The sequence below is a fragment of the Candidatus Babeliaceae bacterium genome (assembly GCA_041660765.1).
Lineage (GTDB): Bacteria > Babelota > Babeliae > Babelales > Babelaceae > JBAZVR01.
The window spans coordinates 630,612-688,282 of record JBAZVR010000001.1; the positions used below are offsets into that span (position 1 = coordinate 630,612).

At 37.5% G+C, this 57,671-nt stretch carries 63 protein-coding genes (2 of these 63 cut by a window edge); 34 read left to right on the forward strand and 29 right to left on the reverse strand.

What is annotated here, in order from left to right; translation table 11 throughout:
* Positions 1-96, reverse strand: partial view of a hypothetical protein gene (locus WC707_03540; GenBank protein ID MFA6066230.1) — the beginning only. 2,664 nt of this gene lie to the left of the window's left edge; 96 of the gene's 2,760 nt are visible here — the first part of the coding sequence; it begins with the start codon at positions 94-96; the stop codon falls past the left edge of the window.
* 93 nt (positions 97-189) lie between these two features.
* On the opposite strand from WC707_03540, the gene WC707_03545 reads away from it, so the two are divergent.
* The 6 genes from WC707_03545 (at position 190) to WC707_03570 (ending at position 5,307) form a co-directional block, all read left to right on the forward strand.
* Entirely contained in the window at positions 190-939 is a 750-nt protein-coding gene (locus WC707_03545) for an RNA methyltransferase (GenBank protein MFA6066231.1), read from the forward strand.
* A gap of 9 nt (positions 940-948) precedes the next feature.
* Positions 949-2,238: an amino acid permease gene (locus WC707_03550; GenBank protein MFA6066232.1), complete on the forward strand. Its 1,290-nt coding sequence runs from the start codon at positions 949-951 to the stop codon at positions 2,236-2,238.
* A gap of 104 nt (positions 2,239-2,342) precedes the next feature.
* The gene (locus WC707_03555; protein ID MFA6066233.1) at positions 2,343-3,716 is read left to right on the forward strand and encodes an ankyrin repeat domain-containing protein; all 1,374 of its coding nucleotides are present in this window, start codon (positions 2,343-2,345) and stop codon (positions 3,714-3,716) included.
* A gap of 119 nt (positions 3,717-3,835) precedes the next feature.
* Complete coding sequence (locus WC707_03560) at positions 3,836-4,300, forward strand: hypothetical protein (protein ID MFA6066234.1); 465 nt, start codon at positions 3,836-3,838, stop codon at positions 4,298-4,300.
* 99 nt (positions 4,301-4,399) lie between these two features.
* The gene (locus WC707_03565) at positions 4,400-4,897 is read left to right on the forward strand and encodes a hypothetical protein (protein MFA6066235.1); all 498 of its coding nucleotides are present in this window, start codon (positions 4,400-4,402) and stop codon (positions 4,895-4,897) included.
* The gene (locus tag WC707_03570; protein MFA6066236.1) at positions 4,894-5,307 is read left to right on the forward strand and encodes a hypothetical protein; all 414 of its coding nucleotides are present in this window, start codon (positions 4,894-4,896) and stop codon (positions 5,305-5,307) included. The genes WC707_03565 and WC707_03570 overlap by 4 nt, the downstream gene beginning before the upstream one ends.
* Here WC707_03570 and mnmG read toward each other — a convergent pair whose 3' ends face one another.
* Both mnmG and WC707_03580 read right to left on the reverse strand, forming a co-directional pair.
* A complete protein-coding gene (mnmG, locus tag WC707_03575) occupies positions 5,308-7,116 on the reverse strand; it encodes a tRNA uridine-5-carboxymethylaminomethyl(34) synthesis enzyme MnmG (protein MFA6066237.1) in 1,809 nt (602 codons plus the stop codon).
* 118 nt (positions 7,117-7,234) lie between these two features.
* The gene (locus WC707_03580) at positions 7,235-7,657 is read right to left on the reverse strand and encodes a hypothetical protein (GenBank protein MFA6066238.1); all 423 of its coding nucleotides are present in this window, start codon (positions 7,655-7,657) and stop codon (positions 7,235-7,237) included.
* 281 nt (positions 7,658-7,938) lie between these two features.
* On the opposite strand from WC707_03580, the gene mraY reads away from it, so the two are divergent.
* Positions 7,939-9,003: a phospho-N-acetylmuramoyl-pentapeptide-transferase gene (gene mraY, locus WC707_03585; GenBank protein ID MFA6066239.1), complete on the forward strand. Its 1,065-nt coding sequence runs from the start codon at positions 7,939-7,941 to the stop codon at positions 9,001-9,003.
* An 83-nt stretch (positions 9,004-9,086) separates the two neighbouring features.
* Entirely contained in the window at positions 9,087-10,013 is a 927-nt protein-coding gene (locus WC707_03590; GenBank protein ID MFA6066240.1) for a hypothetical protein, read from the forward strand.
* A 41-nt stretch (positions 10,014-10,054) separates the two neighbouring features.
* On the opposite strand, the gene WC707_03595 is transcribed toward WC707_03590, so the two are convergent.
* Positions 10,055-10,471, reverse strand: a complete 417-nt coding sequence (locus WC707_03595; protein ID MFA6066241.1) for a MerR family transcriptional regulator — start codon at positions 10,469-10,471, stop codon at positions 10,055-10,057.
* Between the two features lie 106 nt (positions 10,472-10,577).
* Here WC707_03595 and yidC point away from each other — a divergent pair, with 106 nt between their 5' ends.
* The 7 genes from yidC (at position 10,578) to WC707_03630 (ending at position 15,797) form a co-directional block, all read left to right on the forward strand.
* Positions 10,578-12,113 carry a membrane protein insertase YidC gene (gene yidC / locus WC707_03600; GenBank protein ID MFA6066242.1) on the forward strand — a complete coding sequence of 512 codons (1,536 nt, stop codon included), beginning with the start codon at positions 10,578-10,580 and terminating at the stop codon, positions 12,111-12,113.
* A 15-nt stretch (positions 12,114-12,128) separates the two neighbouring features.
* On the forward strand, positions 12,129-12,734 hold the full coding sequence (recR, locus tag WC707_03605; protein MFA6066243.1) for a recombination mediator RecR: 606 nt from the start codon (positions 12,129-12,131) through the stop codon (positions 12,732-12,734).
* A gap of 2 nt (positions 12,735-12,736) precedes the next feature.
* Positions 12,737-14,053, forward strand: a complete 1,317-nt coding sequence (locus tag WC707_03610) for a Xaa-Pro peptidase family protein (GenBank protein ID MFA6066244.1) — start codon at positions 12,737-12,739, stop codon at positions 14,051-14,053.
* Positions 14,040-14,630, forward strand: a complete 591-nt coding sequence (locus WC707_03615) for an ankyrin repeat domain-containing protein (GenBank protein MFA6066245.1) — start codon at positions 14,040-14,042, stop codon at positions 14,628-14,630. The genes WC707_03610 and WC707_03615 overlap by 14 nt, the downstream gene beginning before the upstream one ends.
* A gap of 5 nt (positions 14,631-14,635) precedes the next feature.
* The gene (locus WC707_03620) at positions 14,636-14,866 is read left to right on the forward strand and encodes a hypothetical protein (GenBank protein MFA6066246.1); all 231 of its coding nucleotides are present in this window, start codon (positions 14,636-14,638) and stop codon (positions 14,864-14,866) included.
* Between the two features lie 102 nt (positions 14,867-14,968).
* On the forward strand, positions 14,969-15,421 hold the full coding sequence (gene rplM / locus WC707_03625) for a 50S ribosomal protein L13 (GenBank protein ID MFA6066247.1): 453 nt from the start codon (positions 14,969-14,971) through the stop codon (positions 15,419-15,421).
* 133 nt (positions 15,422-15,554) lie between these two features.
* A complete protein-coding gene (locus WC707_03630; protein MFA6066248.1) occupies positions 15,555-15,797 on the forward strand; it encodes a hypothetical protein in 243 nt (80 codons plus the stop codon).
* Here WC707_03630 and murA read toward each other — a convergent pair whose 3' ends face one another.
* Positions 15,798-17,060, reverse strand: coding sequence for a UDP-N-acetylglucosamine 1-carboxyvinyltransferase (gene murA / locus WC707_03635; protein ID MFA6066249.1), 1,263 nt, complete (start codon positions 17,058-17,060; stop codon positions 15,798-15,800).
* Positions 17,061-17,151: 91 nt separating this feature from the next.
* Positions 17,152-18,042 (reverse strand): hypothetical protein, encoded by an 891-nt coding sequence (locus WC707_03640; GenBank protein ID MFA6066250.1) that lies wholly within the window; start codon positions 18,040-18,042, stop codon positions 17,152-17,154.
* Between the two features lie 181 nt (positions 18,043-18,223).
* Here WC707_03640 and WC707_03645 point away from each other — a divergent pair, with 181 nt between their 5' ends.
* The 5 genes from WC707_03645 (at position 18,224) to WC707_03665 (ending at position 21,983) form a co-directional block, all read left to right on the forward strand.
* Entirely contained in the window at positions 18,224-18,373 is a 150-nt protein-coding gene (locus tag WC707_03645; GenBank protein ID MFA6066251.1) for a hypothetical protein, read from the forward strand.
* Between the two features lie 174 nt (positions 18,374-18,547).
* Positions 18,548-19,162: a hypothetical protein gene (locus WC707_03650; protein ID MFA6066252.1), complete on the forward strand. Its 615-nt coding sequence runs from the start codon at positions 18,548-18,550 to the stop codon at positions 19,160-19,162.
* On the forward strand, positions 19,159-20,367 hold the full coding sequence (locus WC707_03655) for an ATP-binding protein (protein ID MFA6066253.1): 1,209 nt from the start codon (positions 19,159-19,161) through the stop codon (positions 20,365-20,367). The genes WC707_03650 and WC707_03655 overlap by 4 nt, the downstream gene beginning before the upstream one ends.
* Before the next feature lie 4 nt (positions 20,368-20,371).
* Positions 20,372-21,316, forward strand: a complete 945-nt coding sequence (locus tag WC707_03660) for a hypothetical protein (GenBank protein ID MFA6066254.1) — start codon at positions 20,372-20,374, stop codon at positions 21,314-21,316.
* A gap of 247 nt (positions 21,317-21,563) precedes the next feature.
* Positions 21,564-21,983, forward strand: a complete 420-nt coding sequence (locus WC707_03665) for an RNA-binding protein (GenBank protein MFA6066255.1) — start codon at positions 21,564-21,566, stop codon at positions 21,981-21,983.
* A 95-nt stretch (positions 21,984-22,078) separates the two neighbouring features.
* Here the strand turns inward: WC707_03665 and WC707_03670 are convergent, their stop codons facing one another.
* Positions 22,079-22,948 carry a hypothetical protein gene (locus WC707_03670; protein MFA6066256.1) on the reverse strand — a complete coding sequence of 290 codons (870 nt, stop codon included), beginning with the start codon at positions 22,946-22,948 and terminating at the stop codon, positions 22,079-22,081.
* A 70-nt stretch (positions 22,949-23,018) separates the two neighbouring features.
* Here WC707_03670 and WC707_03675 point away from each other — a divergent pair, with 70 nt between their 5' ends.
* Both WC707_03675 and WC707_03680 read left to right on the forward strand, forming a co-directional pair.
* Positions 23,019-24,809, forward strand: coding sequence for an ABC transporter transmembrane domain-containing protein (locus tag WC707_03675; GenBank protein ID MFA6066257.1), 1,791 nt, complete (start codon positions 23,019-23,021; stop codon positions 24,807-24,809).
* A gap of 62 nt (positions 24,810-24,871) precedes the next feature.
* Positions 24,872-25,600 (forward strand): MBL fold metallo-hydrolase, encoded by a 729-nt coding sequence (locus tag WC707_03680; protein ID MFA6066258.1) that lies wholly within the window; start codon positions 24,872-24,874, stop codon positions 25,598-25,600.
* Here the strand turns inward: WC707_03680 and WC707_03685 are convergent.
* From WC707_03685 to WC707_03705, 5 genes are all read right to left on the reverse strand, one after another.
* The gene (locus tag WC707_03685; GenBank protein ID MFA6066259.1) at positions 25,580-26,053 is read right to left on the reverse strand and encodes a hypothetical protein; all 474 of its coding nucleotides are present in this window, start codon (positions 26,051-26,053) and stop codon (positions 25,580-25,582) included. The genes WC707_03680 and WC707_03685 overlap by 21 nt on opposite strands.
* 16 nt (positions 26,054-26,069) lie before the next feature.
* Positions 26,070-26,705, reverse strand: a complete 636-nt coding sequence (locus WC707_03690; GenBank protein ID MFA6066260.1) for a hypothetical protein — start codon at positions 26,703-26,705, stop codon at positions 26,070-26,072.
* Positions 26,706-26,726: 21 nt separating this feature from the next.
* Complete coding sequence (locus tag WC707_03695; GenBank protein ID MFA6066261.1) at positions 26,727-27,146, reverse strand: hypothetical protein; 420 nt, start codon at positions 27,144-27,146, stop codon at positions 26,727-26,729.
* A 91-nt stretch (positions 27,147-27,237) separates the two neighbouring features.
* Entirely contained in the window at positions 27,238-27,786 is a 549-nt protein-coding gene (locus tag WC707_03700; GenBank protein MFA6066262.1) for a hypothetical protein, read from the reverse strand.
* Between the two features lie 91 nt (positions 27,787-27,877).
* Complete coding sequence (locus WC707_03705) at positions 27,878-29,077, reverse strand: hypothetical protein (GenBank protein ID MFA6066263.1); 1,200 nt, start codon at positions 29,075-29,077, stop codon at positions 27,878-27,880.
* A 178-nt stretch (positions 29,078-29,255) separates the two neighbouring features.
* Here WC707_03705 and WC707_03710 point away from each other — a divergent pair, with 178 nt between their 5' ends.
* From WC707_03710 to WC707_03730, 5 genes are read left to right on the forward strand one after another with little or no spacing between them, the layout of a single operon-like run.
* Complete coding sequence (locus WC707_03710) at positions 29,256-30,035, forward strand: prolipoprotein diacylglyceryl transferase family protein (protein MFA6066264.1); 780 nt, start codon at positions 29,256-29,258, stop codon at positions 30,033-30,035.
* Positions 30,032-31,780: a DNA primase gene (dnaG, locus tag WC707_03715; protein MFA6066265.1), complete on the forward strand. Its 1,749-nt coding sequence runs from the start codon at positions 30,032-30,034 to the stop codon at positions 31,778-31,780. Before WC707_03710 ends, dnaG begins: the two co-directional genes overlap by 4 nt.
* The gene (rpoD, locus tag WC707_03720; GenBank protein MFA6066266.1) at positions 31,777-33,675 is read left to right on the forward strand and encodes an RNA polymerase sigma factor RpoD; all 1,899 of its coding nucleotides are present in this window, start codon (positions 31,777-31,779) and stop codon (positions 33,673-33,675) included. Before dnaG ends, rpoD begins: the two co-directional genes overlap by 4 nt.
* Positions 33,675-34,964: a hemolysin family protein gene (locus tag WC707_03725; protein ID MFA6066267.1), complete on the forward strand. Its 1,290-nt coding sequence runs from the start codon at positions 33,675-33,677 to the stop codon at positions 34,962-34,964. Before rpoD ends, WC707_03725 begins: the two co-directional genes overlap by 1 nt.
* Positions 34,961-35,281, forward strand: a complete 321-nt coding sequence (locus WC707_03730) for a hypothetical protein (protein ID MFA6066268.1) — start codon at positions 34,961-34,963, stop codon at positions 35,279-35,281. The genes WC707_03725 and WC707_03730 overlap by 4 nt, the downstream gene beginning before the upstream one ends.
* Here the strand turns inward: WC707_03730 and WC707_03735 are convergent.
* On the reverse strand, positions 35,272-35,715 hold the full coding sequence (locus WC707_03735) for an NUDIX domain-containing protein (protein ID MFA6066269.1): 444 nt from the start codon (positions 35,713-35,715) through the stop codon (positions 35,272-35,274). The genes WC707_03730 and WC707_03735 overlap by 10 nt on opposite strands.
* Before the next feature lie 123 nt (positions 35,716-35,838).
* Here WC707_03735 and WC707_03740 point away from each other — a divergent pair, with 123 nt between their 5' ends.
* The 5 genes from WC707_03740 to WC707_03760 all read left to right on the forward strand — a co-directional run bounded on the left by WC707_03740 (position 35,839) and on the right by WC707_03760 (position 39,734).
* Positions 35,839-36,399 carry a hypothetical protein gene (locus WC707_03740; GenBank protein MFA6066270.1) on the forward strand — a complete coding sequence of 187 codons (561 nt, stop codon included), beginning with the start codon at positions 35,839-35,841 and terminating at the stop codon, positions 36,397-36,399.
* 2 nt (positions 36,400-36,401) lie between these two features.
* Positions 36,402-37,307: an ankyrin repeat domain-containing protein gene (locus WC707_03745; protein ID MFA6066271.1), complete on the forward strand. Its 906-nt coding sequence runs from the start codon at positions 36,402-36,404 to the stop codon at positions 37,305-37,307.
* A 2-nt stretch (positions 37,308-37,309) separates the two neighbouring features.
* The gene (locus tag WC707_03750; protein MFA6066272.1) at positions 37,310-38,197 is read left to right on the forward strand and encodes an ankyrin repeat domain-containing protein; all 888 of its coding nucleotides are present in this window, start codon (positions 37,310-37,312) and stop codon (positions 38,195-38,197) included.
* A 27-nt stretch (positions 38,198-38,224) separates the two neighbouring features.
* On the forward strand, positions 38,225-38,875 hold the full coding sequence (locus WC707_03755) for an ankyrin repeat domain-containing protein (GenBank protein MFA6066273.1): 651 nt from the start codon (positions 38,225-38,227) through the stop codon (positions 38,873-38,875).
* 109 nt (positions 38,876-38,984) lie between these two features.
* Positions 38,985-39,734 (forward strand): ankyrin repeat domain-containing protein, encoded by a 750-nt coding sequence (locus WC707_03760; protein MFA6066274.1) that lies wholly within the window; start codon positions 38,985-38,987, stop codon positions 39,732-39,734.
* On the opposite strand, the gene murJ is transcribed toward WC707_03760, so the two are convergent.
* From murJ to WC707_03800, 8 genes are all read right to left on the reverse strand, one after another.
* Complete coding sequence (gene murJ, locus WC707_03765) at positions 39,712-41,289, reverse strand: murein biosynthesis integral membrane protein MurJ (GenBank protein MFA6066275.1); 1,578 nt, start codon at positions 41,287-41,289, stop codon at positions 39,712-39,714. The two genes, WC707_03760 and murJ, sit on opposite strands and share 23 nt — an antisense overlap.
* On the reverse strand, positions 41,286-41,963 hold the full coding sequence (locus tag WC707_03770) for an ATP-binding cassette domain-containing protein (GenBank protein ID MFA6066276.1): 678 nt from the start codon (positions 41,961-41,963) through the stop codon (positions 41,286-41,288). The genes murJ and WC707_03770 overlap by 4 nt, the downstream gene beginning before the upstream one ends.
* A gap of 20 nt (positions 41,964-41,983) precedes the next feature.
* Positions 41,984-43,054 (reverse strand): alanine racemase, encoded by a 1,071-nt coding sequence (gene alr, locus WC707_03775; protein MFA6066277.1) that lies wholly within the window; start codon positions 43,052-43,054, stop codon positions 41,984-41,986.
* The gene (locus tag WC707_03780) at positions 43,030-43,605 is read right to left on the reverse strand and encodes a hypothetical protein (GenBank protein MFA6066278.1); all 576 of its coding nucleotides are present in this window, start codon (positions 43,603-43,605) and stop codon (positions 43,030-43,032) included. Before WC707_03780 ends, alr begins: the two co-directional genes overlap by 25 nt.
* Positions 43,606-43,683: 78 nt before the next feature.
* Entirely contained in the window at positions 43,684-44,340 is a 657-nt protein-coding gene (locus WC707_03785) for a hypothetical protein (GenBank protein MFA6066279.1), read from the reverse strand.
* Between the two features lie 105 nt (positions 44,341-44,445).
* Positions 44,446-44,838, reverse strand: coding sequence for a hypothetical protein (locus WC707_03790; GenBank protein ID MFA6066280.1), 393 nt, complete (start codon positions 44,836-44,838; stop codon positions 44,446-44,448).
* Positions 44,839-45,154: 316 nt separating this feature from the next.
* Positions 45,155-45,817, reverse strand: a complete 663-nt coding sequence (locus WC707_03795) for a hypothetical protein (protein MFA6066281.1) — start codon at positions 45,815-45,817, stop codon at positions 45,155-45,157.
* A gap of 158 nt (positions 45,818-45,975) precedes the next feature.
* On the reverse strand, positions 45,976-46,779 hold the full coding sequence (locus WC707_03800) for a hypothetical protein (protein MFA6066282.1): 804 nt from the start codon (positions 46,777-46,779) through the stop codon (positions 45,976-45,978).
* Positions 46,780-46,955: 176 nt separating this feature from the next.
* Here WC707_03800 and WC707_03805 point away from each other — a divergent pair, with 176 nt between their 5' ends.
* Positions 46,956-47,630, forward strand: a complete 675-nt coding sequence (locus WC707_03805) for a hypothetical protein (protein MFA6066283.1) — start codon at positions 46,956-46,958, stop codon at positions 47,628-47,630.
* A 58-nt stretch (positions 47,631-47,688) separates the two neighbouring features.
* On the opposite strand, the gene WC707_03810 is transcribed toward WC707_03805, so the two are convergent.
* The 8 genes from WC707_03810 to uvrB form a co-directional block, all read right to left on the reverse strand.
* Positions 47,689-48,696 (reverse strand): hypothetical protein, encoded by a 1,008-nt coding sequence (locus WC707_03810; protein MFA6066284.1) that lies wholly within the window; start codon positions 48,694-48,696, stop codon positions 47,689-47,691.
* A gap of 153 nt (positions 48,697-48,849) precedes the next feature.
* Complete coding sequence (locus WC707_03815; GenBank protein ID MFA6066285.1) at positions 48,850-50,061, reverse strand: hypothetical protein; 1,212 nt, start codon at positions 50,059-50,061, stop codon at positions 48,850-48,852.
* A 36-nt stretch (positions 50,062-50,097) separates the two neighbouring features.
* Positions 50,098-52,170: a M3 family metallopeptidase gene (locus WC707_03820; GenBank protein MFA6066286.1), complete on the reverse strand. Its 2,073-nt coding sequence runs from the start codon at positions 52,168-52,170 to the stop codon at positions 50,098-50,100.
* 252 nt (positions 52,171-52,422) lie between these two features.
* Complete coding sequence (locus WC707_03825) at positions 52,423-52,557, reverse strand: hypothetical protein (GenBank protein MFA6066287.1); 135 nt, start codon at positions 52,555-52,557, stop codon at positions 52,423-52,425.
* A gap of 29 nt (positions 52,558-52,586) precedes the next feature.
* Positions 52,587-53,540 carry a hypothetical protein gene (locus tag WC707_03830; GenBank protein ID MFA6066288.1) on the reverse strand — a complete coding sequence of 318 codons (954 nt, stop codon included), beginning with the start codon at positions 53,538-53,540 and terminating at the stop codon, positions 52,587-52,589.
* A gap of 83 nt (positions 53,541-53,623) precedes the next feature.
* Positions 53,624-54,325: a hypothetical protein gene (locus WC707_03835; protein MFA6066289.1), complete on the reverse strand. Its 702-nt coding sequence runs from the start codon at positions 54,323-54,325 to the stop codon at positions 53,624-53,626.
* 76 nt (positions 54,326-54,401) lie between these two features.
* Positions 54,402-54,944, reverse strand: a complete 543-nt coding sequence (locus tag WC707_03840; GenBank protein MFA6066290.1) for a hypothetical protein — start codon at positions 54,942-54,944, stop codon at positions 54,402-54,404.
* 111 nt (positions 54,945-55,055) lie between these two features.
* Complete coding sequence (uvrB, locus tag WC707_03845; protein ID MFA6066291.1) at positions 55,056-57,023, reverse strand: excinuclease ABC subunit UvrB; 1,968 nt, start codon at positions 57,021-57,023, stop codon at positions 55,056-55,058.
* 104 nt (positions 57,024-57,127) lie between these two features.
* On the opposite strand from uvrB, the gene WC707_03850 reads away from it, so the two are divergent.
* Positions 57,128-57,671 carry the 5' portion of a hypothetical protein gene (locus tag WC707_03850; GenBank protein MFA6066292.1) on the forward strand. 290 nt of this gene lie beyond the right edge of the window, so only the first 544 of its 834 coding nucleotides appear in the window; it begins with the start codon at positions 57,128-57,130; the stop codon falls past the right edge of the window.

The window sequence follows — 57,671 nt, forward strand, 5'->3', positions numbered from 1 at the left end:
AACAGTCTCCTCCTCAAATTGTATATCGGATGAAGCTTGAATAGCACACATTACAGTAAGAGATACAATAAAAAGAAGATTATTTTTTACAACCATGAGATTTTTTCTTTCATTATTGCCATTCATAAGGTAACATACATAATGTTAATTATGCGCTTGCATAAAAAGCCCTGTAAAGAGATTTTAAAAATGAAATATATTACATCGCGCTACAATCCAATTATTAAAAAAATCATTGAACTTAAAACTGCAAAAAAAAGATTAGAATATGGTCTATTCATTGCTGAAGGGTATAGAACAATCACCACATTCTTGCATCATGGTTATCAGCTTGATGCAGCATTTACCACCCAAAAAGGACATTCTATACTTCAATCTCATATACAAAATAATGAAATAATATTACTCGATGACCACACCATGGGGCTTATAAGTTCATCCACAACTCCCAGCGGAATGCTCGCCTTATTTAAAATTCCAAAAACACCGGAACCACACCTATTAACACCAGGCATAGTTTTGGCCCAAATTCAAGACCCAGGTAATATGGGTACTATAATTCGTACTGCTGCGGCATTGGCAGTTCCCAGCATCGTCATTGTAGAAGGATGCGACCCATGGAACCCAAAAGTAGTACAAGCAACAGCAGGATCGCTTGCCCTCGTCACTGTTTTTTCTTGGACATGGCAACAATTGTTAGACTATAAAAAAAATATCCCACTGTGCGCACTTACCGTGAGCGATGGGCAACCACCACAAAAATATAATCTTAAAGAACAGCTCTTTGTTGTTGGCAACGAAGCGCACGGACTTCCAGAAGAATGGCAACAACAATGTGATCATTTTTTAACACTGCCTATGCCCGGAAATACCGAAAGTCTTAATGCCGCAATAGCCGCTGCTATAACACTTTATATAACTTACCAACCATTATCCTAGGATTTTATCATGCCAGCAACGCATCGACTATCACTTTTTTCTGCAATTCTTATCAATGTAAATATAATGCTGGGATCAGGTATATTTATTAACACGGTTCTTTTAAGTAAAGCGGCAGGAAGTCTTGGAGCTTTAACGTATGTAATTGTCGGAATATTAATGATTCCCTTAATATCAGTAATCGCAGAACTGCTTAAAGATCACCATGGCGGAACATTTTATGAATTTGGAAAAAATATTCATCCATTATTAGGTTTTATCAGTAGCTGGGGATACTTTACAGCAAAATTAGCATCTGCCGCACTTGGAATACATATCTTTGTCACACTTATACAAAAAATTTCTCCAACGTTATCAATAATCAATCCGCTCATTATAGACAGTGTTATTATTTTATTTTTTTCATTTCTTAATATGCTTAATGTAAGAACAGGCAGATCTATTCAATATGTTTTTATTATCCTCAAAGCGTTGCCCATTTTATTCGTTATTCTGACAGCTCTTTTTTATGGAACTCTTCATAATTTTTCATATCAAACATTTTTATGGCAAGGCATCCCCGGCACACTTCCCTTTGTATTATTTGCATTTGCAGGATTTGAAGCAAGTTGTTCGCTCAGTAGATCAATTGATAATCCCGAAAAAAATGCCCCTAGAGCCATTTTTATATCATTTTTTATCGTACTTATTGCTATGATCATGTACCAGATAAGTTTCTTTTCTATTCTAGGAAGCTATTTACAAGAATTATCTAGTTTTCGTGAGGCTTTTCCGGCAATAAGCCAAAAAATATTCTCTCATATCATATGGCAAAAATATGCAAATGCCGTAACCCTTTCTGGAATCGCAACCTCTTCCTTAGGTGCCAGCTACGGAATTTTATTCAGTAACAGTTGGAACCTGTTCACCCTAGCACAACACGGACACACCATTGCTCAAAACAAACTTATAACTCTTAATAAGCATCATATGCCTTACATATGCATTCTCATAGAAGCACTATTTGCTCTTGGTTATGTATGGTTTTTCAAAGGCGAACAAGTGCCACTCCAGCAAATAAGCGCACTTGGCTCAACACTTGCATATACAATTAGCGTGTGCGCATTTACAATATCCGCATTTTATGTGTATAAAAACAAACGCATACTTGCATGCGCAGGCATACTCACCTGTTTACTTTTATTACTCGCAACAGCGCGCAACGCATTACTTTTTGGAATATACGCGTATGCATTGTACAGCACTATTATTCTCATAGGTCTTGTCATGTATTTTATAACGGCATCAATTCGCGATTAAGTATAAAAACATATCACCTATTTTTCTTATTACTGTAGACAAAAAACGCATAAAAACATATGCTAAACTGTAATTTAAAAAAATAAGAAACATAGGAAAACATCATGAGAAAAATTTTTTTTTTAATAGTGTGCATTCAATTTTTATATATCAATGCTCAAATAACTAATCATTTTGATCGTTTTGAAAATAATACAGCAAAAACAGCGTCTCATCACTTAATAACAGCTTTCAAAGCCGCTCAAGAAAAAAAAATCCCAGAACATATTATAGTAAATTTTATAGATAAAATTCTTTACGATACAGCCATAAAACGAAAAATAAGACTCTTAATTGCGTTAGAAATTTTTAATGCAGAAGAATTCAAAATTAAAAAACCAGAAGTTACGTTAAAATTTCAACACGGGCCAATTCAACACAGCCTCATCAGAAAAATAGTGCAAATACCAGAATTTAATCAACAAAAGCCAACGCTTATAGAACTAGCTTTAGCTAACAACTACAAAGAAACAATCATCTTTCTGCTTCATTATGATCAATATCAATTAGAAGGCTTATTTGGTGCAATTACAAGAAAAAGCATAAAAGATATACAAGATATTTATCTCCATCTCGATGAAGGCATGATCAATCGAAAAAGCACCGGTATACATCCAGGGGCCACTCCTGTATATCATGCGATAAGCGAACGGAATTACGGTGCACTCACTTTCTTTCTTACAAAAAAAGCAGATACCGCTATTATGTGTGATCAAAAAGAACAACAATTTACACCACTCATGCTTGCTGTACATAATAAAGACAGCAAAGCAGTAAAGATATTATTACAGCACAATGTTTCCATAAACCATACCAACAATAATGGCGCAACCGCATTAATGATAGGAGCAGCATATGCTCCTGCAAACATTATAAAAATGCTCGTCAAAGCTGGTGCTTTTATAGATAAACAAGACAATAAAGGCAATACTGCGATTATGTACGCATGCGCAAGTAAAAACAAAGAAACAGCTCGTGAACTTTTAAAAACTGGTGCAAATCTCAGGATAGCAAATAATGGAAAACTTGGACCACTTTCATGCGCAGTTGACAGAGATGGGGACAATCAAGAAATTATTTCATTATTATTGCAACATTCAGCACAATTAACTCGTGATGACAAGCAATATTCTATGTTACCGGCTATTCACAAAAAAAACACGGTTTTGCTGAAATATTTATTATCTGACGGTATTAATCCTAATTATCAAGTAGGTCGACTAGAACAAACATATCTTATGCTTGCTGCGCATAAAGGCGATCAAAAAATAGTAGAATATCTTCTGAGAAATGGGGCCGATGTTACTATCAAAGACAAAAATGGAAACACTGCGCTGCAATATGCAAAAAATCATGAAATCAAACAAAGACTACACAGCCTCCTACAAGATACACTTGAACAAAAAACAAACCAAAAACGCATACGAATTGCCGTATAATTTAGTTACAAATCAGTAAAAATATACGTTTGTTTATTTAAAAACATTAGACATTTTATTATCAATATATTACAATGTGTCAGCATTTGTAATATATTGATCCAAAAGGCACAACACATATGAACCTCATAAAAATTTACGCATTTTTTTTATTATCTATAACATCATATAATTTTGGAATGACGGGGAATATTAACACCTCATCAAGCTTAACCGTATTGTCGGAAAAAGAATCAGAAAAATTATTCACGCGATTAAATTCTTCGCTTCCTCAATCATCACAAAATATAAAGCCCCTTGGGGAAATATCATTGGCACGCAAATATTTAAAAGAGCCTTTCAATGCCACAAAAAAACAAAAAAGAAATTATTATTATGCGATAAAAAAAACTTACTGCAACCATCCAGATTGCAAAGAAAAAGGCGATAATGTATACATAGGACACTCAAAGCGTTATAAGCATTACAAAGCTCAACACCCAACAAGCTCAATGTTTTATTGTTATGCATTCAACTGTCCATTTAAGACCGACACGCGCTATAATATGGCTAGCCATACAAGAATTTATCACAAAAATATATAATTATTGAACCACTTTAAAATAAATAAATATAGCGACCAGCGTCATGTCTTTGTATCAAACTAGTTTGAACAAACAACAAGCCAAAAAGGCACAACACATATGAACTTCATAAAAATTTACGCATTTTTTTTATTATCTATAACATCATATAATTTTGGAATGACGGGGAATATTAACACCCCATCAAGCTTAACCGTATTGTCAGAAAAAGAATCAGAAAAATTATTCACGCAATTAAATTCTTCGTTTCCTCAATTATCACAAAATATAAAAGAACTTGAAGAAATAATATCATTGCCACGCGAATATTTAAAAGAATTCTTCAATGATGAAGCAAATCCGATAAGAGAGGCAAGATGGTATTATTTTAGGGAAAAAGAATTCTACTGCAACGATCCAAATTGCGAAAAAAAAGACCCTGTATACATAGGGTACGCAAATTATTATAAACATCTTAATAGTCAACATCGAGACAGGACAACGTTTTATTGTACTGCATTCGGTTGCTCATTTAGCGCACAAACAGCTCAACGTGTATCTAAACACGGCAGAATACATCTGAATAAAAAACAAACCAAAAGAGTAAAACACATATGAACTTCATAAAAATTTACGCATTTTTTTTATTATCTATAACATCATATAATTTTGGAATGACGGGGAATATTAACACCCCATCAAGCTTAACCGTATTGTCGGAAAAAGAATCAGAAAAATTATTCACAAGATTAAATTCTTCGCTTCCTCAATCATCACAAAAAACTAAAAAAGCGAAACTGGTGTATCATTTTTATAATTATGCTAAAACATTCTACTGCAACCATCCAGATTGCACAGAAAAAGGCAATAATGCAGCATATACAGGACACAAACAATATTATAGCCATTTTAAGGATGAACATCCAAATAGCCCAGTGCGCTACTGTACTGTATTAAACTGCTCAGTTAGCACACAAACAGCTCAACAGATGTCTGGTCACACAAGAGAAAAACACAAAAACATATAATTATTGAGCGAGTTCACGCACTTTAAAAATAAGCAGAGAGATAGCGGCCGGCGTCATGCCTTGTATTAAACTAGCCTGAGCGATAGTTTGCGGTTTGTATTTCATCAATTTTTGCTGCAACTCTTTAGATAGTCCCGGAATATCAATATAATTAAAAGAATCAGCAATATAAAGATCTTGATACTGCCGCGTTTTTTCGACTTCTCGTTCTTCGCGCTTAAGATAAGGCTCATACAACAACTCTGCATAAATAGACAAAACGGCGCGATACGAAAGCGGTTTATGATAATATTGTTGTATTTTTTCATACACCGCTTCTGTTTCACCGGCACTAATAAGATGCATTATTTCTATACGATGATTTTTTTGCAACAATACAACTGCAGAACATATGTCAGCCTGCTCATCAGTAATAGCCCGATACAGCGGCTCTTGAATAAGACCATACTCAAACGCCATTTTTCCAAGTCTTGAAAAAACATTATCCTGCCGCAATAATAGTCTACGCTCAGCTCGTGAGGTAAACATGCGATACGGCTCATCAACTCCAAGACTGACTAAATCATCAATCATAATACCTATATAACCCGTATTCCTATCTATAATAAAATCAGGTAAACCCTTTATACGGGCAGCGGCATTAATTCCTGCTATAATACCCTGACCAGCTGCTTCTTCATAACCGGTCGTTCCATTTATTTGTCCTGCTAAAAAAAGCCCTGAAACTGTTTTTGCTTCAAGCGTATGTAAAAGTTGATTGGGAGCAACAAAATCATATTCGATAGCATAGCCTGGTCGAGTGATAACCGCATTTTCAAAACCAGCTATAGACTGTATAAATTCCCTCTGTATAGGCAACGGGAGTGACGTCGAAAGCCCATTCGGATACATTTCATCCGAAGACGCACTCTCTGGTTCAACAAAGACATGATGGGATGTTTTATCGGCAAAACGAGAAATTTTATCTTCAATAGAAGGACAATAGCGAGGCGCTTTTCCAGTTATAGTTCCTGTAAAAATAGGTGATTGCTCGAAATTTTCCTGTATAATCGCATGCGTTCTTTCATTGGTATGTGTGACATAACAAGAAATTTTATGTTCTACCTTCTGCGGATAAAATCCAAAAAGATACTCAAGCTCATCAGAGCCCTGTTCTTCCATAACAGAAAAGTTGAGACTACTTTTTAAAAGACGCGGAGGAGTACCGGTTTTAAGACGCCCCATTTTTAGGCCAAGCTTTTTTAAAGAGTGCGACAGACCCGTAGAAGCCTCTTCACCCTGACGCCCAGACGTATAGTTAACTTGACCAACGTGAACAAGTCCATTTAAAAAGGTTCCCGTTGTCACGACAACAGAACTTGCATAATAAATATCGCCCTCGCGCGTTCTAACGCCTCGGACAATATTATCTTCAACCAACAGCTCTTCAACCATACCGGTACAAAGAGTTAAATTTTCTGTTTTTTCTAAAAATTGTTTACTTGCTTTATTATAAGCGTGCTTATCGATTTGAAGGCGCAAACCATGAACGGCTGGACCCTTTTTTGTGTTAAGCATACGCACTTGGAGATATGTTTGAGCGCATAATTGCGGCATAAGACCGCCTAAAGCGCTGATTTCGAATACAATATGTCCCTTGCCAATTCCACCAACAGCGGGATTGCAGGGCATAAGACCTGTCCGATCAATATTGAGAGTAAGAAGCAATGTTCTACAACCCATACGAGCAGCGGCATAAGCAGCTTCTATTCCAGCATGCCCTGCACCTATAACAATAACATCAAACGCATTCCAAGATTTGTTACTCAAGATATATACTCAATTTAATAATTAATGAGACATTATTATATCGATTAAGTATACGTATAATTACGAAAAATTACTAGAACCAACCACCATTTCCCCTGCTAACATCACAGTAGAAATACTATATTCTTGTGTTAAAAACAAGACGCAATCCGTTGACGCCCTTTTTAGTAACTTCAACTTGCACTTCTTGCGGAAGCTCTGCTAAATGCTTTTTAAGCGCCATGCCTATCGTAAGAGCATTCTTCTCATTTTGCAATTGACGAAGCGTCGCACACAATTTTGCATATTTAGGATTAGTCTTAAGTAATTCAATAATACGTTCAACAGCCCTCGCCCACTTAAGCGAATGATCCTTGGTGTTTTCTGTTATACACATAAACGCTAAAAAGATTGCTATGGCTTTTTTTTCATTTTCTTCTAACTCTTGAGCCTCAGATGCTGCAGACATTGCAAAAACACGAGTTGGCACCATCACAGGATGAACTAGAGCTAAGGCGAGAACAAGCCCTCGAAAATGCTTTAAATTATATAAAAATTTCATAATTATTTCCCTTGTCTTATAACAGGTTAATTTCATATAAAAGTATATGTTAATATATATCTCAGTATACCCTATCAATCAAATAAGTCAAAGGGGGGTGCTTGGCATAGCCCAATTGATCGATCTAGAGAGCATATAGATATAATTAAATCTAGGGGTATTTTTACTTCAAATAGAATTTATTATCGAGCAATAATCAAAAGTTTTATAAAAAGCTTATTTTTAATATAATAAATTAATTAATGCGCTCAATATCGGTTTTTTACCATAGGTATACGTACATGCTGTATTATTCTTCATTATTTCTTAAACATTATATTAATTGTTTTAACGTTATCCATTATATAAGTTTTAGGTCTATTGCAGGCTTATTAACCGCACTTATTTTATCTATTGCAGGGGGGAATTGGTTTATTTGCTGGTCTAGGCAATACTTTAAAATGCGCGCCAGAGAGCATACCCCAGAAACACATAAAGCAAAAGGGGATATGCCGACCATGGGAGGTATCTTTATTATTGGAATCGTAACCCTTACAACGTTATTATGGTGTAATAGCAGCCATAAAGAGCTGCTCATATTCCTAGGGACATTAATTGGCTTCGGCTTAATAGGCTTCTGGGATGACTGGTCTAAAATCGTCAAAAAAAGAGGCATTTCTGAACGGCACAAGCTGTGCGCGCAAATAGTAATCGCCACCCTTTCTATCTCAAGCTGGCTATGGTTATCTAACCCATCAACAACACTTTCACTCCCATTCTTCAAGAACATATCACCCGATTTAGGGTGTTTTTTCACGCCATGGGCCATTTTAGTGCTCGTCGCCACAAGTAATGCGGTTAATCTGACAGACGGCCTTGATGGCCTTGCTATAGGGTCTTTAATCATGAATTTCGCCACATTTTCTATTATAGCTTACGTTGCGGGCCATGCCACCTTTTCAGCATATCTGGGCATTCCATTCGCCGGAACAGCAGAAATAGCGATCCTAGGGGCAATTTTAGTCGGGGCATCTCTAGGCTTTTTGTGGTACAACACCTATCCAGCTCAAATTTTTATGGGTGACGTGGGCTCTTTGTCGCTAGGAGCAGGATTAGGCCTTATGGCGCTCATGACCAAGCAAGAGTTACTTTTGATCATTTCTGGAGGTCTTTTTGTAGCCGAAACCATATCGGTTATAATTCAAGTAATTACCTATAAATTATGGCGCACGCGATTCTTTAAAATGGCCCCCATGCACCATCATTTTGAACTTATGGGCTGGCAAGAATCAAAAATAACCGTCAGATTTGGCATTATTTCATTTGTTCTTTGCCTATTGACCCTTATAACTCTCAAATTACGCTAAAAACGTAGCTTTTTTATTATTTTAACTTATTATTTATTGAGTAAAAATTATATTCAATAAACATTTTTCACAAGAGATATTCTATGAAAACAAAATTATTTTTTCTCAATATTATTTCTATAGCAAGCCTCTATGCCATGGAAAGCAAGCAAAACAGGGTAACTATTCTCAACGAGACCAATAACACGGCACTTCTTCTGGCAAATAACATGATTAAAGGTCAAATTTCACGCGCTATTAAAAGCGGCTACTTATGTGCATTTGTCGCAAATTATGATGCTACTAGCGACACATCAGTACAATGCATAGTAGATAATAATAAGACAGAATGCACCCTTGCCGACAAACCTCTCACTCATTTATTAATTAGATCATTTGAAGTCGGTGGCAAAAAACAGCACCTCATGTTTGAACGTGATAGTTCACGAGCTGTAGTGACATGGATAAACAACAAATGCACGCACAATGTTTTAGTTTCCAATAAAATAATTGCGAATACAATAGACAAAGACATATGCAGTACGCTTGATTACATAAAGCCCAAAAACATATCTTTTCCTAAGAAGCCTCTTTATACATTTTCTAAAACCGAACACGCCAACCAAGATATACATGTAGCCTTTATCGATGAAAATAATAACACCCTGACTGCCACTCAAAATATTCCGCATAATGCCGAAATTATTGGCCTAACAATCAAAAAAAATCGCACGCTGAAAATATCTAATCTTGCAAAAAAAACAGTAACTATTACTAATGGTTCAGGAAGCCACCTGTTTATATTACCAAAAAACAAAACTTCAGAAAATGCGATACGGATTCTTGCTGGAAAGAAGCATACCTATGAATCACACGAAGGTTCTATAAAACTTTTAGTGAAAGATGTAGTTGTTAAATACACATTTGATTTTGATCACAAGGCGCAAGATACAATTAATTTAATGGCCGGATATTATATAGGATCAACAGAAGACGGCCGTAATTCTTATTATAAGATCTTTAACTTTTAACTTTTTTTACAGATGGGGCGCATAGCCCCATCTGTATATCATTACAAAAGCTCTCTAAGCTTAATAAGCTTACGTTGTAAATCAATAATCTGTTGTTCAATACGCGCTGCCAAATCTTGGCCACAATCTTCTACGTCACTATTGTCATTATTTTCAGATACTTTTGCTTCCTGATCCATATTGGTTATTTGAGACGCAATAATGTCCGACGTCACCGCTTTTTTACCCTGATCTTTCAAAAACTTTTTGGCGCCCGCAATAGTAAAGCCTTTTTCATACAAAAGCTCTTTGATGAGCGAAAATTTTTTAAGATCCTTTTCATCATAAAAGCGCTGGCCACCTTCTGATCTTTGAGCGCGAAAATGAAACTCCTTCTCCCAAAAGCGCACCACAAATTTTTCGACAGCTAAGAGATCTGCAAGCTCTCCTATGCGAAACTTCCTTTTTTCCATCTTCATAATACTTGCTCCTTACGTTTATCTTTTTGCAAATGCATGGTAGTATTATAGCTTCTTACTATGCCATATATTACATCAACCTAATGCAGATAAGGTATAAAAATCCATGAAATTGCAAGATATTATTCTTTACGTACCGTTAATGATCATAACTTCCTGGGGAATCCAGTATTTTTTTGTTACCCCCATGATCAAAAAACAAGAGGGTGTTACCTTAAAATCCGGACAAAGCTTGATTGCAACTCCCGCTGATCAACTCACCAAACCTCTTCTTCTTGATATAGCATTCGCACAAGAGAGGGGAATGCCTGAGCAAAAAAGCACGGTTACAACGCCTCACGCCACGTATACTTTTTCTACACACGGTGGCTCACTGGTGCACATAGAAAACATACGCACCATTAATCATAAACAAGAAGCGCTCTCGATACTTGATATTACTGATGATCATGAAAAAAAAGCCGGCGGACTTTTTGTAGCACTTACTGAAGCAAGCCCTTATGAATATCAGCTGATACGCAATCAACGCGATGACCATCAAACGACGGTTATATACGAAGCGCAAACTACTGAAGCAACAATTACAAAACAGTTTATTATCGATGACCATACTCATGTGATTGATACAACAATTACCATAGAGCCACGTGGTCAAAAAACAGTGCTACCGCGTATTTTTCTACCAGGGCCTCTTGTTCCTGCGCTAGGCGCCCAACAAAACAATATGGCCCTCGCATTTACCGATAAAAACGTTATAGAAAAAATAAAACCTGCTGATGTTATCAATAAAATATGGGTTCAGCCAACACTTTTTGGTGCAGAAAATAGATACTTTGTTAATGCATTAATTACCGACAATCAAAAGTTCACACAACGCGCCTATTATAAAATCATCAATAACGAAGTAACAACTATCTTGGAAGGTCCAGCGATCACCGAGAAAAAAACATGGACCATGTCATTTTATTGCGGACCAAAAGATAATTCGAGCATGGTTGCAGCTGATCCTCGCCTTGAAGAAACCTTGGAATATGGCTGGTTTGGGCCACTTTCAAAAATGCTTCTTGGGCTTTTGAATTTACTCTATTCATATGTGCATAACTATGGCTGGGCAATTGTCATCATGACCATCTTGATGAATTTACTCACTTATCCGCTCACTGTAAAAAGCTCTTCAAACATTAATAAACACGCCGAATATGCTAGAAAAAAACAATATTTAGAGCAAAAATATAAACATGACAGAGAATTACTCGCTCATGAACAAGCAGAGCTCGCGACAAAGTATGGTCCAAAAGCTGGCGACATGCTCGGATGTCTGCCCTATCTCATTCTCATTCCCGTTTTTATGGCACTTAATAAAGTTTTAAATAATTCGATAGATCTGTACCATGCGCCATTTATTGGCTGGATTACCGATCTTTCGGTTAAAGACCCTTATTATGTTTTACCTACTATTATGGGTTTAGGGATTTTGCTACAAGGCGCTCAAGGAACCAATCACGATCCACGTCAATATGTTCTAAAAATATTTATAGCGTTGGTAGTTGTTGGTATTATGGGTAATTTTTCTGCGGGATTAACCCTTTTCTTGTGTACCAAAACAATATGCGACTTTATACAAAATAAACTTCAAAAATAGTAACCCTAAAAAATCATGAACAATCATACTGATAATGTTCCAAGTTTAACCGTATTATTAAGGCAATTACAGCAGGTGCCCTATCTTGCATCAAAAAATTTGTATCGCGTAGCGCATCATTTTTTGATGATGGACAATAACAAGTTGCAACAGTTTTGTGCGGCGCTTACAACCGCAAAAAACAATATTAGCAAATGTACAACCTGCTGGGCGTGGCGCGAAAATGACCGAGCCTGCATGCTCTGCTGCCCTCCACGAGATACGCGTATTATTTGTGTTGTTGAAACTTGGTACGATCTTTTTGCCCTCGAAAAAACAGGTGCGTATAAAGGAACATATCACGTACTTGGCGGCGCAATTTATCCACTAGAAGGCATAGGACCAGAAAATCTCACCATCAGCGCATTGGTACAACGAGCAGCCCAGAATTGCGATGAAATTATTTTGGCCATGAACCAGACACCTGAGGGAGAAGCAACAGCATCATTTATTGCGCGAACGCTCCATAATATTCCCGCCAAGATAACCTGTTTGGCGCGAGGCGTGCCTGTCGGCTCCTCACTTGAATTTACCGATAAATTAACCTTACACAAGGCACTTTCCGAGCGGAGATCATTTTAATTATGAAAAAAGAATCACTTTTCAAACAGCGGCAACATGCCCTTATTGAAACAATTAAAAAACAATACCCAGAACAAGGACTCGTCGTTTTATGGGCTGGATTTGAGCGCAGCTCAGAACCATTTACTCAAGAAAGTTCTTTCTATTATATGACCGGCATTAACGAGCCGGGCGTTGTTTTTGTTATGGACATGCATAAAAAAACAATGCTGTTTATACCGCACTACAAACAATCGCGCGCTCAATGGATGGCGCATGCGCTCGAAAAAGACTCAAAAAACCTTCAAACGCATGGTCTTGATGCTATCGAATACCTAGGCCATCCCATTACCGGATACCAGTGTTCGCCCATTATCAAACAACAAGATTATGCTTTTTTTATAGATTTTATAAAGCAACATATTGCCTCACAGCATAAGATATATACACTTAACGTAAACAATCAAAATGCATATATAGAACAGCAATTAACACTTATGCAAGTTGAAGCGCTTGTTCCAGAAATTACTCCCAATCTTGTTGATATTTCGGCATTTATTGCATCAATGCGTCGTAAAAAAACACCCGTAGAGCTTAACGCCCTTCGCAAAGCCATAGAAATTACCGCAATTGCACACCAAGCCGCTGCATATGCCATCGAAGATGGTGCATCAGAGCAAGCAGTTATTGCGGGCATTGATTATATTTTTGCCGAATCCGGTTTTCAAAAAGCCTTCCCTTCTATCGTCGCGAGCGGCAAAAACGGTACGGTTTTGCATTACCACGGCTCTGCAAAAAAAATGCGCGATGGAGAATTGGTGGTCGTTGATATTGGCGCAAAAATAGACGGTTACTGCGCAGATATTAGTAGAACCTACCCCGTTTCTGGTGCGTTTACAGCACGTCAAAAAAAATTATATGACATTGTTTTAGAAACGCATACACTCGTTGCACGCTTAGCAAAACCGGGCATGTGGCTTTCTAACAAAGAAAAGCCGGAGCAATCGCTCTATCACCTAGCGCTCAAAAAATTATCATCATATGGCTATGGTGACTATTTTACCCACGGCATCGGCCACTTTTTGGGTCTTGATGTTCATGATGTTGGTAATTACGCCGATCCGCTACAAGAAGGCGACGTCATCACCATAGAGCCGGGCATTTATATTCCAGAAGAATCAATCGGCATTCGTATTGAAGATGATTATCTTATAACCGCTCTCGGCGCTCAACGCCTGTCGGGACAATTACCACAAGATGTTAATTCAATAGAAAAAATGGTGTCGGAAAAAGATCAAGAAGATGATGAAGATTACGAAGAAGATTATGAAGATAATTAAAACAAGTACAATACTTGCTGTTTTTCTACCACTTGTAATACACAGCATGACGCTCGAAAAAGAGGCAATTTATGCCGCTTTAAGAACAGATAATGTACAAAAGTTTATAGAGGTCTTGGATGCGCATAAAAGCCCAGAAAATTGTGATTATGCCCTGAGAAAAACTATAGATATTATAGAGCATCTCAAAAACAGAGATACGTTCGTCAAAGAAATTTTTTTACGGGGAGCAAACCCTACGTATATCATGTCAGAAACCAACTCTTGCAGACCAGATAGCCATATTTTATCTAGTTACGTAATGCGAGTAAAAGATTATCCAAATATTCTTGAACTTTTTTTGCAACATAAGACAGATATAAATACTCAAGACCCAAACACAGGCAATACCTGCCTTATGTTCGCCGCCAAGTGGAAATATAATGATCTAGGTAAAAAACTGTTAAAATATAAAGCTAATACCGCACTTAAAAACAACAGGAATCAAACAGCGCTTGCCATCGCGCAAGAGAACAAAAACGAACAACTTGCTGATTTGATAGCAAAACACGAACAGATGTCACATAATCAGGAATAATGATCATGATAAAATTATATAAATATATATATGTTATTGTAGCACTATCAGCAATATCTGCATATGCCATGAGCGATATATATGAATCTCAAGAAGCATTAAAGCAATCTTCAGAAATGAGTCCGGTAGAAATAGTTATTGACGGCAACTCAGAGACTACCACTACTAAAGAATCTCAAGAATATGATTTTCTATCTGAATTTAACGAAAAAAATGATAATTGTACTATTATTTGACCAAGAGATAGTTATCGATTAAAATAATAAAACCACTTGTTTTTAAGCACTTTTTTCAAAATTATCTTTTACTTATAAATTTCAGGGTTTTTTACTATGGATATGAACAAAACATTTTTTTTAAAGACAGCACAAAAAGATCCGCGCTGGCGCTTAATCGATGCAAAAGATCAAGTTGTTGGTCGCTTAGCAACACAAATTGCTGATATTTTACGCGGCAAAGACACAGCACATTATACTCAACATATCGACTCTGGCGACTACGTTGTTGTTATCAACGCCGAAAAAGTTAAATTTACGGGTGATAAACTCGAACAAAAAGAATACGTTTGGTATACCGGCTGGATTGGCGGACAAAAAAGACTTACCGCGCAACAAATGATGGATAAAAAACCTGAAGAAATTCTCTATCATGCGGTCAAAGGAATGCTTGCCTCTACCAAAATGGCACGCTCCCAATTACGCAAATTATTAATTTATAAGGGACCTAATCACCCACATAAAGCTCAAATTATTGGGCATGCTCCAGCTACCAAAGCTGAAAAAGCGGCTTAAAGCTCATATATATAAAAAAGCTCCGGTATATAAAAAACCGGGGCTTTTTTATTGTCTGCAAGACTATTTTTATAGTATACTCATATCATAATATTATTTATCAACTATAAATATTTATAAAATAGGGGCTCTTATGAAATATAAAATTATTTTTACTATAATTACAGTAACATTCCTATCGTTATCCGCAAACAATGGTGCGAATATAACCTCTGCCAATATTGAGACAGAAAATATTGCCAATAAACCTGGTCAAATTGCTCAAACAGCCCAACAACATGAGAGTGAGCACCTTCTCGAAGCTCAGCAATGCCGTCACTGCTCTGAAGAAGAATTTAAAAGCCCTACTGCAGCCGGTTGTTGCGCAATTATTTAATTATCCAACGCGTATTTTGCCGCCCAATTTCATAATTTTATCTTCAAGCTTATTGTAACCTCGGCGCAAATGGTGCACGCCGCTCATCACTGTCTGACCGTGTGCTCCAAGCCCAGCGATAACTAGCGCCGCTGAAGCTCGAATATCGGTTGCAATAACAGAAGCGCCGTAGAGCTCGTCTACGCCCTTTATAACAGCCATCGTTCCGCTCTGCGTAATTTGAGCGCCCATTTTTTGTAATTCTCTAATATGCAATAGTCTATTTTCATATACCGTTTCATGAATAACGCTTTCTCCAGAGGCTCTGCACAACACGGCCATCATTGGCGCCTGAAGATCTGTTGGAAACCCTGGATACGGCATTGTTTTAAAAGAAACGGCACGCGGATTAGCTGTGGCAGAAAAAGATATACCCATTCCGTCAGGCCCAATACCAATAACATGGCCCATTTCATCCAATTTTTCTAATACAAGCTCAAGCATGTCAACATGGATATGGGGAATGGTAACCGACCCGCCCGTCATAGCTACGGCAAGCAATAATGTGCCGGCCTCTAATCGATCTGCCATAATAGCATGTGTTACAGGTTTGAGATCTTCAACTCCTTCTATAACGATAGCTGCTGGTTGAGTAATGGTAATATGTGCCCCCATTTTTCTTAACACAGCAATTAAATCAAAAACTTCCGGCTCCAGCGCAGCATTAATAATGGTTGTCTTACCTGGCGTTAAAGCAGCCGCCATCATAATATTTTCGGTAGCACCTACGCTCGGATATTCCAGCATAAAGCGCTGTGGGGTTAACTTTTCTGCACGTGCATATAAAGCGTCCTGCGTATGCGTAATAACTGCACCCATTTTGGCAAATGCTTTAAGGTGGTAATCGACAGGTCGAGCACCAATAACACACCCACCGGGAAGAGCTATTTCTGCTGCACCATAACGTGCAAGCAACGGCCCCATAACCAAAATAGATGCCCTCATCTTTTTCATAATATCAGCATTGACCGCCTGAGCACATATAGTAGACGTATCAATATCAGCTGTATTGTTTTTTTCATCAAAATAAACAGTAGCGCCAAGATTTTGTAAAAGTGCAATCATTTGATAAACATCATTAGAACATGGCACATTAGTCAAATGCGATTTACCTCTCGTTAAAATAAGTGAGGCCATAATAACAAGTACCGCATTTTTTGCGCCATCAAGTATAATTTCTCCCTGCAATAATGGGGACTGTTCTATAATAATATGATCAGACATATAACTCTTTCCCAAATTATAAAAATAAAAAACATTTTTTACGCTTGTAATTAATGTATAAAAAAACGAGTAAAGAGTATATTTTTTACGATTATCTGATAATAAATTCAGGATAATAATCAATATGCGAAGAGCGATTTTTTATGTTATATAATGCATGAATATTAATTTTTAATCCTTCATTAAATTTTTGTAAAAGTGCTTCTACGCTAAAAAGATTCATGTGATAATTAGGGACGCCTTCTTGAACAACATTCAGAGGTATATTAACCATTTTTGAATCCCTATAACAAAGCCCCCATTGATTTTTAACTGAGCACGCCGCCCACTGCCCTTCCATGTTATTAGGCGCAGAAAATGCAATGCGTGATAGGGATTTTATAACATCCTGCTTACGATACAAAGTCATATCAACATTGTTGGGATAACCCCAATCACAGACAGCCCTATTAAACTTCCAGGTTACCACCTTGCTATCAACGCGTTTATGAGAGGGTATTTTTTGAGCACGGCGCATCGTATAGCAATAATTAAGGTGCAAGCCAAGCCGTAAAAAAAACGCGTACGCACCCGTTTTTTGAAGGTATCGCACACAGTCAGCGCAATCTACATAATCTTTTACAATAATATCATCGACCGCAAACAAGCAGAAACTCGCAGGAGTATTGTTTAATATCTCCATCGTTAATTGCTTAAAATCACCCTTTGGATTAACTGGTGATTGTCTGATAAAAGCAATCTGAGGAAACTCTTTTTTAACAGCATCATATGCAGGAGCAAAATTACTATCAGCTCTATACAACACGGTGCAATAGTTAATATTTTTTACATAATGCGAGGCAGATTCTAAAAATGCGTAGAGTTGCAGGGGGCGGTTATAAGAATAAACCAGGAGCTGAACCTGGTTATTATCTTCTTTACAAGATAAGCCCGTAATTGAGAAAAATAGATAAACAGTAGATAAAAAATATAGTTTTTTCATAATGATTCAAAATAACCCGCCAATGCCTCTTATGTAAAGTTTTTTTATACATTATTTTTTAAAAAAATAAAAAAGTACAAAAAACTATTGAATTCTCTGATCTTTTTTAATTATACTTAAAGTAGACTGTAAGCTTTATAATACAAAGCAAAGTAAATGCTATTAAAAAAGGAGACTCTCAATGGCACGTACAGTAATAAAAAAAACTGCTCATCGCAGAAAAAAAACGGCTACGGCTACTAAGGCCAAGAAGCATGCTCACAAAAAGCATACTACTGCCAAAAAACGAACAAGTACTACTTCCAAAATCAGACACTTTTTTGGCTTGTAAGTAATATTTATATTTTTACCTAACACTAATCGGGTGACAATCCACCCGATTAGTGTTATAGATCTCGTCTTTACATACAAAATTTATTGAAAATGCGCCGTTTTTAGCTATACTGTGTTTAAATAATTTTTTAATTTTTTTTAACACAGTTAGATCTTTTACAAGAGCGCACACATGAAATTAAATAAAAAAACTATTATTACATTATTAATAATAATTACTTTACCACCAAACAACATAAAAGCCGATGCCGCTGATATTTTTATGGGTGTTCTTACGGCGACTACTGGATTTGCCGTTGTTACTGTCGGCTCTATACTAGCCGCTCGCGCAACTAACGGCATAATCGATAGGATGGAAGAAAAATATCCGTCATTTTTTAATCAACAAAATCAACGAGCGTTAGAAAAACAAGAGTATTTAGAACATCGCAAAAAAAAGTTAGTTAAACAATATGCTATTGCAGAACAAAGCATATTAAAGTTAAATGAAGAGCTTGAAAAAAAAGCTGCGGAATGTCAAAAAAATAACATATCTTTTGAATCATCTCCGGAAATTATGGCACTAGCTCAATCATTTCAAGAACAAAAATCAAAAATAGAACAAATAGCACAAGCTATACAAGCACATGATGAAGCATTAGCTAGTGTTGAAAAAGCCATGCAATCCATTAATTCGGCACAGCAACAAGATAAAGCCGAAACAACGATGACCACCGTTACAGGAACATTACAACTGGGAAGCGAAATTTTATTCAAATTACAACAATTAACGAGGCCAACATTATGAAATCTACTTCAAAGGCTTACCTACTTACTGCGTTAATCGTATTTCAATTCGAGAATATACATTCAGGTTCTCATTTCAATAGATTACAACAAAACACAAAAAACTTTTTTTTAAACACAACTATTGGGCAATTGTTTACTGGCACAGCATTCACCATAGGTGTCGGCGGAGCAAGTCTTGTATACGCAACTTCTGTAGCTAAATTTGGTGGATTTTCTCCTGAAGTACAACCAACTATAACCAGCGGTCTCTTTAAAACTATGTTTGGCGTTTGTCTAACCTGGGGCAGCTTTCAATATATGCGCAATTTTTCAAAAGAAGGGCATAGCTGGAAACAAGAGTCTGCTGCTGACATTGCAAAATTGATGAAAATTGATACAGAAATCAATACTGGTTCCGATAAAGAAGAACAGGAATCAGAAATAGAGCAAAAACATAATCCATTTTGCATTGCACGCGAAATAGTCGATAGGACAGGCCAAGATCTAAGTTTTATAATGAGCAATCCGATTCGAAAATCCTTTCTGTTATACGGAGAACCAGGAACCGGAAAAAGTAATGTACCGCTCTTGGTAGGAGGCTTAATATCTGCGCCTGTTTATACTATGGGCGGAGCTCAATTCGTTAAAGAATATGCTGGGCAATCATCATCATTCGTGTATAAAATTCAAGAATATATGAAGAACATTGCGAAGACAGGCACCACGGTATTCACAATAGATGAAATTGATTCAATTTTACCCGCTAGAAACAATAATAATGACAGTGTCTCTAAAGACCAAAATGCCGCAGTCAATGCATTTCTCACCATGCTTGATGACATAAACAAAGTTCCTGAAATTATACTTATAGGCACTTCCAATGATTCTAAAAAAGAAGACGGTTCATTCAAAAAATTAGATTCTGCATATATTAGTCGCACTTCCGAGCAATTTGAAGTCAAAAAGCTAAGCCCGATTACGCGAAAAAAATATTTAGGCTGTTCAGTATTTAACGTTGCTCCTGATGCAACCTCTCATCTTGCAAAAGAAACTGATAATATGAGTTTTCGAGAAATGGATCAGTACATTGCAAAAATTGGCTTACAATTAATTAAAAAAAATGGTCAATCTCACATGTTAGACATGAAACGAAACGGCAAAAAAATATCCCTTGACCTAATAAAGGCACTCGAAGACAAAGAAAAACTAGAAGGCCAAGATTAGTCTTATGACAAAGATACATTTAGTTTTATTGATAATTCTGGCCTGCGGGATGGCGGGGGCGATGGAAGAGGGGCAGGCGCCGGCACCGCACGCGTTGCCGCAAATACAACTTGAAGATGCGATCTATACAGCTATTCAAAAGCAGTCTACTGCAGAGCTTAAAAAAAAGCCGCCATTTGATGTCGCAGCATTTAAAATTCTTAAAGAACAATATCTGCAACAACTAGCTCTTACAGAGGCCAAGAAGAAAAAGAAGCGGGAAAAAAAGCGTACTACGAAAAAAAACGTTATAGCACAAGAGCCGCCCGTAGAGCCAAAAGATCTTTCTGGACGTTGCCGTAAGCCAAAAGACCATGCGGAACAACTCCGTTTTTTAAAATCAATAAAAAAATATGAAGTAATATGCATGGCATTGGCGCGCCATGCCCTATTTTTTACTACGGCACATCACCATTATCCAGAGCTCATTACTACATGGAATTGTTCAATAGAAAATTTTAAGGCAGATTTGCAAATCGCAGAAGACACCAAACCTAATGATGCGCTAAAAAAGTGCCTCAATGATCTAGATGGCTGCCTCTCTGAAGAGTACAAAGTCATCGGAAAAAAGATGAGCGACCTAGGCATGCGATCAACAGAGAGCAACCAATCATATGAATGGATCGACTTTGTGATATCACTCACAGGACTAGTCACTTCTTACAAGAAAATAGTAGCCCCCAAAGAATGCTTATGGAGCGCTTTTTTGGATACAGAAATACAAATGAGCTGGCGCAGTCTCCTACGTCATGCCAGTGTTATTTTTGACAAAAATGTCACCATCGACCTCATGACAGCTGACCAGGATGCCAATCACTCGTGGGTTTATAAAATATGTGATCGCTATGTTGATTCAGACTACGTTAAGCTACAGGATTTTGAAGACAACGATTCTGATCTAGACAAATAAGATAATTCCTGATATAGTATTAAAAGAGTTAAATTTTATAGTTCATCAATTAAAAATTCTAAAAATTCAATGATAAAGCATTCCTTTCGTAAGACTCATACAATGACACTTATCGGTTCCGATGCCAATCTACGAAAAAATGATAACCTTCTTGATACTATATTTGTTCTTTTAAAATGTTTGAATCCCGTGCGGGAGAACTGTTGTTAGTTATAATTATTAATCTATTTTTTAGTGAGTCTAAATAATGAATATTTATGTGGGAAATTTGTCACGCAAAGTTACAGATGAATCTTTGAGAAATGCGTTTGAACAATTTGGGGAAGTTAAAGAAGTAAAAATTATCCGAGATAAATTTACAAATGAAACTAAAGGCTATGCTTTCGTAACAATGTCTAACGACGACGAAGCAAAACAAGCAATGGAACAATTAAACAATCAAGAGTTGGACGGACAACGTCTTCGTGTTAACGAAGCGCTCCCTCAACAAGACCGTCGTGACCGCGGTCCTCGCTCTTCAGGCGGCGGATTCGGTGGCGGCCCACGTTCTGGTGGATTCGGTGGTGGCCCACGCTCAGGCGGATTTGGTGGCGGCCCACGTTCCGGCGGATTCGGTGGTAGCAGTGACAGAGGCGGACGCAGCAGCGGTGGATGGCGCGGCGCTTAATTTCAATTTATAAAAGCAGTCACTGCACAAGATTCAAATAGAAAAAGGGCTTTCCTCACGGAAAGCCCTTTTTCTATACGGTAATATTTTTCTTCTCATGGTTTTTTTCTGCTCATCAGTCGAGCATGATAATCGTTAATTGCCTGTTCATTATTATGGGTCTTTTTAATATTTTTGAGTAATCGTTTAGCCGCCTTAAGACATGTTTTTACTTTAATAAAATGGCGCTTATCGTTAAAATCTATAGGAACAATGACTGCGCCCTGAACAATCATATTCCCAATAACTAAATCATTATGGTCTATTTTTTTCATACTTTTGATATTTTTTGCAATAAGATCAAGCGATGGATATGAAACATATAACATAAGCGCTGTAATCAAATTAATACCGGGAAGCCAGGAAGATCTGACTCCATTTTTTACACAATATTTTTCGCGGAAATTACTCATAATCGGATAACGCGGCTCTGGTGATTCTGGCATTACCTTACAAGACCAACGAGGAATATCGATACCATTTTTTGGTGTATGCATTATAGAAGAATCTCTAAATTGAGCATGGGCGTTATCAAGCACTACATAATCTGCGAGATGACAAAAAGACTCTGTTATGATAAGATCGTGCATGAGAAGTACATCAAAATGCTCACAACGGCTCAACGTTTTAATATCAGGCTCCGATAATGTGTACACGTTCAGCAATACAACATTTTTAAGTTTATTGAGCACAGAATAGTTAATTGTACCTGTTTTATTTCCCACGGTAAGTATAATAAAAACCGATGTGGGGTATTTTTGTGCAAGCTGCACCGAATATTTAATATCATTGGGACAAATTTCTAGTAAAGTAAATGGACGAGTATACTGACCCAATAATTTTGTTATCTCTGCTGGTATGTGCTGATCGCGACCATACGAAAAAAAATATACACAGACTACCATATATAATAATTTTATTTTCATGGCTCCCCCTTCTTTATTAAGATAATAAAGATTTTATTGCTAACAAGTAAATAAATTATAGGAAAAAATTATGAATTTTCAGTTAATAAAAAATAGTTACATCTTCAGAATTATGCGCACATTCAAAATATTATGGCCTTTTATCTGGAGAAAAGACACCAAGACGCATTTTGTTACATCCATTTTTATTACCTTTGCTGTTATTGCAGCAAACATAGGAACGTTGCTCGCGCTTAAACATATTATTGATCTTTTTTCGGAATCTGTGGCAACTCCGCAATCATACATACTCATACTACTCACGACATACGCACTATTATGGGTATTAGGTCATATCGGCAATGAAATTCGTTCATATATTGTTGTCCAGGCACTTGAAAGATCAATAAATCATTTTGGGCTTAATGTTTTCGACCACTTATTACGGCTCTCATCACGCTTTCACAGTCAGCGACAAACGGGAGAAATAACCCATGCTATAGAAAAAGCTCAACGCAGCTTTGACGATATTTTTTGGGGATTTTTTTTATTTATGTTACCCACCCTTTCAGAAATCATCTGTGCGCTTATAGTACTATGGTATTTTTACGGATTTTTATATAGTGCTCTTTTAATAATTATTTTATTAGGCTATATGCTCCTCACTATGTTTGGTATGAAATGGTCAGGGCACGCACAAGACACCTATATCAAAAAAAGCACACAAGTTGCCGGACGTATTGTTGATAGCTTGCTTAACTTTGAAACTATTAAAATTTTTAACAATGAGCAGTTTGAGCATACGGAGTGTACACATCTTATAGAAAAAAAAGAAGCGGCTGCGCATAAAAAAAATTTTACGGCCACCGTTATTGCGATTATACAGGAGACAATAATTGGATTGGGCATTTTTATTGTTACCGCCATAACAGGCATACTGGTGATACAAAAAAAACTAACTCCCGGAGATTTTATTTTAATCAATACGTACCTTATACAATTTGCAACGCCCCTCAACTATCTAAGCTATATCATACAACAGATGCATAGAGGGCTCAGAGATATACAACAGGTTCTGAGTCTATTACATTTCAAGCCAGAAATTACTGACGCTCCTCATGCTCTTAATTTTGATACTATTGATATGTCCAATGCCGAAGTGCGTTTTAACAACGTCAGCTTTATTTATTCTGATCGCGACATTCTTAACAATATTTCTTTAACTATACCCGCTGGAACAACTACCGCTTTTGTTGGATCAACTGGCGCCGGTAAATCAACCATATTTAGATTATTATTCAGATTTTATGACGTTACCCAGGGCTCCATTACTATTAATGGCCATGATATTCGCTCGGTCACGCAAGCATCACTCCATACGCTCATCGGTGTTGTGCCACAAGATACCGTACTCTTTAACAATACTATCGCGTACAATATTGCATATGGCAATCCTCTGGCAACACAAGAAGAGATTGAACGAGCTGCACACTTAGCCCATCTGGACAGTTCTCTCAAAACAATGGCTGAAGGCTATAACACAAAAGTTGGAGAACGAGGACTCAGATTATCAGGTGGAGAAAAACAACGGATTGCAATCGCTCGAGTAATTTTAAAAAACCCAAAGATTCTTATTTTTGATGAAGCAACATCAGCACTTGATACAAAAACAGAAAAGAGCATTCAAGCAAATCTTGATGAGATTTCTAAAAATAGAACGACTATTATTATCGCGCACCGGTTATCTACAATAACACATGCAGATCAAATCATTGTACTTGATAAAGGGACCATTGCAGAACGCGGAACGCACCAAGAGTTGATCGAGCGTCACGGCTTATACTATGATTTATGGCACAAGCAACAGGCAAATAATAATTAAACCGGCATGGTTCGATTCGATAGGATCGATGTATCGAAGGGACACATGTAAAGGGTCTCATTATGAACATAACTTTTTTAGGTACACGCGGATACATAAAATCAAGAACACAGCGGCATTATCGTCATACATCAACACTTATTAGTCACAATGACCATCATATTATGATCGACTGTGGTATCGATTGGGCAGAAAAAGTATGTGACATCAAACCCGATGCCATTATTATTACTCATGCTCATCCAGATCATGCATGGGGACTTAAGCATGGGTCGCCCTGTCCTGTATATGCCACGCAAGAAAGCTGGCATATTATGCAACAATTTGAAATACCACAAGTGCTTCGACACATCATAACTCCCAGAACTTCTTATACACTTCATAATGTTATTATCGAAGCTTTTTCCGTCGTGCATTCAATTCGTGCACCGGCCGTTGGTTATCGCATTACCATCGGCACAACAACTATATTTTGCGTCCATGATATTGTGTATATCGAACAACGTGCAGAAGCATTGACGGGAGTGAGTTTATATATTGGTGATGGCGCATCGCTCACGCATCCTATTATCAGAAAAAAAGATGGGATGCTATTTGGACATTCACCTATCAGCACACAATTAACATGGTGTCGTAAAGAAGGAGTGCCGCAGGCAATTTTTACGCATTGCGGAACACGCATTGTAGAATCTGATGCGCGTGAGGTGAATAAAAAGCTACAAGAGCTTGCCAAAAAAAGAGGAGTGCAGGCATCAATCGCGTATGATGGCTTACAACTGAGCATAGACTAACAAATCTGCATCCAACTGCCTGAGCGCGGGCATAAAGTTGCTCGCTACTTCTAATTGTTTAACAAAGTCGTTATGCCGGCGCATAAGATCTGGTTTCCATACCTCTATAATTTTTTCTGTTTCTTCTGTCATATTTTTTTCTTTGGTCATATTAATGCGCGCATTCTCACGTTCCGACAACAGCACCGTTGCCAATTTAGTACCTGATAATGCATACAATATATATTGTGTACTAAGAAATTTTTCACCACCTCTATAAACGCTCACATTCTCTCTGCGCGTTTCATAAGCGACAAGCTTGTTATCAGTGTCATAGATGGGCGTATCATGATTTGCTATAATCTGCTCTTCGGTCAACGGTTCTTGCTTCTTGCCCCAACCAAATATCCCGCCACCCCAACACGTAGCAGCAAAAAATACCGCGAGCAATATACCAAAAAATATTAGCTTCACACACCCTCCTCATCACCTATATAATTCGCGACAATAGCAACAAATCATTATGCAATCGCCCTGCCGCCTGCAAAAACTCCTCGCCTTCAAGCGCTTCCCCAGAACCGAAATTACCCGGCTTTTCAAAAAAATCTGCAAAACGTTCTTCCGGAGATTTCGACAGTTCTGCATTCATCCGTTCTCCAAATTTCTGCCAGCCTTTTTGTGACTCTTCATCCCTCTTGGCTTTCTTTTTAGCGTCTTCTTTTAGCGACTGCACAAGGCCCGGATATGATGCCAACACAGTCTCAACAAAATGTCCTGCAAGTTTAAATTCTTCGGCATTGAGGCCTTTATATTTGTTATCTATACTACGATAATCTTCACCTAAAGCAACATATATGGTTATCAACAACTTACCGTACTGATCATAGAATGCATGCTCTCCAACTGAGATCTTAAGTCCACTGGGCAACACCTCTGACGATTCTTTTTTAGTTGTATAACCAACAACTGTATTATCGGTAGCAGAGGCAACCACAGGCGTACCGCCCTTTGCTATAATCTGCTCTTTTGTCAATGACTTTTTCGACCCAAGAGGCCACCAGCCGTGCAAACATGGAGCGGTAAAAATTCCTGATATTAATACACAGAATAGCATTCGCCTAATCATATTCTCTCTCCTGTTTTTTAGTTACAAAACCTGCGCAAGTGCAAGTAGATCACTGTGCAGCTCATCCAAGAATTCAGAAGAATCTTTAGATAAACGATACTCATGCAATTTTTGTCGTGCAATTTCAGCACTTTCTTCCAACCCAGTTTTTACCGTCTCAACAAATTTATCGGCGTCTTCCAATCGCTCTTTTCTTTTTTTATCTTTATCTTGCTGAATTTTTTCTGCACTTTTTGTTAGCTGCTCAGCGCTTTCCTGTACCATTTTTTGTACTTTTCTAGCACGTTCTCGAAAAAATGCCGTTGTTCTCTCAAATTTTTCTTTAGCTTTTTTTTTGGCTTCTGCTAGCGCTTCTAGATCAAGATATCCCTCAAAACCCTCGGGCATAGAAGAATAATTTGGCAAACATACTAGTAATAAAAAAAATAGCATACACTTCATAAACAACTCCTTAATACCCTATCGATAATCACACGATAGAGACAGAAATTGCAAGAAATGCATGCTCTTTAAAAAAGATTTTATAATTTTTTTAAGAAATTTTTTCCTGTAATTTTTCGGCTACAACCTCTTCTATCTTAACAGTGACGCCGGCATGCTTACGTACTTTTTTAACCAGCATCTTAACGTCTCTTACAGAAGACCATTGTGCCTGTGAGCACAATTGCTTATACCTTTCTTTAACATCACAAGATATCAGTTGCTTATCATATACCAAAGATAATACTTGTTGTGCAAACTGCGCATGCTGAGTATCTTTCCCCTTACCATAACAATAATTCAAGAACGTAGCCCATTCATACGTGGAGCGTCGCAACTCATACTGATAGCTATTCAATATTTCTTGTGAAGATAATGGTCGCGCCAAAGATTTAAGACCAGTAATATAATACTCTAAAATATTTTTATACGATGGTTTTGGTTCATATGCATTTGGACACATACGCATATCGATAGCAAGAATATTATCAAAAACATTCTTGGGCACTATCTTATTAAGAACACGCAGATCATACGATCCACATAACAATTGTGCTGATGAACACAATAAAATAACAATATTGCAAGAGAAAATTTTCATATAATTCCACTGGTATATACATATCACATACATTAACAGGGAATAGCGTATCAAAGTTTATTACAATGTAAAATAAAAACAATGCAAAAAGTTACTTTATGATGTTTTTTAAAACGGCTATATTTTTCTTATTGAGCACAATGTGCCGAGATCTCTCAAGCGGATGCCACGTAGCCAATGTTCTCGCACGCGCTTCTTCAAGAATTTGGTCAACACTCATCTGAGAAAAAAAATGTTTAAAAAAGCCATCTGCGCAAAAAGCAAAGCGAATACTTGCTTTTTTATTAGGACATTCATGAATGCATGCGCGTAATAATATAGCAGTAGATTGCATATTATGTGCATGAATAAGAGAAGGCACTAAGACAACAAACGGGAAGACATCAAGCGCATCAATAATTTTTGTCGATTTTTCTAAAAACCACAAATTAACATGGTCTACGCGCCTTGGCGCATCATGGACCTGCACAATAATATCTGCTCGAGAAAGTCCTAAATTTTGTTGCGATATCGCAGAAAGATCTACAATGTCAGACATTTTGCAATAACTTTTATGCTCACCCGTAGAAAATTTGTCATATGCCTGAACAAAATCACCCGCAGAAGAAATAAGTACAATATTTTTAAACATATCATCATGAATAAACGGTGCTATTTCTTTATGCATAGGCGTTCCCAACATGCACACTAAATTAATTTTAAGATGCTTCTGGTAGAGAGCCTCCGCCTCGGCAAGATATAAAGCAACCGTCCCGCCATGGCTATGCCCAACAAGATTTATTTCCGGCTCACAACCATTTTGTATAATACATGCATCGCGGTAGTCAATGAGCGCACAGTATAACTCACACGCAGCGCTCTGACGGCATTTTGCCGTTAAATGCCCCATCCATCCAAAAGCAGCATACTGAAGATCAGCATTGGGCGTATAAAAACGAGCCATATCATCGTAAGCACCAATAATATGATATGCTGCTTTTTTACACTCTTCTTCTGAAAGCAAACCTAAACGATATTCGCTCAAATTTTTCTCTGGAACATGCACAAGCCCCTGAGAAAACATAATTTGCTCTTGCCCATTAAGCGAATCTTCCCTAAATTTTTCACTCAGCTTAAATCCCTTGTGATCAGCACAAAACGCCCCTGAAACAATTTCTTTAAGATTGATCATCTGTAACACAGAAGCAACTGTCCCATGAATAAAAACGGTCAACTGAGGCGTGCTATTCAGCGAAAAAGCTATAAAAAAGAGAAAAAATGCAACAAAAGAATACCTGGAAAAACCCCACATAACTCATCCATTATAAAAAAACTATTTTAATTATATTAATATTTAACAATACCACACATATCTTATTTGTCAATTAATATTAAGTAAAAATTAATAATTTTATACATAAGATATATAGTAAAAATTTTAATAACATAGTATATTTATGAGAAACTTATTCTTCTAACGATTAAAATCAATGCATCCAATAATTCTTCATATTTATGGCCCTTTCTCGATTCACTCTTATGGGTTAGCTATATTTATCGGCTTTTCGCTTTTCTTTTTTTTAACAAAAAGAGCAGCTTTAGAGAAAAAACTGGTAACCGAGGATAGTGCCTATAGCATTGCTCAACACTGCGTTTTTGCCGCGGTGATCATGGGGCGACTTGTTCACTTTTTGAGTGAACGAGAAAACTATACCGACTGGTATGACCTGATTAGTTTTTGGGATGGTGGGTTTTCTATACTGGGAGCAATGATAGGCGTATTCGCGTATGCCCCCTTTATTCTACGCATATACCAGGTTCCTTTTTTACGCATGTTTGATACGGGCGCTTTGTATGTTGCACTACTACACGTATGGGGACGCATCGGCTGTTTTTGCGCTGGATGCTGCGGAGGCATTGCGACCAACAGCATCTTGGGGGTTATATATACTAATCCACAGAGCAACGCGCCGCTTCATATAAAAATTCATCCAACTCAGTTATACAGCGCTCTCATTTTTTTTAGTATTTTTATCATTTTAAGATATATCTGCCCACGGTATTGCACAAAACCGGGCCAAATAACGGCCCTCTATCTTATTTTGGCCAGCGCCGAACGCTTTATAATAGATTTTATACGCAATGATCGCATACCCATGGTATTATTTTCATTCCATCAATGGCTTGCTTTAGCGGTCATGGGCATGGCGCTACTCGGGTTCATATACTGCTCATATCAAAAACAACATACAGCCATCTACTCACAATGAATGTTTTTACTCTTATTAAATCTCGCATTTCGATTTTAGATATTGTCAGCGAATATGCCACACTCACACGAGCTGGTTTTTATTGGAAGGGGCGTTGTCCGCTACACCATGAAAAAACCGCTTCATTCACGGTAAGTCCACACAAAGGAATTTATTACTGCTTTGGGTGTCAATCCGGAGGGGATGTTATTGCGTTTATAGCGGCAATTGAAAATTATACACCGTTAGAAGCTGCGCATTACCTTATTGATCGGTATGCCATAGAAATACCCGCAGAAATTTTAACCGAAAAAAGCTTTGGCAACCCTTCCAAAAAAAAATATTTCGAAGCTTACTTACATACGGCTCAATGGTGCAATCAGCAGCTTGTAGCTCATCAGGAAGCCGCCAATTATCTTAATGCGAGAAACATATCGCAAGAAAGCATTAAATATTTTACTCTGGGCTATTTCCCAAGCCAACAATCATTAAAAGGGCTCCTAGCATATTGTTTAGAGCATAATATTCTTGCACAAGATCTTATACAAGCGGGTATCATCACTGAACATAAAAATTCTTTATACTCACCCTTTGAAGAACGAATTATTTTTCCCATAAAAGATAGTAATGGTAGATTTTGTGGATTTGGAGGAAGAACATTCAAAGCTCATGATGATAGAGCAAAATACTATAATTCACCTGATCATGAATATTTTGTAAAAGGCTCTCTGCTGTTTGGGCTTGAAGCAGCAAAAAAAGAAATACAAAAAACCGGCACAGCCTTTGTCGTTGAAGGGTATACCGATTGCATTGCCATGGTACAGGCTGGATTCAAACAAACCGTTGCCACGCTAGGCACTGCATGCACCCAGGAACACCTCAAAATACTCTCAAGACATGCGCTTCATGTTACCTTTATCTATGATGGTGATACAGCAGGTCAAAATGCCATGTTGCGCCTTACGCACCTATGTTGGTCATTTAATATAGAAATTTCGGTTATCGTATTACCCCCGGAAGACGATCCGGCATCATTTCTGGGAAAGCAGGGAGATTTTAATAACCTCATCAACTTAAAGCAAGACATTTTTCATTTTTTTATCGACAAAGAGGGCAGTAGCTTTCCAACACAACCCCTACAAAAACAAATGGGTATCGTACGTCAAATTATTAGCCTTATTGTGGAACTCGATGACCCCTTACGGCAAACGCTTCTTTTTCAACGTGCATCAACCGCTCTGGGGATCCCGATAGATACACTCTATAAACAAGCAAATGGTATAAAAAAAAATACGCTTGAACACAATAAAGACAAAAATAATGATAAAAAAGTTTTATCTGAAATAACAAAATTAGAAAAAAAAATATTTTCTGCTATACTTAATCCATTAACAATAGTACCTCAAGAAGATGAAGAATTTATCATAAAAAGACTGTCACAACCACTCGGAGACCTTCTGCAAAAAGCAAAAGGCTTTGGTATAAACGATAAGCAGGACATGTTTGATCAATTTTTTGACACCCTTACGACCGATGAAAAAAATATCGTAAGCTGCGTACTTATAGAAAGCGGCTATCATGCTCAGAATGATAACTTGGAAGATCTTATACATCAATTTTATAAAAAACAGTGGAAAATGATCGTAAATAATGTCAAGCTTAAATTATCTGAGGCTCATACTATTCATCATGCCGAACTCAATAATACAGTATTAGAAGAATTTCTCATGTTAAAGCAAAAAATGTTACAAAAGGGCCTTATATGATTAAAAAAGTTACAAAAAGTCAACCCCGCAAGGGAAAAATTGCCAAAGGCATTGATCTTAAAGAAGAATTAATTGAGGCTCTTCTTGAAAAGGGCCGCCGCAACAATATTCTCACGCATGAAGAAGTTATGGAGTTCAGCGATCATCACCATCTCACTGAGGCAGAAACAAATGATCTCTTAAAGCTTTTTGATAAAGAAAGCATTGAGCTTGTTATGCATGACGAAATCGAATCTGAAAGTAATGGGCTCGAAGATTTTGAAAAAGAGAACAGTTCGTTAATGCACTTTAAATCTCCGCTTGATAGTTCATTAGAATTTGAAAAAGAAGATGAAGATGAAGACGAAGAAGCTGATGAAGACGATGATGAAATGGATATCGTTAAAGAAAGCTCTGAGTCTCCTTATATGCCAGACGGCGTAAAATGTTATTTACGAGATATTGGCAAAATCCCATTATTAAACAAAAAAACAGAAACTATTATCGCTGAGCAAATTGCAAAAAGCAAGCACAACTCTATAGAATCAATATCCAAGTTTCCCTTTATTCATAAAGAGATTGTTCAAATTGGAGAAAAACTTGCGAAAGATAGTTTAGCGCTCAAAGATATTATTCAATTTTCGGAATTCGATGAAGAAAATCTTCCTAAGTATGAAGAAGAAAAAAATGGTTTATTAATTACCATACAAGGCATAAAAGAACTCATTCAAAATGAAGAAAAGATCTATCACAGTTATCGTGGTAAATTAGACTCTACTGCTGCAAAAAAAGAAATGTTGCATAAGGTACAGCTCAATAAAGAAGAGATTAGCAAAACAATTCAATCGATCAAATTTTCTAATAAACTTATTAGAAAATTAGGAAAACGGATTGAAAAAGCCTTAGGCAAAATACAAGAACGTCATGATTTTATTGCTACAGCACAAGAAAGCATTAAAGAACACTCAACAAAAAAGAAATTAACCGATCAACAAAAAGTTGACATTGATGAGCTAGAACGCCAAGTAAGAAGCGCCTACAAAACAATCAAAAAGATTGAAAATGAAATTGGCATTCCCGAAGAAAAAATCCGTTTTTATGTTCAACAACTTGTCGAAGGACAGGCAAAAGACAAATTAGCCAAAGACGATCTTGCTCGCGCCAACTTACGGCTTGTTGTTAATCTTGCTAAAAAATATGTTAATCGCGGACTTCATTTTCTAGACTTAATCCAAGAAGGGAATATTGGATTAATGAAAGCTGTTGAAAAATTTGAATTTGAACGTGGTTACAAATTTTCTACGTATGCAACATGGTGGATACGGCAAGCAATTACGCGTGCTATTGCAGACCAATCACGTACCATTCGCGTTCCTGTTCACATGGTAGAAACGCTTAATAAAATTAACAAAATAAAACGTACGTTCATTCAAGAGCATGGCAGAGAACCAAGCCATACAGAATTGGCAAAAGAACTAAACATAGATGAAAAAAAGATAAAAAATATTATTAAAATCTCGAAAGAACCTATATCACTAGAAACTCCGGTTGGAGAAAGTGAAGATGCGTTCATTAAAGATTTTATTGAAAATGAAAATGATTTTTCACCTGCCGATACTGTTGCAAGTAGTGACCTTAAAGAACGTGTGCGAGAAGTTTTGAAAAGTCTCACTCCTCGAGAAGAAAAAGTGTTAAAAATGCGCTTTGGTATCGATGTTGCATCAGAACACACGCTTGAAGAAGTCGGTAAAGATTTTGGTGTTACACGTGAACGCGTTAGGCAAATAGAAGTTAAAGCGCTGCGCAAACTACGACATCCTTCTCGTAGTAAAAAATTACAGACATTTTTTGAAAAAGAGTTTGATATTAGACCAGAAGACACACTCGGCGACGAAGAAATGGGAGACGACGAATAATGGAACCTCTTGGGGATAGTTTTTTAATAAACAGTATTCTTTTTTGTATCGCATTAGGATTTTGTGCGCTGTTTTCATTTTTGGAAACAAGCATAACAGCGCTTCGACTTTTTAAACTCAAAGAGCTTGCGCTCTCGAGTAGTCGCTATCAGACAATTTTTCAGTCGTTAGAAAAAAATCCTAATCGCTTACTTAATACAATACTCATTGCCAATAATCTTGCCGACGTTACAGCGGCAACACTTGGCACAATAGTAATGGAGCAACTTTTTGTTAATTTACCGGGAGGCATAGGTTTTTCTCTAGCAATTTTTATTACAACGGCGGCATTACTGATATTTGGAGAAGTCATTCCAAAAAATATTGCTAAAGCGTATGGGGAAAAACTTTTCGCTTCAACACTATGGATAACTAATATTATCTTTTATGCACTACATCCATTTGTCACCGTTCTTATGAATTTGGCTGACTATGTCGTGTATAAAATAAGCGGAGAAAAGCCATTGGCGGGTGAATTTATAACATCAGAAAAAGAGATTCAATTTTTGATCGATTATATTAATGAAAAAGGGCTTATGGAGCCTGATAAAACATCCATGCTTAAAAGTATTTTTAAGCTCGGAACAACACCGGTTAAAGAAATCATGGTACCAGAAACGTCCATGATTTCGATTCGTGCTGATGCATCTATGGCGGAAGCACGCAATTATTTTAACAAGTATCAATTTTCTCGCTTTCCCATTTACGAAGGCTCACTCAATAATGTTATTGGCATGTTGCACCTGAAAGATGTGTTTACAATTTTATCTCAGGGAGAAGGAGAAGAGCGCTTGGTTAAGGACATTGTTCGACCAATTCTTTTCATTCCTGAAAGCATCAAAGTCAATCAGCTTCTCAAAGAATTTAAAGATCAACATATGCACATTGCCATTGTAATCAATGAATATGGCGGCATAATTGGGCTTGTAACACTAGAAGATGTTCTCGAAGAAATCGTTGGAGAAATTCGCGATGAATATGAAGCAGTTACCGAAAAAATAATTCCACTCAAACAAGGTAGTTGGGTAGTTGATGCAAGCATTGAACTTGACCAATTAAGCGAACTGCTCAGTATTCCTTTTGAAAGTGAAGATGCACTCACACTGGGTGGATTTATGACGGAACGGCTCCAGCATTTACCTAAAAAGGGCGAACGATTTACGTATAAAAATTTTACTTTTCAAGTGCAACAGGCCAGCGAAAAGAGAGTGTTTCAAGTGCTTATTTTTTCAGAAGGAGAGAGTCTATGAAAAAAACAGTTCTCATACTATTAATGAGCATGCCGCTCTATACATATACATCTACTGAGCAGCGGCAACTGATCGCAACAGAATTTTTTAATCTTATGACAAATACTGTCGTTGCCGCATCTCATAAAGATGATAAAACTATTTACACAAAAGCAGTAGCGCAAGCGTTGGCACATTTATCGAGTTTTATACAACTCATTTTAACCAAGAACAAACATATTTCTGACAAAAATATTTTACTGCAAGAACTGGAAAAACTTTCACATGATCCAGTTTTCTTGGAGCTCTTAGAACAAGAAATACGTAATCAAGAATGATGTTCTGATGATTTGTTGGCATGAATATAGCGATCGGCCATCTGTATGATTTGACGAGCATTTTGAAACGATAATAGTTTTAATGCATCTTCAAAAATTAACCACTTATAATAAATATGCTCTGATGACAACGTGACCACTTCTGTATCAACTTTTGCAAGATACAAGGTAACCGTTTTATTAATGGTCACGCCCTCTTTATCTTTAAATAAGTAGGTAAGCGACTGTTCAAAAACGTCATCAAGAACAACCTGTAAGCCCGTTTCTTCTTTCACTTCTCGTACTGCAGCCTGCCGTGGCGTTTCATTCGCTTCAATTTTTCCCTTAGGAAAATCCCAATGGCCTGCATTATAATGCAAGATAAGATACTCAATCACATGAGTTTCTGGTTGAACGTAATAGACAACCGCGCCTGCTGATATTTCTTGCTTCATAAGTATCCCTTTTCTTGTAATGATGCAATTTTGTAGCATTATACCAACTATATTGACAACAGCAAACTCACGGGCCTAAAGTCAATTAAACATGCCCATTTAAAAACCCTGGGGAAAGTTTTTATGAAACAATACTATATTCTTTTTTGTATGATAACATGTTCAATAAGCGTACACGCCATGCAAAAAATCCAAGAAAAAGAACAAACATTTCCTGAATTTAAACAATGGCTTTTAAGCGGCGGCACCTGGAACGGACAAAATAAAACAAAAATAGCAAAAATAGCCACATTAACGACTGCTCAGAAGGCGGAATTAAGAAAAGCAACTAACAGTAACGGCAACAATATTGCAACTCAAGCAACTGACAACAGCCGAAACTCAGAATTAATAACGCTCTTATTTGAAAATATAGAAGATACCGATCATTCTTTTATTAATCACAAAAACAATGCTGGCAAATCTCCCCTCGCAGTTGTTATTACAGAAACATGGCCAGGACCATGGCTTGAAGAGGTGGTCGAAATTCTCTTGCACTATGGCGCAGATCCCAACAACGCTGCCGATCAACCTGCTGATAAAAAAATGGTGCTTAATTATATACAAGAAATTGGGCTTAAAAACCACGTCAGCAACCTTGCGCACGATTTACATGCGTTCACTACAACTCTTGGGGTAAAATAAACATGATAGTACACAAAACATATTTGCTCCGCTCTCTTTTATGCATGATAATATGCGCAATAACAGTACACGCCATGCAAAAAGATCTTCAGATACTACTTACTCCAAAGGCTTGGAAACCAAAAAATATAGAAAAACTGAGCGAATATCTTTCCAACCCAGCCCTTTACACTCAACTCAAAGAACTGCGTGATGAAAATGGCAATACTATTTTGCACATGGCGGCACAATATGTTGACCGTCAAATGATACAATCTATTATTGATAATATTGGCAATAAAGATATTGCATGGATCAATATAAAAAACAACAATGGCCAAACAGCGCTGGTCACCGCACTTTTCTCAAAAAACGCATTTAAAGATGGCGCAATCGAGATACTCCTCGAGCGAGGGGCTGATCCACATAGTATTGATACGTTTGGCAACAGCGTACTTAGTTACGCCGCTGCCGATGGCACACCTAATATCATAGAGCTCATGGTCAAAAAATATAAAGTCGATGTCAATTCATCCAACAAATTTTCAAGAAGTGCTTCACCACTTATTTCTGCAATTTTGGAACATAAAAGAGATAATGTGAAAAAATTACTAGAACTACAAGCCGATCCCAATAGTATGTGGCGCAGCAAAAGTGCGTTATACATAGCGCTTGAAGAAATAAAACCGTATACAAACGAAGGTATAGATCTAGCCTGCGCACTGCTGCAACACGGAGCAAATCCTGACCTAGAATTAACGGGCCAATTTCATAAAACTGCACGCGAGTATTGGCAACGCTTCAAATTAGAGGATCAACTCGAAAAGTGTATTCCCGTTAACGTTGGAACAGAAATTGAACTTGAATACAAACTCATCACATTATCACAGGACTTACATGCGCTCACGGCAACTCTTGGAGTGAAATAAACATGATACTAAAAACATATTTCTCACCTGCTCTTATATGCTTAATAACACTGCATGCATTATCACTCTATTCTATGAGTTCCGAAGAAAAAAAAGACTTAGAAAAATTTCTTTTTACCAAAGAAAACTGGGAAAAACCAGCACATTTGCAAACGATTAAGAAAATATTTACTGATAAAACTAAACTCGCTCAATTAAAAAATAGCACCAACATGTTTAATAATAATCTTGCTCATATGGCAGCAAAATACGGGGACTCAGAGACAATGCAGTTATTATTAACAAACATGCCTAATAGCAATAACGAATTTATTAATCATGCAAATAATCAGGGAGATACGCCTCTCATCGCCGCAACTTTTTCACAAACATTAAATCCCCAAATGATACAAATATTACTTGATAATAAAGCAGATAAAAATAGCACAAATAAAGATGGGGGATCAGCTCTGACCTATGTTGCTGCTTATGGTACTCCTGAACTTATAAAGCTCTTAGTTGATAATTATAAATTTCAAGTTAGCTTGAAGCAAAACTTCCCACCGCTTGTTATGGCTGTATTTTTGCAAAAGATCGATAACGTACGTACGTTACTTGAATTAGGGACAGACTCAAATGGCATTCGACAAAATAGAACAGCACTCTATTGGGCAATTTATAAATATAATGAAGCACGAGATACAGAAAAAAAAGATACGGCGCTTACCATAGCGCGCATACTCTTGGCACATGGAGCAAACCCCGACTTGCAGCCATCAAGCACTTTTCCCAGCGCACGCACTTTGTGGAAAAGCTATGGGCTTGACGATAATCTTAATGAAATTGGACTGAGTGCTCTACTCACGAATCTTGCGCATGATCTTACCGCACTTGCACATATAGCGCAGTAATTATGAAAAAATGGGAGAAATTATATCATGAACCAATATATGTATGCATACACTTTTTTTTGCCTAACACTTACAATAATACCTACCTATACCATGCAAAAAACACCAAAAGAGTTGGAGGCGTTTTTTTTTGACAGAAAAAACTGGAAAGATACAAACAACATTAAAAACATTATAAACACTACACCTCAAGAAATTCTTAAAAATATGACCGTCCCCTTTTTTGGAACCAACCTTGCTCATCTAGCAGCAGAAAACGGGGATGTCTCCATCATGAAATTACTTCTCGATAAAATACAAGATCCGGACAAGACATGGATTAATCAATCCAGTACAATGGAATTTACACCTCTGATGCTGCTTTTTTTTAAACAATCATCAAACTCAACCAATATGGCGAATATCATGTTACAACACGGCGCTGATCCGAATAAAATGGACTCTTTTGGAGAAAATGCTCTTATTCTCGCTATTACCAATGGCACACCTAATATTATAAAAACCATGATTGAAAAATATGGAGCCGATCCCGATATACACAGACAAGGCAAGCCAACACCGCGAGAGCTTTTGATAGAAAAAAAATTAGGCTATCTAGTCACTAAAACGGCCATCAATAATGCCATCACAAATTTTGCCCGTGACCTTATGGTACTCACGCAGATTTTAATAAAATAAGAGTGTATTTTTTTTCATTAAACTAAATTTTTCTTCTTGTTCTTTGCTCATTAGACTTGTAGAAATTTTAATATAAGCTCTAGCTATAAAAACAATAAGAGAATTATGCATGAAACAATACAACCTCTACATATATGTAATACTCTCCACACCATCTCTCTTTACTATGGAAAAAAAAACGCAAGAATTAAAAAAACATCTTTTTTATGAGTATAATTGGTGGGCAAATATGCAAGAAATTAAAAGATTATTAAAGACCTACCAAGACGAATTAGCTCAATTTAAACATAACAAAACACCTCAAGGGGATACGCTTATCAACCTAACCGCACGATATGGCGAAGCTGAATCAATGCAATTATTATTAAGCACCATAGGAGACAAAAATCTCATTGATGATGCAAATTATAATGGAACTACACCACTTATGAATGCTATTATTGAAAAAAAACCTGAAATGATTCACCTGCTGCTCGATTACGAAGCTGATACCAATAAGCTTGACAACTATGGCGCATCAGCACTTACCAGAGCGGCCGCTCACGGCACGCCTGATCTCATAAAACTTATGGTTGTAAAATATAAAGCACAGATTAATTTAGAACAAAAGATGACACCTCTTAGCATGGCTATTCTTTTCATAAACCTCGACAATGTGCGTGCATTACTTACATTAGGAGCAAATCCAAATAATCAAGCATATGGCAAGAGCCCTTTGTTTTTAATACTTGATCAATATAGTAAAAAACAAACACAAGAAAAAAAAGACCTTGCACGTGCCATAGCACGCATACTGTTAGAAAACGGTGCAAATTCCGATGAACTAAAAAAAGAATTTATGGCAAAAAATATAACGTAATATTAAATTGTCGACGAGTTATGTAAGCAATAAAAGCGCCAAACCCACATAATGGCGCAACCCATAACCAATACCCATATCGCGCAAGCAGAAATGTCTTGTACATGATAGGCAATTGCATAATACAAACGTATAAAAATGCGTACACAACAATGCAGGCAATACCAATAACACACAGCTGCGCACAACATCGATACGCCGTCTGCATAAACCGATGCCCATAAAATACAACACCGTACTTACGCTGCAATACCATAATAAATAAACCTGTCTTAACTATTTCTGCAATAGATGTTGCCAATGTGATGCCACATGCACCCCAATACATCATCAAAATCATGCTTAATCCTGTATTGAATACCGCAGCGCCGCACGCAATCAGTGTAGGTATAAATGTTTCATGCATCGCATAAAAAACATTCAAAAGAATTCTATTCAAAGAAAAAAAGAAAAGACCTAATGCAAACGCACGTAGTAACCATGCCGCTTCATACACATGCTGCAACGTAAAAGCCGATGATAACATAATCGTATAAAAAGCTTGATAAGAAAAAATAGACATAAGTATTGTTGTTGGTGCAATAACCCAAAAAATAAATTTTGCTGACTCCAAAATATAAAAATTAAGACGTCGCGGAGCATAGGTATGTACATGAGCAAAGTGCGGAAGTAAAATAGTCGATAATGCTATAACAAAAATACTCAATGGCACGCGACCGATCGTATTAACATAATATAACAACGTAAGAGAACCTGCCGGAAGATACGATGCAAGCATCTGATCAATAAACAAATTAATTTCTAATGCACCAACACTCAACAAACAAGGAACAAATTTTTTAACAATCCTCCATACAATAAGCAATGAGTGACGATCAGGCATATAATGCATAAAGCCCCATCTATAACATGCCCAGATATGCATTGTTAATAACACGACCCCGTTAAGCAAAATACCATACGCTAAATAATATACAGGCGCGTGATAGTACGTCAGAATAATAAGTTGCGCAATAAAAAAAAGATTCATAACAATCTGGCCAACTGCTGGGATAAAAAAGTGGTGTCGTGCTTGCAAAATAGATGCACACAATGATGAAGAAGAAATAAAAAAAATAAAATAAATAAGAATATTTAAAAGCTGGGCAGCCTGATCAGCCGTAGTAACAGCACTCCAGCCCGGCGCAATAAGATATATTATCGTATGAGCATGCCAGCCAATAAGTACACATACCAACAATAAAAAACTTTGCAAAATAACAAACGTAATAGTGGCGACTTTATCAGCGGCAACCTCACCCTCTTTTTGCAATGTTGCAACATACGTAGGTAAAAAAGCAGCTGTTAACGCACCTTCTGCAAATATTTTTCTTAAAGAATTTGGTATCCTAAACGCAGCAATAAAAGCATCAGAAGCCGTACCTACACCCAAGTATTTAATTTGTAATACTTCTCGTATCAGCCCCAAGATTCTGCTTAATAATGTCCAGGCGCCAATACCAATAGTTTTACGTAGCAATAATGCGCCACTCTTTTTTATACCAACCGCTTTCATGAGCACATTCCTAATCGACCGTTCTTAATTTCATACTGCTCTTGCAAGCACTGCGCTATTGTCTGATCATGCGTACTCATAATAAGCCCCATGCCATACTCTTTTTGCATAACACATAACAATTCAATAATTCTTTTTTTATTATTTTGGTCCAAATGCGCTGTTGGCTCATCGGCTAATAAAAACTGTGGCTTCAAAAAAAGCGCACGGGCCAAAGCAACGCGTTGTTGCTCACCACCGGACAAAACCGCTGGAGATTGTTGTGCCTTATGTGCAAGCCCAACACTTTCTAAAAGGTCACGCCCTCGCAAAGATAATTCTGATTCAGATAATCCAGCAATTCTGCCTTTAAGTGTTACATTATCAATAACAGAAAGTTCTTGAATTAAATACGGCTGCTGAAAAAGAAGTCCTACGGAACGTAATAAAAAAACCTGCTGATTACGTGAACCCCAAACGGTGATATCACTGTTATTATACATAATAGCCCCAGAACTCGGTTTTTCGATACCCGCAAGCATATATAATAACGTTGATTTTCCCGTTCCAGAAACGCCCGTAATTGCATAGCTCATTCCCGTATGAAACGTTGCTGTTGCATCTTCAAAAATGGTAACGATACTGCCGTCACCTTGCACAAATTTTTTTGTAATAGATCGTAATTCAAACTTCATATTGTTAGTATACACTCTTTTTAAGGCACAATATATCGTGGAATAGTTGGCGAAAATAATGTAACAACTTCATTCCCAATTGTCTTGCTCATACGCGCATGATCATTAACCGATATCCCAGCAATCGGCCCAACAATGGTTACATAATTTTGTAGCATTGCTTCTGGTATATGAGAAACGTCGATAACCACGTGCAGCATATCAATAACACGAACAACTGGTACAAAAAAACCGTTTATCATAACCTGGTGCACGTAGGGTATAAAAGATATGCCATACGCCTGACCACATGCAACAATAGCATATTTTTTATCATGTTCACCATACCAACCCACAATGGGCGCTTTAATCGTTACAATTTGCTGCAACGCATACTCAGGCACCTGATTAATAAACCGAGCATATTGTAGATCGCTTTTATGATATCCATAGGCACTCGTTCCAATTCTCACGCACGAGTAACGATTATTCTCCAAGATTGATCCCGAAGCAAGAGCGTGAATAGAGGGTATTTTTATACCTGCATCAGCAATTTTTGCTACAAGCATATCAAACTGCGCCAGCTGATACCGAGTAAACAATTGGTCCGGTTCATTGGTATCCGCAAGATGAGTAAAAATACCACGCACGATAATACCCGGCGTACATCGTATTTCATTCAGACAAGCAAGAACATCCTGCGGCTTAATACCAATTCGAGACATGCCCGTATCAACCTTGATATGCACACGCGCAGGAATATTATATTTGTACGCAGCAGCAGATATTTTTCGCAGCAAAGATATATCATAAACAGTAAATTCTATTTCCGCATTAAGCACGTCTGCATAATCAACATCATGATACGCAAGAGCTAATAATGGTTTCGATATTTCAGCATTACGCAGAGCAAGGGCCTCTGATGTAGAGGCGGTAAACATATAAGCAACTGCAGCATGCTCTTGCGCAAGACGCGCAATTTCAAAAAGACCGTGGCCATAGGCATTCGCCTTGACCACAATCCCCATATCAGTTTGTCCAATTATTTTTTTTATTTGGTCAATATTATTATGAAAAGCACCACGGCTTATTTCAAGCCAGGGCTGTTGCATACTTCAACATTAATTTTTTTTATAGAATCTTTATACAGAGGAATATGCAACACTAAAATATTATTTTCATATTTTATTTTAACATCATCTAGAGAACCGATAAGCTTAGGCAAGATCTGCGATTGTGAAACCTGCGACACACCGGATGATTGTGATATAATAACCCCTTTGTCATCTTTTACTTCATCAAGCGTTTTAACATGCGCAACCGCAGACACAACACCACGTTGAATATTTTCATCATTATATAATTTCAAAACAATCGTTCCGCGATCACCAGGAATGCGTGCAGTAAGACAACGATTATTTTCAACTTCCACCGTCATGTCATTGACTGATACGTGGGCTGCCGCAAGCTTAACAACCATTTCATTATCGTCTTGCGTAACAGTAATTTGAGGCTTATCTAATCGTTCGGTTTCATGAAACATTTTATCATATGCCGGCATCTCGCAATAAAACACAGGCATATACCAATCTGCACAAATTGGTGTTGCAACACTGATAGCGGCAACTAAAATAACACCGCATAAATATTTACAATTATTCATAAATAACCCTTATAATTAATGGTTAAACATACTATTTCTTTTAATAAGATAAGAAAAAAAAGCGCAAAATACAAGTGTTCAATGCGCGTTATTATTCACTACGGCATTAATCTGATCAAGAATACACTTCATGGCGTGTATTTTTTTATTTAAAAATTTTACATGATTATATGCTTCATACATTTTTGTGCCGCCCTTAAATAATAATGCGCAGGCAAGTGCAAGCCCAATACCAGAGAATGGCGCAGCTATAAGATGATTATTCTGCATAGTATCATAAGTACTCAGAAGAGAACTATAACCAACAAAAATACCGCCTACAAAAAATGTCGCCCCGCACATACATTTGCCAATATAGGCATCCTTGATAACATCAGGCACGCAGCAACTTTCCAAGCGGCTTGTTATAAAGTCATCACGCTCTGCTACAAGCCGGTCATACTCTGACTGTATCAAATACAAAACCGCAACACGTAAATTTTTATAACGCACAAGATCAAGTGCATTTTTTCTAATAAGTCTTTTCAATACGGCTGTATTTTCGATATTATCATTAAATATTTTATAAATAGCGTCCTGCTGAACCGCACTCAATGGACGAGAACCAGAAACTACATTATAGTGCCTGCCATCTTCGGAAATAGAATAGTTGCTCACATGCTGATACCCATCACCAGCTGCATACAACGACAGACTTATCCAACTGACTAACAACAATGCTTTGCAATATTTCATAAAATCTCACATCGGTAAAGAGTGGTGATATACAGTACACGGCAATTTTAGCAAATAAATGCTTATTTGTCGCCAATTGCAAAAAATTTACTGATCAGATGCAACTCATTCAACAGTTACGCTGCCATCATTATAAGTAGTTGTAAATTGTGTGCCATTATACGAAGTTTTATAAATCGCATTCGGATCATTTGCGCGCCGTTTAAGATCATCAAGCGCATACTGTGGCAATTTACCCCATTGTTGTCTTATAGAAGCCTCATCATATGAAGAAAGAAGTACCGGCTTTACACGACAAGTCCTATACATACTCCAAAAACCGCCCGACATACCTATAAAACAAGGCGTACTCTTGGCAATAAACCAAAGCCAAGAATCATTACGATCGTATGTTTTTGACAATATCGCAGTAGACACTGCACATAAAGCAGCCCCACCGCCACCATAAAGATATTTTTTATAAACAGGTTTAACACGCGCAGTTGTAGACTCGTTCATAGCCTTTCGACTACTAGGCAACCCAAAAAATTTAAAAAAGCCAAAAGAAGAATTTACCAAAAAACAACTTGTTAGAAGAAATAGAGTTATGTTTTTCATATTTTTAACAATCATAAAAACCAGTGGCTTAAATATTTTTTAATAGGCAATACAAGTGAATATTGTAACAAAAATAAAGCATTATGCAAAAGCGTTTTGCGCGCACAAAAAGTGGACATTCAGGATAAGCGAGAGCCGGTGTATCGCATTTCGCTCATGTTGAGTGCCGACCGTAGGGAGGTGTATCGAAACAGAGCAAATACACAAACCATGCGAATTACTTATTGTTATTTGCGCGAGTAGTCGATTGAACAATCTTAACCTGGCCATTGCTATGTACGCCATTAATACTCTGCCAAGAAGAGCCGTCCTCCGTCACTCTTCTTTGATCAACGCAAAATCCATTACGAGAAGTATTAATCGTTGTAACGGTCTTACTCCCACTCGTCTGAATAGACCCGATGTTTTTACCATTTTGCAAAATATTAACGGATAACTCATCACCATCTACAATATTTTGTGAATTACAACCGCGGTACATACCCCACAAACCACCGGCCAAGCCCATAAAACACGGTATGCTTTTAGCCGCAACCCAAGGCCAAGAATCATCATAATCGCATATCTTTACCCACACGGCTGCAGCCGTTGCTAACAACAGAGCCCCACCATAAAAGTATTTTTTGTGCACAAAGTGTGTTTGATGATACGTATTTTTAACAGTGGCGTTACCAGCACCGTTAAAAATAACAGCACTCTCGCTCGTGTTAATAGTCACAGGCCCAGACCCGCTCACATACATGTTATGAATAACGGGAGCAACTATAGTTTCTTTACCACCAAAACCAAACAAGCTAGAAAACGTGCTGATTCCAAACATGCCAAAAGAAGAATGGACCGACAAACAACTTATAACAAGAAAAAGAATTATTTTTTTCATATTTTTAACAATCATAAAAATCAGCAGGATAAATATTTTTAATAGACAATACAAGCGAACATTGTAACAGAAATAAAACGTTATGCAAAAGCGTTTTACGCGCGCAAAAAAGCAGGGCGGGATTTCTCCCGCCCTGCCCAAGTATATTTTCTTAGACTTTAATGTGGCAATTTGATGTTATTTTTGTGAGCCGCACTCTCTACTTCTCTGCTATTACGGGTTACAGCTGTCTTATAAGAAGTTAAAGTTTTCTTGTGATTCCAACCAGTATACACAAGAGCACTACCGCCAGCCATAAATAATCCGCCAGGTATGGCCCAAAGCGAACAGTCTGCCGATTTATCTAACATATAAGCTCCTGCCAACGTTGCAGCAACGCCAGGTACAAAATAACGTCTTTTCACACCATTAAATGGCATGATAAAACCGCGTATATTTATTGTGCGATCAATAACAGTTATATCCCAGTCGCTAATCTCAGTATTTATTTTTGCTTCTTCACTACGCAACATGGTAATCGTGCTTTTCATGATTGGATTTTCATAATTCACAATAGCTCCCCCATCTGCCGGCAAAGCGTTATTAAAATCAGTTAATATTGTTGATAAATATCGTTCGGTAAACAAATGATGAAAGTCATCATGATTTCTTGCAGCCCTTGCAAGCTGAGCATTAATACGCTCTCTCAATACTGTTTTTTCACGTTCTTTCTTATCTTCCCGCGAACCTATATCATGAGTGCTCGTTAAAGTATTCGTAGTGCCAGTCGCAGTCTGAGAGTTAGTGCTAGTAACGCTATTCACACTTGAAATCGAACCATCTCTCATATCTTCACCAGGATTGCCTTGCATGCCGTAAAGAAAATAATGGATACTTTGCCAAAAACCTACACCAAAAGAAGAACTCACTGATAAACTACTTAATATCAGCGAAAAAAGACCTATTTTTATTATATTTTTCATATATATAGCCTCGCATTTAAATCACTATTCTATTATCTATATAATATAATAATATCAAATACATCTTACTTGTCAACTTTTTTGACCCTTTTTAGCCTTTTATTGCCTTTATTATATTTCAAATAGTAAAATAATTAAAGAAGCTCAAAAAAGTGGTAAATCACAGGAGTACCTACATGAAAAAGATAATAATACTAGTGCTTATGGCTCTAGCAGCTGATTCCGCGCTGCTGGCTCGCGGCGGTGGTGGCGGAGGCCACGGTGGTGGGGGTCACGGAGGCGGCGGAGGTCATGGTGGATTTGGAGGCCATGGCGGAGGCGGATATCACGGTGGTGGGGGAGCCCATGCAGGGGCGGGGGCTCGCGGAGGGGCTCACGCAGGAACCCATAGCGTGGCTAGCAGAGCGGGAACCCGTAGTGCTGGTACCAGAGCAGGTGCCCATAGCAGAGCCGGAGCTCGTGGAGCAGGCGCTCATAGAGGCGGCAGAGACTATGCAGGCCGCGGCAACAGAAACTGGGCAGGAAGAGGCCGTTGGAATAATTGGAACAATTGGCACGGAGGCGGCTGGTGGGGACGCGGATTCTGGAATAACTGGTGGTGGGGCTTTTACCCATTCGGATTCTATAATCCATTCTGGTACCCTTATTATGGCCTAGGAGGCTATCCTTTCTATTATCCAGGGTTTGGCTTTACCGTCGGCTTACCGCTCTATTACTATGATTATAGCCCTTATTATGCCCATAAATACTATGATAACTATGATGACAGCGACAGGGCAGTTGCGGGCATATCGGGCATAGGGGTTACGGTAGATGAAGAAGCGGCCCAATTAGAGCAAGATGACGTATAGAGTCTATTATTAGACAAAAAAGAAGGGGCTTTTTGCAGCCCCTTCTTTGGTTATTTTATTAATGAGAATAGCGCTCAAGTTTAGCAAGAGAACTTTTTGCAGACTCCCCCATAAATTCGGTGTCAATAATAATAGCATCACCGTTATTATCGCTGAAAATATTATCATCACCAACATCAAAAGGTGCTTTTTGGATTAATGCTTTAAGCTCACCAAATGCTTGATTGTTCAATGGATTCTTAACACGTTCTTTTTTTTGAGCAAAAACATGTAATTCATGCGTATCAGAATAATAATCAATCTTAGTTTCAAGGTCAGAAGGTGATAGAATCATTATTTTCGTTATATCATTCAAAATATCTAGTGCGCATTTTCTTGCAACATAGTTACCGGTCAGCTTATCTTGTATGAGCAGCATTTTGAATGGAAGACGAACATGTGTTAAATTTTCTTCTGCAATAACACGTTGTAATTGAGCATACGTAAGCAGTCGCCTAAAGGGATTAGTTTTCTTCATAAAATCACTCCTCCAACTAGAATAATTACTGATGACGGTATCACTTGGCACAAAAGACCCAAGAATGGATTTCGCGCCCAACAATAAATTAGGCAATTTATCAAAATTTATTTTTTTTCTAAATTTATTTGGCACTTCTTCTTGCCCATTTTTTCGTTGGTTCAGTACAGTAGCCGCTTCTGACCATTTTTTTTCATCCCAAGGACTACCGGGGCCTCTGGTAAAAAAATTTACGCCAGTAACTAATTGATTGTTATTAAACAAATTCTGTAGATTATCGAATTCAGATGAAATAACAAGAAGATGCTCCACTCCTATCAAAGAATATGCCATGGTCAGTACTTCACTCGAAACTTGAGATAATGAGCCCTGCTGACTTACTTGTTCATCTTTGCACAAAGCCTTTATATCTTCTTGCACTGGGCTAGTAGCTTGTTTGCCATTGTCCGATTCTTGAAGACATTGCTTCAGACCCATCCCAAAAGAATAACTCACCGATAAACCACTTAATAGCAGTGAACAAAAACCTATTTTTATTATATTTTTCATACGCATAACCTCGCATTTAAATCACTATTTTAATATCTATAATAGTATAAGAATATCAAATACATCTTAATCATCAACTTATTTGACTGTTTTTATTTTTTTATTATTTTTGTTATATCTCAAATAGTAAAAATACCCAAGAAGGCGAAAAACTTACTCAAATTTATTCTGATAGCTGAACAATGTCTTTTTAAGGCTGCTTGAAGGCGTCACCTCCATTTTGGCGCCCTTAATAAGAGCATCACCTTGGTCATCCGCCATAATGTTACCACCCAGCGTTCCAAGGGTAAATGGAGCCGCTTCTATTAATGTACCAAGTTCAAAACGCGCCGCAGCGCTTATTTTTTTGTCCTTATCGCATGATGATTTTTTTTCATAAATTTCACACACGTAATCAGGAGATGAAAAACAAAGGTTAACAGCAACAAGAACAGGGTCTGTATTATACACAAAAAGTTTTACATGTTCATCTAAAGCACTTTTGGGCGGCCTAAGATAGGTTCTAGCCTTTTTATTTTTTATAAGGAGCAACTTTTCCGTAAGACTAATATGTTGTAAATTTTTTTCTGCAATAACATACCGCAAGAGCGCATGAGTAAAAAGTAGATTTAAATCACTCGGTAATTGAGCAAAATCATTCTTTAAATCAATGTCCTTATCAGTTGATAGAAAATCAGTAAGAATAGATTTTGCATCTGTTAACAACCTAGGCACTCTGCTAAAATTTATTTTATTTGCATATTTATAGCTCTCTTTTTCTTCACCTCGAGAACGCACGCGCAATACTGCCAATGCATCTATCCATTGCTGTTGTGTAAAATTGGTAACATTTCTAGTAAAAAAATTTATGCTGACACTTATTTGATTGTCTACAAACAATTGCTGCAATCCAGACACATTTTTAATAGATGTCATTGTATCTAATGGAATATCAAGATAATAGTCTATATCACTCAAACGATACGCCAACCATAGCGAATCACGCTCATATTGTTGCAATTTTTGCTCTTCTTTTTGAGGGGCGCTTTCTATCTTACGCTCAGCAACTGGTGTTATAATAGCGCTTTCTATATTACGCTCAGCAACTGGCTCTGGCTTACGTTCAGTAACCGGTGTTATAACACTTGGCTGCTGGGAGGGCAATGGCGTAGAACTTTGTTGACGTAAGGGCAACAATTTTTGTGGCTGCCTCGGTCTTTTTAAATATCGCCACAGCAAAGAACCACCTATTGCAAAACCAACAGCTCCAATTACATAGCCTTGGTGATTATAAAGATAATCATACATAGATTGCAAAGAATGGCCTGCGCACAGGGGAGAAAAGATTAAAAAAAAGTTAAAAAATAACGTTGTTCTTTTGTTCATGCAAATCCAAAAAATTATTTTCCAAATATCTATCGCTTAAATTCCCAGGTCTTTAAAAAACGCTATAGAATTTGGCTCACGACCCAAAAAATCTCTGAGTAACTCTTGCGGTTCCAAGCTGCCACCTTTTTTAAGAATTTTTTGGCTGTACTGACCGCCAACAACAGGATCAAGCAACCCATGCTGTTTTATGTGATCAAACATATCTAATGCAAATATTTTTGACCATAAGTAGCTATAATATTTGGCACCGTAACCCATAAGATGACCAAAAGAAGTTTCGGTATGTTGATCATCAACAAAAAGTACGTGACGACGCAGACGTTTGAAAATATTTTTTTTAATTTGCTGAATATCTTTTTTACCAGCTTTATAATATTCCAACGATAATAATGAATAAGAAAGTTGTCGATTGACCCAATCGCCGGAATCAAATATCTTCATGGCGCGAATAGTAGCTATGGTATCGTCAGACAGCGGCTCTTGCGTTACATAATGCTTGCTTACTTTTTTGAGAATTGACGCATCATGCATCCATTCTTCCAACATCTGAGAAGGCATTTCGACAAAATCACGCTTAACATTGGTTCCAGAAAAGCCTATCATGCGCGTTGCGCCAAGCAGCGCGTGTAATGCATGACCAAATTCATGAAAAAACGTAACAACATCACCACGACGCAATAATGCCGGATGCGTTGCGGTAGATTTTGGAAAATTAGCAAGAACAACAGCAACAGCGGGAACTAATTCGTTGTTACCTGTTGTATAAGCGGGAGCAACCGTAATTTCGCAAGCGTGACTATACTTGTTATCTCGTGGATGAAGATCCAGTAATAAATAACCAATTAACTCACGCTGCTGCGTATAAACGGCAACAAGCCTTACATCAGGATGCCAAAACGCATTACTGTCTATCGCAACCTGTTCAAACGTAACACTCAAAAATTGTTCATAAATAGTAAGTAATTCTTTGACCGTATTTTCCATAGGAAAGTACTCAGCAAGCGCTTGCTCTTCAAGAGAAAAATGCTTTTTCTTATACTGTGCTTTGAGATAATCAATATCCCATGGCTTAAACAGATTATCAACCAGCGTTATACCAGCAGGAAGTTCTTTTTTCCATTCAGCATATTCTGCATCAACTTTTTTATCAGAACGCTGAATAAGGTCCTCCAAAAATTGTTCTACTTTTTGCGGATTTTCTGCCATTTCATCGTCAATATCAAGTGCCGCAAAACTTTCAAATCCCAAGAGCTCCGCCATAGACTGGCGCAGAGCAATAACCTTTTCCAAAATTGAAATATTTGCCGGATATGCACGGTGATTATAGGCGCTCCATAATGCTTTTCGCGTTGCTTCGACAGAACAATTTTCTAACACAACGTGCACGGTTGGATAATCAACACCAAGAACATAGTCATTGGTTTCTGTTTTTGTAAGATGAGCAATAAAATCTTCGCTCAATCCTGCAAGCCCTTCCCGCGCAACAGTAATCGTTCTATTATCACAATTAATATTGGTTTCAAACTGCAACTCAAGAATACCGAGCTCTTTTTTTATTTTTTTAAGTTCTTCTTGCGTCATATGGGGCAAACTAAGACCACTTTTTTCCAAACCCTTAATTACTTCATCAAGATAATAACGCTCTTCATGCGAAAGCGAATCTAAATCTTTACCAATTTGTGCATACTCTTTAAGCGCCTCGTATAAATCTTTATTATGCGCTAATTGTTCGATAATAAATTCTTGCGCCGCCACTATTTGTTCATGCGCCGCCGTTCTCATATCTTCGCGCGGACTTACCATTTCTAGTACGTGCAAAATAGTTACCGCATGCCCAATACGTGCATTCATATAATCATACGCACGCACGGTATTTTCAAACGTACGTTTTTCTATTGGAATAACAATAATATTATTCAAATCTCGCGTCGCCACATCAATCGCTTGTTGCATTTTCTGCTTCAATGCCTCTGTACCTTGAGGAAACAGTGCAATAACGTCATTGACAGAATTTATTTTCGGCATCATATAAGAAGCCCCTCCTTTAAACCAACATGCAGGAATGAGTAATAAACAAAAGATTAATATAACATTTTTCTGTATCATACACCCTCACATAATATTACATATTTTTTTACGAGAATAGCCCAAAACAGCATAATAATAAAGCTTCAGCCCAATTGAGTTAATATTATTCGTACTCAGATATTAAATAATCAAATTTATAATCACGTATTTGAAAATTATATACCCACTGTCGCAAGCATATATCGTGTTGTATAATATGGCGGCTTGTCGTTATCCTTAAGTGTTTGCAAATATTCTTTGTACTTACTTAGGGTAATTAACTGAGCATCTCTAACGCGACCTACCTGCAAAGAAGTGTAATAACGAGTTTTTTTTATAAAGTTTTTGTGCAAATTGATGCGTACCTACACCCAACACAACCGCCGGCGCACAGAGTATGCTCATTAAAAAAATATACTTTTTCATAAACATTCCTCATGCATCGTATTATAAACTTATTTGTTGCGTGCAGGATAATGCGTCACGGTACCCCACCAATAGTGCTCAACTGGTTTCAGCTTACGCGCAAGGCTGAGCATTTTTTGAATATTTTTTCGTGGCTTTGCATTTTTATTGTAAATTTTTTGGGCGCTCTCACTTCCAGTTGTGATACATTTCGCGCCAACAGCGAGCGCACATGCACCCAATAAAGAAATATCTGCACAATATTTAATATTATCATTAACCGCCAGATAATAACCAATCGGCGCCCCAAATAAAATAGCACCTAATTCAAACAGACCTACACCAAAAAATGTTTTTCTAAAGGTTAACTCTGGCAATTCACGCATTACATCGGGCTGGTCTTTTTTAAATGATTCGGCTTTAGCTACAATTTTTTTTGCAAGACGATCTGATGCTCGGGGCTGCTTTCGCGTAAATGTCGCACACTTATCTGCGTCATCCAACTGCTGGATCAACCCCTCAGAGGAGAAGCCTGCAATATTATCCACAGTTAGAGCATCAATGACCTCATTAATAACTTTAAACTCATTCGGATCAATAAAGCATTCCTTACTCTCGCCTTTTTCATCATCAAAATCACCCTTCTTCGGCAACCAAACATCGAAACAACGGCCCCAGACCGCTATTTTACCAACCCTTATTGAAAAAGACTTAGTTAAGTTTTTGGAATCCTGAAATCCGTCAGCATAGCTCTTGCACTTGTCTCGAATAAACCTCGATGCCTTGGGATTGTTTTTTACAAAAATTTCGAAGGCATCTATATCAGTAAATCCTTTTTCATCCAATAGCCTATCTAAGGAAGGATCTTCTTGCTCATCATTAAGCTTAAGAGCGTGCGCCTTATCAACAATAAGCTCTAAATGCTCGTCTAATTTTTTCACACCCATGCCCAACATAATCGCCGGCGCACAGAGCATGCTCATTAAAAAAATATACTTTTTCATAAAAAAATCTTCCCGATATAAATTACTTATCACAATAATGTCGCAATTAGTATAAATGAAATCACAGAAATAAATAGAAGAGCTCACTTGCCTTTGCTATATTTACGGTTATTCAAATTCCAATACTGGCGCCCCAAACTACGCTGATCATTAGTAGGTATAGGTTTAGGGTTAGACGTCTTTGCAGGCGGAATTTCCTTGGTAGTATTAAATTTATCAGCCCACCACAGCATTATTTTAATATTTTCTCGTGGCTTTGCATTTTTATTGTAAATTTTTTGGGCGCTCTCACGTCCAGTTGTAATACATTTCGTGCCAACAGCGAGCGCACATGCACCTAATAAAGAAACACCTGCACAATATTTAACATTATCATTAACTGCCAGATAATAACCAATCGGCGCCCCAAATAAAATAGCACCTAATTCAAACAGACTTGCACTAAAAAATATTTTTCTAACGGTTAATTCTGGCAACTCACGCATTACATCGGGTTCGTTGCTTTTGAATGATTCGGCTTTAGCTAAAATCGCCAGTCCAATTTCTTTTGATTGTGCAGAATTGTTTTTATTAAATTCGTCAATATCTGCCTGAGAGCGAAGACCAACACGCTGCAAGGTGCTAAATAGCTCGGCAGCACTATCAAGGAGACACATGTCACTAACGAAATTTTGAATACCCTTCATAATTATTGGGTTCAAATAGGTTTTCGACATCCCTTCTTCCATACCCAACATAATCACTGGTACAAAAAAAGCACATAATAATAAAATATATTTTTTCACAAAACACCAATATTTTACTTAATTTATAACAATATCTCAATTAGTATAAACAAAAGCGCAGGAATAAATAGAGTACTTATAAGGTAATGGCGGCAATGCGTTGAATATATAAGGTAATTTCTTGATTTTTTGCAACCTGTCTACGCGTAAGGCGAGAGCCTAACAGAAAGCCACGTATAAGAGCAAGGCATGCAACAACCGCAGAGAGGCCGTATAAAAAAATAACCGCAGACATTTGTTGGTCAATGTATTTTTGCGTTACAAAGAACGACGTAATATAACCAACTTCTTGCAAACTAGAATGAATATAATAATGAAGAAAGCCACCCAAAAAACAGATAAATGCCGCCACAAACAACAGTGATAAGCTTTTTTTTATAACATTATATATCCACAAATATGGTGCGCAAAAACAGGGCCTACTCATTCCTTTTTTTAACCGAATAATCGCCTCAGCCAGCTTTTGCTGCAACACTTTACGGGCTCGGGGAGACAATTTATTTTTATTTTCTGCAAACGTATGCTCCAACAGATCCCAGGTTTCTAATGAGCGTGGACTAATTTTTGAAACTTCTCGTATCAGAAGATATTCTTGATCAGTAAAAAGGCTTGTTTCCATATTATTTTTTATTATTTCTCGTTAAAAAAATGCTATTTAATACATATAAGTATATACGATATGAAAAAATTGTCGATTGCTGATTATCACGCGCCATTCGGCGTACTTGACCTACAACAATTTGTGTAACTTCTGCAGCTCAAACCATTCTGCGCGCAACTTAATAGCAGTTTCGAAGTCCAACTTATCAGCGGCAAGCGTCATCTGTTCTTCCAAATCCGCCATGCGCTTAACAACATCTTCAATAACAATATGTTCTTTAGGCTTTTTACCCGCACTTTTACTTGCTTTGGCAATGGCCGCTTGCATAGGCGAAATACTTTTAGTCACTTCTCGCTTTACCGTCGTTGGTGTTATATCGTGTTCAGTATTATATGCAATTTGCAAGGCTCTTCGTCGATAGGTTTCATCGATAGCTGCCTGCATAGAGCGTGTTACTTTATCGGCAAAAAACAGCACCTTAGATGCGCTGTTACGCGCTGCTCTACCAATAATTTGAATAAGCGAGCGCTTGTCGCGCAAAAAGCTTTCTATATCTGCATCCATAATCGCGACAAGAGCAACCTCTGGCAGATCAAGTCCTTCTCGCAACAAATTAACCCCGACAAGACAATCAAAAACCCCGCTTCTTAACTTATGCAAAATCTCTGTTCTTTGCGGCGTTTTGAGATCATGATGCAAATAGCAAACCTTGATGCGATGCTCTTCAAGATAATGCGCCAGCTCTTCGGCAAGTTTTTTTGTTAAAACGGTGACCAACGTACGGAATCCCAACTCAACCCGTTCATTAATAGCTGCAATCAAATAGCCAATCTGTCCTTCGCGTGGATGAATTTCTATTTCTGGATCAATAAGTCCCGTTGGCCGAATGATTTGCTCTGCAACAACAGAACTTTCTGCTAATTCATAATCTCCTGGAGTTGCAGAAACAAAAACGACATCTTTAAAAAATGTTTCAATTTCATCAAATTTAAGTGGTCTATTATCCAATGCAGAAGGCAATCTGAATCCAAAATCTATCAGCGACTGCTTACGCGCACGGTCACCTGCATACATACCACGCAACTGCGGCACAGCAATATGCGATTCATCAATAATAAGTAAGAAATCTTCCGGAAAAAAGTCGAATAAACAGTACGGTTTTTGACCGGAAGCTCTGCCATCAAAATGTACTGAATAGTTTTCAATACCCGGACAAAAACCGCGTTCTTTAAGTAATTCTAAATCATGCGTTACACGTGCCTTAAGACGTTCACGATACAAGGGGTTTTTGAGCTGAGGCAGCCATTCATCAAGTTCTGTTTGAATACTACGAATCGCACGTTCTTTTTTTTCTTCTGTAGTCACAAAATGCTTTGCTGGAAGAATTAACATAGTATCAAGTTTGTCTATTACCGTATTATCATGCCGAGAAACCCATTCAAGCCCCTCTATAGTTGAGCCAGAAACTTCTATACGCAATTTATCGCGAACATAGGGCAAATTAACTTCTATAGAAGTGCCGCGCACCTGAAACGTTCCCGGCGCTTTTTCCATATCATTTCGCACATACTGAATAAAAATAAGCTTACGCAATAAATCGGTTCTGGGCATTTGCTGGCCAACATGCAAAGAAAGGGCCAAATTGCGATAATCATACGGGTTTCCCAGGCCATAAATACAAGAAACCGATGCTATAATAACGCTATCTGGACGATTTATCAGCGATGCCGTTGCTTCAATACGCAAGCGCTCTATTTCGCTATTTACTTTTGTTTCTTTTGCAATATAAATATCCTGAGCTGGCAAGTAAGATTCCGGTTGATAATAGTCATAATAACTCACAAAATAACCAACTTTATTTTTTGGAAAAAAAAGACAAAACTCTTCATACAATTGAGCCGCTAAGGTTTTATTAGGAGATAGAATGAGCGCAGGCTTTGATTGCTCGGCAATAACATTTGCCATCGTAAATGTTTTACCGGACCCCGTTACGCCCAATAATGTTGATCGACCAGGCCTAGAATGCGATAACAATTCTATCGCTTGTCGCTGATCACCTGCAGGTGGAAATGGTGCTTTAATGTTAAATATTTTCATAAAAAAGATCCCTCCTTGTGGGAAAAGCATGAAGATATTGATCATTGTACCATTGATTTAATATATTAAAAAAGGGATAATTTTTTTGAGGGATAGGGGGATTTGTGATAAATAGAAAGCATATTTTCTATTATGTATTTTTTTTAAGCACATCGACACACACGCAAGAACAGATTGGTTTTCTATATGCGCATGGGCTGGGCCGATGCAAACAAGACATACATTATTATGCCGGCACAAACTGGAATATTATTAACGGCCCGCATTGGGCATTTAATTTTGATGACGTTATACAACCGGGAATTATTAATGCGGCAAAAGTTACGATAGGGCAGCATGGCGATTGTTTGACACTACACAACAACCATAAAGAATTTATACATAATCATGCGCTCAAAGAAATTGTATTAATCGGCTCCTCTCGTGGCGCAGCAACTATCATCAATTATTTGGGTCTTTATCAACCAGAAAACGTTAGAGCTGCTATTTTAGAATCGCCCTTTGACAGCGTAGAAAGTGTTGTACAGCACAAACTTAATCGTATGAATATAGGCTGGATACCTGGTACCGTTACTATTGCTCATTTTATCGTGGCATCATATTTTATGTACCCTGCATACAATTGGTATGGCCCTCAACCAATTACAT

Excerpts from the sequence above, each read along its gene's own strand:
- WC707_03560 (MFA6066234.1), top strand. The coding sequence starts at position 3,836 with ATGAACCTCATAAAAATTTACGCATTTTTTTTATTATCTATAACATCA.
- WC707_03725 (MFA6066267.1), top strand. The coding sequence starts at position 33,675 with ATGGAACCTCTTGGGGATAGTTTTTTAATAAACAGTATTCTTTTTTGT.
- WC707_03615 (MFA6066245.1), top strand. The coding sequence starts at position 14,040 with ATGAAGATAATTAAAACAAGTACAATACTTGCTGTTTTTCTACCACTT.
- WC707_03630 (MFA6066248.1), top strand. The coding sequence starts at position 15,555 with ATGAAATATAAAATTATTTTTACTATAATTACAGTAACATTCCTATCG.
- WC707_03650 (MFA6066252.1), top strand. The coding sequence starts at position 18,548 with ATGAAATTAAATAAAAAAACTATTATTACATTATTAATAATAATTACT.
- WC707_03660 (MFA6066254.1), top strand. The coding sequence starts at position 20,372 with ATGACAAAGATACATTTAGTTTTATTGATAATTCTGGCCTGCGGGATG.
- WC707_03790 (MFA6066280.1), bottom strand. The coding sequence starts at position 44,838 with ATGAACGAGTCTACAACTGCGCGTGTTAAACCTGTTTATAAAAAATAT.
- WC707_03755 (MFA6066273.1), top strand. The coding sequence starts at position 38,225 with ATGAACCAATATATGTATGCATACACTTTTTTTTGCCTAACACTTACA.
- WC707_03710 (MFA6066264.1), top strand. The coding sequence starts at position 29,256 with ATGCATCCAATAATTCTTCATATTTATGGCCCTTTCTCGATTCACTCT.
- WC707_03795 (MFA6066281.1), bottom strand. The coding sequence starts at position 45,817 with ATGAAAAAAATAATTCTTTTTCTTGTTATAAGTTGTTTGTCGGTCCAT.
- dnaG (MFA6066265.1), top strand. The coding sequence starts at position 30,032 with ATGAATGTTTTTACTCTTATTAAATCTCGCATTTCGATTTTAGATATT.
- WC707_03740 (MFA6066270.1), top strand. The coding sequence starts at position 35,839 with ATGAAACAATACTATATTCTTTTTTGTATGATAACATGTTCAATAAGC.
- WC707_03810 (MFA6066284.1), bottom strand. The coding sequence starts at position 48,696 with ATGAAAAATATAATAAAAATAGGTTTTTGTTCACTGCTATTAAGTGGT.
- WC707_03680 (MFA6066258.1), top strand. The coding sequence starts at position 24,872 with ATGAACATAACTTTTTTAGGTACACGCGGATACATAAAATCAAGAACA.
- WC707_03805 (MFA6066283.1), top strand. The coding sequence starts at position 46,956 with ATGAAAAAGATAATAATACTAGTGCTTATGGCTCTAGCAGCTGATTCC.
- WC707_03645 (MFA6066251.1), top strand. The coding sequence starts at position 18,224 with ATGGCACGTACAGTAATAAAAAAAACTGCTCATCGCAGAAAAAAAACG.
- uvrB (MFA6066291.1), bottom strand. The coding sequence starts at position 57,023 with ATGAAAATATTTAACATTAAAGCACCATTTCCACCTGCAGGTGATCAG.
- WC707_03595 (MFA6066241.1), bottom strand. The coding sequence starts at position 10,471 with ATGAAGATGGAAAAAAGGAAGTTTCGCATAGGAGAGCTTGCAGATCTC.
- WC707_03840 (MFA6066290.1), bottom strand. The coding sequence starts at position 54,944 with ATGGAAACAAGCCTTTTTACTGATCAAGAATATCTTCTGATACGAGAA.
- WC707_03675 (MFA6066257.1), top strand. The coding sequence starts at position 23,019 with ATGAATTTTCAGTTAATAAAAAATAGTTACATCTTCAGAATTATGCGC.
- WC707_03545 (MFA6066231.1), top strand. The coding sequence starts at position 190 with ATGAAATATATTACATCGCGCTACAATCCAATTATTAAAAAAATCATT.
- rplM (MFA6066247.1), top strand. The coding sequence starts at position 14,969 with ATGAACAAAACATTTTTTTTAAAGACAGCACAAAAAGATCCGCGCTGG.
- WC707_03555 (MFA6066233.1), top strand. The coding sequence starts at position 2,343 with ATGAGAAAAATTTTTTTTTTAATAGTGTGCATTCAATTTTTATATATC.
- WC707_03815 (MFA6066285.1), bottom strand. The coding sequence starts at position 50,061 with ATGAACAAAAGAACAACGTTATTTTTTAACTTTTTTTTAATCTTTTCT.
- WC707_03665 (MFA6066255.1), top strand. The coding sequence starts at position 21,564 with ATGAATATTTATGTGGGAAATTTGTCACGCAAAGTTACAGATGAATCT.
- yidC (MFA6066242.1), top strand. The coding sequence starts at position 10,578 with ATGAAATTGCAAGATATTATTCTTTACGTACCGTTAATGATCATAACT.
- WC707_03670 (MFA6066256.1), bottom strand. The coding sequence starts at position 22,948 with ATGAAAATAAAATTATTATATATGGTAGTCTGTGTATATTTTTTTTCG.
- WC707_03590 (MFA6066240.1), top strand. The coding sequence starts at position 9,087 with ATGAAAACAAAATTATTTTTTCTCAATATTATTTCTATAGCAAGCCTC.
- WC707_03580 (MFA6066238.1), bottom strand. The coding sequence starts at position 7,657 with ATGAAATTTTTATATAATTTAAAGCATTTTCGAGGGCTTGTTCTCGCC.
- WC707_03770 (MFA6066276.1), bottom strand. The coding sequence starts at position 41,963 with ATGAAGTTTGAATTACGATCTATTACAAAAAAATTTGTGCAAGGTGAC.
- WC707_03550 (MFA6066232.1), top strand. The coding sequence starts at position 949 with ATGCCAGCAACGCATCGACTATCACTTTTTTCTGCAATTCTTATCAAT.
- alr (MFA6066277.1), bottom strand. The coding sequence starts at position 43,054 with ATGCAACAGCCCTGGCTTGAAATAAGCCGTGGTGCTTTTCATAATAAT.
- murJ (MFA6066275.1), bottom strand. The coding sequence starts at position 41,289 with ATGAAAGCGGTTGGTATAAAAAAGAGTGGCGCATTATTGCTACGTAAA.
- murA (MFA6066249.1), bottom strand. The coding sequence starts at position 17,060 with ATGTCTGATCATATTATTATAGAACAGTCCCCATTATTGCAGGGAGAA.
- WC707_03760 (MFA6066274.1), top strand. The coding sequence starts at position 38,985 with ATGAAACAATACAACCTCTACATATATGTAATACTCTCCACACCATCT.
- WC707_03690 (MFA6066260.1), bottom strand. The coding sequence starts at position 26,705 with ATGATTAGGCGAATGCTATTCTGTGTATTAATATCAGGAATTTTTACC.
- WC707_03655 (MFA6066253.1), top strand. The coding sequence starts at position 19,159 with ATGAAATCTACTTCAAAGGCTTACCTACTTACTGCGTTAATCGTATTT.
- WC707_03735 (MFA6066269.1), bottom strand. The coding sequence starts at position 35,715 with ATGAAGCAAGAAATATCAGCAGGCGCGGTTGTCTATTACGTTCAACCA.
- WC707_03620 (MFA6066246.1), top strand. The coding sequence starts at position 14,636 with ATGATAAAATTATATAAATATATATATGTTATTGTAGCACTATCAGCA.
- WC707_03750 (MFA6066272.1), top strand. The coding sequence starts at position 37,310 with ATGATACTAAAAACATATTTCTCACCTGCTCTTATATGCTTAATAACA.
- WC707_03730 (MFA6066268.1), top strand. The coding sequence starts at position 34,961 with ATGAAAAAAACAGTTCTCATACTATTAATGAGCATGCCGCTCTATACA.
- WC707_03820 (MFA6066286.1), bottom strand. The coding sequence starts at position 52,170 with ATGATACAGAAAAATGTTATATTAATCTTTTGTTTATTACTCATTCCT.
- rpoD (MFA6066266.1), top strand. The coding sequence starts at position 31,777 with ATGATTAAAAAAGTTACAAAAAGTCAACCCCGCAAGGGAAAAATTGCC.
- mraY (MFA6066239.1), top strand. The coding sequence starts at position 7,939 with ATGCTGTATTATTCTTCATTATTTCTTAAACATTATATTAATTGTTTT.
- WC707_03700 (MFA6066262.1), bottom strand. The coding sequence starts at position 27,786 with ATGAAAATTTTCTCTTGCAATATTGTTATTTTATTGTGTTCATCAGCA.
- WC707_03785 (MFA6066279.1), bottom strand. The coding sequence starts at position 44,340 with ATGAAATATTGCAAAGCATTGTTGTTAGTCAGTTGGATAAGTCTGTCG.
- WC707_03745 (MFA6066271.1), top strand. The coding sequence starts at position 36,402 with ATGATAGTACACAAAACATATTTGCTCCGCTCTCTTTTATGCATGATA.
- WC707_03640 (MFA6066250.1), bottom strand. The coding sequence starts at position 18,042 with ATGAAAAAACTATATTTTTTATCTACTGTTTATCTATTTTTCTCAATT.
- WC707_03780 (MFA6066278.1), bottom strand. The coding sequence starts at position 43,605 with ATGAATAATTGTAAATATTTATGCGGTGTTATTTTAGTTGCCGCTATC.
- WC707_03830 (MFA6066288.1), bottom strand. The coding sequence starts at position 53,540 with ATGAAAAAGTATATTTTTTTAATGAGCATGCTCTGTGCGCCGGCGATT.
- WC707_03695 (MFA6066261.1), bottom strand. The coding sequence starts at position 27,146 with ATGAAGTGTATGCTATTTTTTTTATTACTAGTATGTTTGCCAAATTAT.
- WC707_03570 (MFA6066236.1), top strand. The coding sequence starts at position 4,894 with ATGAACTTCATAAAAATTTACGCATTTTTTTTATTATCTATAACATCA.
- recR (MFA6066243.1), top strand. The coding sequence starts at position 12,129 with ATGAACAATCATACTGATAATGTTCCAAGTTTAACCGTATTATTAAGG.
- WC707_03800 (MFA6066282.1), bottom strand. The coding sequence starts at position 46,779 with ATGAAAAATATAATAAAAATAGGTCTTTTTTCGCTGATATTAAGTAGT.
- WC707_03705 (MFA6066263.1), bottom strand. The coding sequence starts at position 29,077 with ATGTGGGGTTTTTCCAGGTATTCTTTTGTTGCATTTTTTCTCTTTTTT.
- WC707_03825 (MFA6066287.1), bottom strand. The coding sequence starts at position 52,557 with ATGAAAAAGTATATTTTTTTAATGAGCATACTCTGTGCGCCGGCGGTT.
- WC707_03610 (MFA6066244.1), top strand. The coding sequence starts at position 12,737 with ATGAAAAAAGAATCACTTTTCAAACAGCGGCAACATGCCCTTATTGAA.
- WC707_03565 (MFA6066235.1), top strand. The coding sequence starts at position 4,400 with ATGAACTTCATAAAAATTTACGCATTTTTTTTATTATCTATAACATCA.